This window comes from Zoogloea sp. (assembly GCF_023150065.1).
Taxonomy (GTDB): domain Bacteria; phylum Pseudomonadota; class Gammaproteobacteria; order Burkholderiales; family Rhodocyclaceae; genus Zoogloea.
Map to the genome: position 1 here is coordinate 1 of NZ_JAKLLN010000024.1, position 55862 is coordinate 55862.

Below are 55862 nucleotides of genomic sequence, written 5' to 3' on the forward strand. Positions count from 1 at the left end.
CAGGATCTCCTGGCGCATGAAGAAGCGGCCTGCCTCGGCGTCGGCGTGGTGATTGGCTTCGGTGATCCAGCCCTGGTGCTGGGCCAGGAAGGCGCTGACTGCCGCCACGATGCCAACCCGATCAGGGCAGGACAGGGACAGGGTGTAGCGTCGAATGGGGGTGCTCATGCTGTTTTCCTTTTGCTCGGCCTCTGATGGGCCACTCGTTCGGCGACGCTGTAGGGGCGACTTCAGTCGCCCGCGGACTTCGATCAAGGGCATGCCTGTGGATGGCGGGCGGTGGGCGACTGAAGTCGCCCCTACAAGTCGCACCTACAAGCCACCTCTGCGGGAACGCGGGGCTCAGCCCTTGGCGGTGCGCTTCAGCTTCTGGGGGTCGTCGAAGGGCAGGGTGTGGGTGGTGGCGTTGCAGGTGAGGCTGGCGCCACGCAGCTCCAGCTTGCGCCCGGGCACGGCGTAGGCCGGGTCGAGGCGGGCGATGGCCATGGAGCGTTCCGTGAGGCGCGAATACATCCCACAGGTGACGAAACCCACCTTGATGTCTCCGTCGTAGAGGGCGTCGCCCCCCAGGGCGGCCTCGCGGCTGGTCAGCTCGATGCCGAAGATCTTGAAGCGCTCCTGCCCCTGCAGGCGGTAGTGCTCGGCGGCGCCGCGGAAGTCCTTCTTGCCCGGCGACACGGTGAAATCCAGGCCCAGCTCCCACAGGCTGTCGCCGATGGGCTCGCCGTCCATGGGGTACATGTCGGAGTTGTCGTAGGGGTAGAACAGCAGGTAGCTCTCGACCCGCAGCCAGTCCAGGGCGGTGAAGGAGCAGGGCATGATGCCCATTTCCTTGCCCTCGGCCACGATGGTGTCCCAGATCAGCGGCGCGTCGGCGGCCTTGCAGAAGATCTCGTAGCCCCGCTCACCGGTATAGCCGGTGCGGGACAGCATCACCGGGCGCCCGAACAGGGTGGTCTGCAGGTGATGGAAGTAAGGCAGATCACGCACGCCCGGCACATGTTTGGCCAGGAAGTCCACCGCCGCCGGCCCCTGCAGGGACAGATCGTGCAGGTCGTCGTCGAACAGCACCACCACGTTGCGGCCCACCGCGCCGCGGGTCAGGATCTCGTGCCCGGCGCCGGAGCCATGCACCACCATGAAGCTGTTGGGGCCGTTGCGGTAGATCACGCAGTCGTCGATGAACTTGCCGGCCTCGTTGAGCATGCAGGCATACACCGACTTGCCCGGGTAAAGCTTGCTGACGTTGCGGGTGGTGGCGAAGTTGATCAGGGCTTCGGCGTGGGGGCCGATGATGTGCATCTTCTTCAGGCCGGACACATCCATCAGCCCGGCCGTGGTGCGGATGGCCGCGTGTTCGTCGGCCAGGCTGGTGGAATAGGTCCACGCGGTGCCCATGCCGTTCCAGTCTTCGAGGCCGGAACCCAGGGCGCGATGGCGGTCGGCGAGGACCGAAAGTCTCCATGAACTCATTTGAAACTCCTTGCTGAAAGGGGTTGGAAATTGAGTTCAATTAGGCCAGCCGGGCCGGCGGCGGGAAATACTACTCTGGTACTACTTCAGGGAGAGGGGCGCGGGTGTGCTGCGCTCTCCTTCGCGCAGTTCCCGCAGCCAGACGGCGGCTTCGAAGCGGTTGCGCAGGTTGAGCTTCTGCAGCACGTGCTTCACATGCACCTTCACCGTGCTCTCGGCGATGCCCAGGGAGCGGGCCACGATCTTGTTGGAGGCGCCTTTGGACACCAGCTCCAGGGTCTCCTGCTCCCGCACGGTGAGGGAGGCCCAGCCGGCGTCGATGCTCTCGCGACTGGGGGGCTGGGGCTTGGCGAGGAGGCCGCCGACCTCGGCCGACAGCACCGTGCCCCCGGCGGCCACCTGGCGCAGCTTGAGGCAGAACTCGTCCGGCTCCATGTCCTTCAGCAGGTAGCCGCTGGCCCCGGCCTTGAGGGCCTCCATCACGTCGAAGCTGGAGTCCGACACGGTCAGCATCACCAGCCGGGTGGCCGAGCCCGCCGACTGCAGGGCCCGCACCACCGAGATGCCGTCGAGGCCCTTCATGTGCAGGTCCACCAGGGCCACGTCCGGGCGATGGGTCAGCACTGCCTCAATGCCCTCGGCGCCGGAGGCAGCCTCGGCCACCACCTGGATGTCGCCGTACATGGACAGCAGCTGGCCGATGCCCTTGCGGAACAGGGCATGGTCGTCCACCACCACCAGGCGGATCGAGCCCCCCTCGGCGCCCGGCGGGGCACCCGTCATTGCATGTTCCATGGCGCGTGTTTCCTTGTTTGAGTCATCAGGTTCAGTTGCCCGCCGCGCGGGGGCGGAAGCGCATCTCCACGCAGGTGCCCAGGCCGTCGCTGCCGGCCTGCAGGCTCAGGCTGCCGCCCAGCTGGCGGGCCCGCTCGCGCATGATGGAGACGCCGTGATGGCCTTCGCCACCGCTGCCCGGCTGGATGCCGCGGCCGTCGTCCTCCACCTGCACCCGCACCTCGCCGCCATCGATGCAGTCAAGGCGGATCAGGGCATGGTCGGCACGGGCGTGGCGGATCACATTGGTCAGGGCTTCACGGACGATCTGCAGCAGGTGGAATTCCTCATTCACCGACAGGGCCGCGTCGCCCAGCCGGTAGTCCAGCCCGATCTCGGTGCCGGCCCGGGCCGACAGCTCCTCCACCACCTCACGCAGAGCCTGCTGCAGGCCGCCTGGCGGCATGCTGGTGCGAAAGGCCGAGAGCAGCTCGCGCAGGTGGCGGTAGGCGCTGTCGAGCCCGGTCTTGATCTCCGCCGACACCTCCAGCACCCGCCCACCGGGGGCACAGGCGGCGCAGCTACGGCCGATCTCCAGTTGCAGGCGGGCGATCTGCAGCTTCATGTAGGAAAGAGCCTGGGCCAGGGAATCATGGAGCTCGCCGGCAATGGCGTTGCGCTCGTCCATCAGGGCCAGGCGACGGCGGCGCTGGTTGCGCTGCAGGTTGCCGAGAGACAGGGCGAACAGGCCGGCCAGGGCATCCACCAGGCGGCTGTGACGGCTCTCGAACAGGAACTCGCCTGGCGCCTCGACGATCAGCACGCCGTAGATGTTGTCGGCGTCGCGCACCGGCACGGCCAGCTCGACGATCTCCCCGGCCGGGCCGGACACCGAACGGCGCAGGCCGCCGCCCCGGGCCAGGGCCTCGGTGTCGAACTCGTCCAGCAGCCGGGCCAGGCGCGGGGCCCCCAGCTGGGCCGGCACACCCAGGCCTTCCGCCACCGGCTCGAGGAGCGCCAGGGAGCAGCAGCGGGCCTGCAGGCAGTCCGCCATGTCCTCCAGCAGGGCCGTCAGCCAGGGGGGGCTGGCACTGTTTTCGGCCAGACAGGCACAGGCGCGGTAGATGAACTCCAGGGAGCGGGCCGCAAAGCGCTCCTGCTCGCGGGCGTGACGGGAGAGGCGCTCACCGTCGGCCAGGCGCCCGCCCAGCTGGCCGGCCACCCCGTCCAGGGCACGCACCAGGCGGTCGATCTCGTCGACGCCCCCGGCCGGCGCCGCCACCGCACCAGCGGTGTGCGCGGCCACCCGTGCCAGGGCGAGATCGGTGCGCTGGGCCAGCACCTTCCAGGCACCGCGCACGATCAGGGCACAGCCGGCGAGAAACAACAGGGCCAGCACCGCCTGCATCAACTCCACCCCGGCCAGGCGCGACGCCGCCTCGCCGCCGGGTGCCGCCCGGGCCGCCAGCTCCAGGCGCACGGCCAGGCCGGCACTGAAGAACAGGCCCGCAGCCAGGCTGACCAGGCAGGCCAGCATCAGGCTCAGACGGGATAGCAGGGGATAACGATGGAGCACGCTGGGGAGGCCTGTGAGGGTTGCGCCGCCCTTCGGCGCACCCCGACCAAAAAGCAACTTTCGCGCCCCACATGAAACTCATGCCAATGGGCTCGGCGCCCCTCCTCCGCGCCCGGCTCGGTATCGCCCCCACGCGAAGGGGCGGCCCGGCCTTCCCCCGGGCGGGAGAAGACCGGGTGCGGCCTACTTCAGGGTGGCGAGGTAAGCCAGCAGGTCGGCCCGCTCGGTGCTGCTGGCCAGACCGTCATACTTCATCTTGCCCCCCGGCACGGCCTTGCGGGGGTTGCTCACATAGGCGTCGATACGGTCCGGCGTCCAGGTGATGCCGCTGGCCTTCAACGGATCGGAATAGGTGGCGTCGGCGACCGCCCCGGCCTTGCGGCCGACGATGGCGAACAGCGTCGGCCCCTTCTTGTTCTTGCCCTCCCGCACGCTGTGGCATTCGGCGCACTCGGTGGCGAAGACATCCCGGCCGTGCTCCAGGTCTGCGGCCTGGGCGCGGTGCCCGCCGCCGGACAGCATGTAGAGGAGCAGCAGGCCGAAAGGTACGGTACGGAGTTTCATTTCGCCCTCCTCAGAACGACGTCCAGGCAAAGAGGAACAAGGTGTTGTTGTCCTTCGCGTCCCGCCCCTCGCCGTCATAGTTGCTCCTGGCGCCGTTGTACTTGGTGTACATCGTGTACTGGGCGCCCAGCCTCAGGTTGGCCCAGGGGGCGCCCCAGGAGTTCTCCTTGCCCCAGGGCGTCCAGTCGGCCTGGAAGATGTAGCCCGAGGTGTTGGGCGAGCCGTTGGCGTAGCCATCGCTGTAGAGACTGGCATCGCGGGTGCCGCGGGTCGTGAAGCGGCCCAGGGTGGCGCCCCAGGTCTGCAGGAAGTGGTAGGACGCCCCCAGGCGCATTTCGTTGAGGCGGCCCTTCTGGTTGTCGGCCTCGCCGTTGGCAAACATCTGGTTGCGGGTCTGGCGCTCGCGGATGTAGCTGCCGTTGGCGGTAAACACGTGCTCCCGTGTGCCGAGGAACTGGTAGGACGCATCCACCCCCAGGTCGTTGTAGCGGTTGCTGCCGGGCACGCTGCGGTCGGGCTGGAGGCTGGTGTTGAGACCGAACACACCCACGTTGAAGGCCTGCTTCTTGAAATCCTGGAACAGGGCCAGACGCCAGTAGGCGGTGCCGCTGCCCAGGCGGCCGATGTCATCGGCCTTGCCCAGGCCGAGGCGGCTCTGCATGGTCACCGGCAGGGAGCGGTAGGTGCCGATCTCGGCGTAGATCAGGTCATTCCAGAAGGTATAGGCGGACAGCCCGGTGACCCTTTGCTCCAGGGCACCGTTGATGATCGTCGCCGCATCGCCCATGCCGAAGCCGAAGGCCGAGGAGGTATACGGAAAGCCCCACACCGTCATCGAGTTGAAGGGGTCCTGCACGCCGGGGTTGTTATGGAAGGACAGACCGAAGGTGGTCTCCTTTCCGGCGATCTCGGTGGTGTGCACGGCGCGGATGTCGGCCTGATCCAGGGCGGTGGTCCTGCCCACACCGTCGTAGGTGGCCTGGATGAAGGCACCGATCTTGTCACTCAGCCGGCCTGCCAGGAACAGGGAGGCCTCGTCCATGGCCAGGTTGCGATTGACGCTGCCATGCTCGGGCTTCTCGGGCAGGTTCTTGGCGGTCTGGTTGAAGGAGGCGACGATCATGGCCGAGATGGGCAGCTTGCCGCCCTTGCCGTCCGAGTCGGTATAGCCACCGATCTTGAACTTCACGCCGTAGGGGGTAAGTTGCGGGCCGTAGGCGCCCACGTGACAGGCCGCGCAATCCTGGCCCGTCTGCCGGGCAAAGCTGGGGACGGCATGGGCGCTGGGCAGGCCGGCCATCAGGCCGACGAGGCCCAGAGCCAGGGTGCGGAGCTGACGCAGGGAGGGGCCAAGGGAAAGCGCAAAGGCCGCAGCGCGACGCGGTGGTTCGATAGAGCGCATGAAGGTCTCCTGAGAGAAGGTCGTGAAGGAAAGATGAAAGACTTCAGGGACGCTGGTGCAGACCAGGCAGCATGCTGCGCAGGGTCTGGTCCTTGAGGATGAAGTGGTGATGGAGTGCGGCGGCGACATGCAGGCCGATCAGGGCGAGCAGCAGGTAGGCCCCGGTTTCGTGGAGCTCCGAGGCGAGATCGCCCAGGTCTTCATCGATGTCCACCAGGCTCGGGAGCGTGAACAGCCCGAAAAAGCCCGCCGGCTTGCCAAGGCTGCTGGCGAGCAGCCAGCCACATGCCGGGACGGCGAGGAGCAACAGGTAGAGGAGCCCGTGGGTCGCCGCGGCGCCAAAGCGCGCGAGGGCCGGGAGCTCGGCAACCGCGGGCAGCGGATGCAGGGCCACACGCAGGACGACCCGTGCCAGGCCGAGGCCGAGCAGGAGCAGCCCGAAGCTCTTGTGGAGGTTGAGCAGGAGGGTCCGCAGGGCCTTCTCGTCCACCGCCTCGCGGCCCAGGACCAGCGTCACCGCCGCCACCAGCGCGAGGACGGTGATCCAGTGGAAAGCGACGAGGAGCACCGGGCGACGGCCGGCAGGCTTGGGGAGGGGCGAGGCGGAAAAGGACATGGCGGTACCGGGTCGAGACGGACGATGGCCCCGACGGTACGTTGTGCTGCCCTTCAATTCCCTGACGATCGCCCCTCAGGGCAGGCCATCAATCCTGACTGGCGGGAAATTCCAGATGGAACAGGGCGCCGCGGCCGGCGGCCCCATCCGACAGGGTCAGGGTGGCGCGATGCCGGTCGGCCACCTCGCGGACGATGGCCAGCCCAAGCCCTGATCCGGGCGCGGTGGTGTCGCCACCACGCTGAAAGCGCTCGAAGATGCGGGCCCGCGCGGTGTCCGGAATACCGGGTCCATCGTCTTCCACCTCGATGCAGGCGCCCCCCTCGAGGCCCGGGCCACAGCGCAGCGTGATGCGCCCGCCCCGGGGAAGGTAGCGGATGGCGTTCTCGACCAGGTTGGCCAGCATTTCCCGCAACATCCAGGCCGACCCCTGCACGGTCGCCTCTCCCGGCTCGAGGCCCAGGTCGATGTCCTTGGCAAGCGCCGCATCCAGGAAATCATCCACGACCGAAGCGGCCAGCACATGCAACTGGACCGGACGGCGTTCTCCGGCCAGCACGGCATCCGACGACGAGCGGGCCAGGGCCAGCATCTGCTGGGTCAGATGGGCAAGCCGGCCAAGGGGCTCCTGCAGGCGGCCGACCCGGCTCCGCGCATCGGGAGGGAGCTCGCCCAGCGTGAGTTCGAGCTGGGTCTGCAGGCCTGCGAGGGGGGTGCGCAGCTGGTGCGCCGCGTTCGACAGGAAGGCTTGCTGCGCATGCCCCGCCTCGTCGAGGTCGGACATCAGCCGGTTGATGGAGCGCACCAGCGCCCGGGTCTCGCCGGGAGCTTCGGATTCCGGCAGTGGGCGGAAGTCGAGACTGCTGCGTCCGGCAATCTGATCACTCAGGTCATCAAGGGGGCGCAACGCCACGCGAACCCCGAAATAGACCAGCAACAGGGCCGCGGCGATGATCAGCACGTTGGGGCCGATGGTCGCGAAGAGTATCTGCCCCGCGGCGGTGCGACGCTTGTTGAGGGTCTCGGTGACCAGGACGTAGGCGTCCATGCCCTTACCCACGTAATGGTAGGCCGCGGTACGCACCGGCTGGCCCTCGAGCACCGCATCCCCCAGCTGCACCCGGTTGCTCGGCACCGGGCGCGGCAGGGCAAGCAGCGGCGTGTCACCGGCAATCACTTTCCCCTCGGTAGAGACCACAAGGTAGCGGACCTGATCGTAGGGGTCGGCGCGGAGGATCTCATCGGCCGCCGGGGGCAGATCCACCTCCATGTCCACGTCGTCGTCGTCCCGCTCGAGGCGGGTGGCCAGGGCAATGGCAGTGCTGCTCAGGGCATTATCGTAGGCCTGGCTGGCGATATGGATGGCGGAGCGGTACTCGGCAAAGACGCTCAGGGCCAGCAAGGCCAGCAGGGGCCAGGAGATGAAAGCCAGCAGCCGGGCCCGGAGGGGACGGACATCACGGTGCCGGCGCAGCATCATCCGCCTCCGGTTCGATGCGATAGCCGATCCCCCTCACGGTGCGGATACTCAGGCCGCTGCCCTGCAGCTTGCTGCGCAGGCGGGACACGTAGATCTCCACCGCGTTCGGGGTGATCTCCTTGTCCCACTGGCTGAGGCTGTCGGCCAGCTTGGCCTTGGCGACGACCCGGGGCATGCCCAGCACCAGCTGCTCCAGGATGTTCCATTCGCGCCCGGTGAGCTCCAGGGGCGCTCCGCCCAGACGGGCCTCGTGGCGCTGGGCGTCCAGCTCGAGGGCCCCCACCGACAGACTCAGGCTGGCCGCCGCCCGGCTGCGCCGGATCAGGGCCCGGATACGCGCCATCAGTTCCTGGAGCAGAAAAGGTTTGGTCAGGTAATCGTCGCCGCCGATATCCAGCCCCACAACCCGGTCGTCGAGGGCATCCCGGGCCGTCAGGATCAGCACCGGCGTGAGGGTGCCCCGTTGCCGGAGCTGCCGGATCAGGTCCAGACCGCTCATGCCCGGCAGCCCGATATCGATGATCGCCAGATCGTAGGCGGTGTGTCCCAGCACCGCGAGCGCCGGCTCGGCCGCACCCAGGGCATCGACACGAAAGCCCTCGCGGCCCAGGGCCTCCGCCAGCCCGGCGGACAGCACGTCATCATCTTCGACCAGCAGCAATCTCATGGCAGAGTCTCCTTACGGCCCCTCGCCCTTCCAGAAGCGCTCCATGGCGATATAGGCGTAGGACGCCGACCAGCCGATGAGGAGCAGACCGTTGAGGGCCTCAGCGCCGGCCAGCAGGCGGACGGCCCCGGTGGGCACCACGTCGCCATAGCCGAGAGAGGTATAGGTCTCGGCCGAAAAATACAGGCTGGTGGCCATGGAGAAGCTCTCCGCCTCCTGCAGGGAGCCCAGGCCCGGCTGATGGATGAGGCTGTAGAGCGCCACCGCGTACAGCAGGATCTCCACCGCATGCGCGAGGAAGGTGATGATGATGACCAGGATCAGCTTGGCCCGGGGCTGGATGCGGACCAACGGCAGCATGATGCTCAGACCCCGCAGCACCTCGTAGTGGATCAGGGTGGTGGCAACCAGCAGGCTAAGGCAGACGACAATCACGAGCAGCATCGCTGCACTCCGACAAGGGGATCGGGCGCCATTCTGGGCCTGATTCGAGCGGCGTGAAAGCCCGCCCCCACAAGCCCCCGCGCCATCCGTTGCCTCGCCCACCCGCGCCCTGTCGGAGCCCCTGCGCACCAGCGCTGTGCGCCAGCGCCCGCGCCGGCGACGGAATCGCGGCCCCGGCCCGCCATCCTGCACCGCCGGGGCGGTGGAGTGAATCCTGCTTTGCATGGCCCATGCCGCGCCCTTCCGCCCCGCCCCGATGACCCTCTACCTGTTTGCCACGCTGCTGGCCTCCACCCTCCTTGCCATCGCCCTTGGCGACGCCAGCCAGCCCTCGCCGGCGGTGTGGGGGCTGCCCCTGCTGCCGGCCCTGGCCTGGGCCGGCCTGCGCTTCGGGTCCCGCGGGCAGGTCGCCACCCTGCCCCACGGCCAGGCCGATGCCGGCCAGCCCCTGGCCCATTTCGCCCTGCACAGCGGCCAGCCGGCCCTGCTCGCCGAAGGGGGGCGCATTGCCAATGCCAACCAGGCGCTGCTGCGCACCCTCGGGCTGGAGGGGCGTGGCGACGAGCTGATCGGCATGCCTCTGGACAACATCGTGCATCCCAAGCACCACAGCCGCCTCACCGCCCTGCTGGCCGCCGAGACGGCGTCGGGGGATGCCGGGGTGATCACCCTGCTGCGGGCCGACGGGGTGCCCTGGCTGGCCCGCCTGAGCCTGTTCCGGGGCGACCGCTCCCCCATCGCCCTGCTCCAGTTCGGCGCCCCGGCCGACCTGCCCGACGCGGGCCCCGACCGCCAGTGGGGCAACCGCCTGGCCCACTTCTCGGGGGAGATCCTGTTCGCCCTCGACAGCCAGCTGCTGGTCACCTGGCTCAACCCCCAGTGGGAGAAGGCCAGCGGCCGCCCGGTGGCGGACAGCCTGTTCCTGCCCTTTCTGCCCCTCTTCCACCTGGAAGATCGGGCCGCCCTGACCAAGGGCCTGCGCCAGCTGCAGGCCGGCGAACGGGACGCCCTGAGCCTGGAAGTGCGCACCCTGGCGGGCCGTGCCCTCGGCCCGCGCTGGGTGGAGCTGCGTGCCTGGCCCCTGGACCTGCCCGCCGGCGGCGAGGCCGGCATCGTCGGCATGCTGCTGGACATCGACCAGCGCCGCCGCCGCGAGGAGGCCCTGCGGGCCCAGCGGCGCAGCCTGCACACCATGCTCGACAACCTGCCGGGCATGATCTATCGGGGCCAGAACGACAAGCACTGGACCATGGAATTCGTCAGCGAAGGCTGCTTTGAGCTCACCGGCTACACCCCGCTGGAGCTGGTGGACAACCAGTCGGCCAGCTTCGCCGACCTGATCCACCCGGAAGACCGGGACTTTGTATGGAACTACGTGCAGATGCGCCTGACCCGACGCGAACGCTACGAGCTCAGCTACCGCATCATCGACCGGGACGGCCAGGAGCGCTGGGTGTGGGAGCAGGGCCGCGGCATCCATTCGAGCCGGGGCGAGTTCCTCGGCCTGGAGGGCTTCATCACCGACGTGAGCAGCAGCCGCGGCGCCCAGGAGGAGGCCCGGCGCCGCCTGTTCTTCGACAACGCGGCCGGCCTGCTGGGTTTCAGCCTGTTCCTCGACCGGCTGCAGCACCTCTTCCAGCACGCCCCCATCGCCGGCTACCCCTTCGCCCTCTTCCATCTGGCGGTGGACGCCCTCGACAGCATCCAGGCCGAGCACGGCCCGGCCATGGCCGAACGGGTGATGGTGGAGAGCGGCAAGCGCCTGCGGGTGGTGCATAGCGACTGCAACGGCGCCGCCCGCCACGGGGATGGCTTTGCCGTGCTGATCGCCGACTTCCGGCCCGAGACCCTGGCCTGGGCCGGCCCCTGCAGCGCAGCGCCGGCATCGGAGGCGGGCCTGCAGCACCTGGCCACCGCCCTCGCCGGTCTCGTCGAGCGCCCCCTGCGCATCGACGGGCACAACATCAGGCTGCGGGCCCGCATCGGCATTGCCCCCGCGCCTTCCACCTGCGCCGATGCCGCCGCCCTGCTGGCCGCAGCGGTCAGGGCCGAGCCGCGCAGATCCGGCGGAATCGCCGTGCCCGCGGCAGGCAGCTCGGCCGGGCGGAGCAGGTGATGTCAGGCCCGTGGGTCGAATTCACTCGATCTCCGCGCGCTCAATCACCGGCCCACCTTTGATCGAAGTCCGCGGGCGAATGAATTCGCCCCCACGGGAGCAGCAGTGCTGGCCGTTGATCACCTGGGCTCAGTCGCCCACGCGCACCACGATCTTGCCGAAGTGGCTGCCGCTCTTCATGTACTCGAGGGCGGCCGGGGCGTCGGCAAAGGCAAACTCCCGGTCGATCACCGGGCGGATGGAGTGGGTGTGGATGGCCGCCAGCATGTCCGCAAACATGGCCCGGCTGCCCACGAAGATGCCCTGGATGCTCGACGCCTTCGGGATCAGCATGACCGGGTTGGCCGCGCCGGCCAGGCCGGTGAGCACGCCAATGTAGGCAATCCGGCCGCCAGTGGCGACGCTCATCAGCGAACGCTCCAGGGTGCCCGGGCCGCCCACTTCCAGTACCACATCCACGCCCTGCCCGCCGGTCAGGCGCAGCACTTCCTCATGCCATTCCTGGTGGTGGCGATAGTTGATGCCGTGGTCGGCGCCCAGGGCCTTCGCCCGCGCCAGCTTGGCGTCGTCGCTGGAGGTGATGATCACCTTTGCCCCCGCCGCCTTGGCGAACTGCAGCGCGAAGATCGACACCCCGCCAGTGCCCAGCAGCAGCACGGTCTGGCCGGGCTTGAGCTCGCCGGCTTCGAACAGGGAATTCCAGGCCGTCACCGCGGCGCAAGGCAGCGTGGCCGCCTCGGCGTAGCTGAGGCCGTCGGGCAGCTTGATCAGGCCGCTCTCGTCCGACACGAAACGCTCGGTGAAGGCCCCGGCCGATTCGGCCCCACGCGCATCGGACAGCGCCCGGGCGTCGGGCTTGCCGCTGCGCCAGTGGGGGAAGAACAGGGTCGCCACCCGGTCGCCCACGGCCAGGCCCTGCACCTTGCTGCCCACCGCCACCACCTCGCCGGCGCCATCGGAGCAGGGCACCAGCCCGCCGGGGATCGGCGCGAAGTAGGTGTTGCGGGTGACCAGAATGTCGCGGAAGTTGAGGGATACCGCCTTGATGGCCACCGCCACCTCGGTGTCGCCGAGGGGCGCCGGCTCGAAGGCGGCTTGCTGGAGCGGGGAGTCGATGTTGTCGGGGAAGACTTCGTAGCGTCTCATGGTGGAGCTCTCTTGTTGTTGGGGAGGGAGGAGGATTCTGGCACGGGAGGCACCACGCCGAATACGTGTCTCAGGACGGGACACCCCCCGCCTTCCGGACCTTTCCGGCCACCCCCGCCAGGCGCGCCACCAGGGCCGGGATGTGCCCCGCCTCGGTCAGGCCATAGCCGAGCACCAGGCCGTTGCCCGGCGCGGTGCCGGTGTAATAGGCGCTCAGGGGGCGCGGAGCGATACCCTGCTCAAGAGCCGCCTCGGCCAGCACCGTGTCGGGCACCGCCGGCGGCAGGCCCAGCACCAGGTGCAGGCCGGCCTGCCCGCCAAGGATAGGGCAGTCATCCCCGAAGCCGGCCTGCAGGGCCGCCCGCAGCACCGCCTGGCGTTCGCGATACACCGGCGCCATGCGCCGCAGGTGGCGGGTCAGCTGCCCGCTCTCCAGCAACCGGGCGAGGGCCCGCTGCTCGACGGCCTGGCCGCCCCGGTAGAGCTTGCGGATGCCCTCCCCCAGCTCGGCGGCGGCCCAGCGCGGCACCACCATGTAGGCGATGCGCAGCCCCGGGTAGAGCAGCTTGCTGAAGGTGCCGACGTAGATCACCGGCGCCTCCGGGCGCAGGCCCTGGATGGCCGGCAGCGGGCGGGCGCCAGGCTGGGCGTGGTTGAAGTCGCTATCGTAGTCGTCCTCGATCAGCCAGCCGCCGCCGGCCTCCACGCCGGCCAGCAGGGCCAGGCGCCGCTCCAGGCTGAGGACGCTGCCCAAGGGGTACTGGTGGGAGGGCGTGACATACACCAGGCGGGGTGGCGCTGCCTGCCACAGGCCCGGCGCCGGCGCCATGCCGTCCCGGTCCACCTCCACTGCAACCGGCGCGAGCCCGGCGGCGAGCATGGCATTGCGCGCCGCCGGGTAGCAGGGGTTCTCCAGCCACACCGTCTCGCCGCTGTCGGCCAGCAGCCGGGCGCAGGCGTCCAGGGCCACCTGCCCGCCGGCCACGATGAACACCTGCTCCGCCGTGCACGCCACCCCGCGGCGCGCCGACAGGAAGGCAGCCACCGCCCGGCGCAGCTCCGGCTCGCCCCCCGGCTCGGCATAGGCCAACTGGCGGGCCGTCACCTCGGCCCAGGCCTGGTGCAGCAGGCGCGCCCAGGTGGCCCAGGGAAAGGCGTTCAGATCCGGCGCGCCGGGGGCAAAGGGCAGCAGGGCTTCACTGCGCTTGATGGCCGGCAACTGGTGCGCCCGGCGCGACAGGGTGTGGGCGCCGGCCGGCCGGTACTGGGTGCCACCAGCCGTGCCCAGGGGCAGGGCCGCCACCCAGGTGCCGCCCCGGTCCGCCTCGACGAAGCCCTCCGCCAGCAGGAGCTGGTAGGCAAACAGCACGCAGTTGCGCGCCATGCCCTGATCGGCCGCCAGCTGGCGGGTGCCCGGCAGCCGCGTTCCCGGGGCCAGGCGCCCGTCGAGGATGGCCGCCTTGAGCAGCCGGTACAGGCGCAACTGACGCGCCTCGGCGGCTGCAACAGCGGGATCATCGAGGGCGGAGAGGACGAGGCTGAGGGGCATCTGGCTCCATGAAGGGCAATTCTGGTGGCCCCATGGATGGTGCCACGCCGCTGCTATGCTGGCACCACTTATCCAGGAGCCTCCCATGTCAGCCCCCAGCCCCCGTACCCAGGTCCACCGCAAACCCCAGCGCGCCCATTACGACGCCAGCACCGTCCATGCCATCATCGACCAGGCCCTGGTGTGCCAGATCGCCTTCAACCAGGGCGGCAGCGTGCACTGCCTGCCCACCGCCTGCTGGCGTGGCGGCGACCACCTTTACATCCACGGCGCCAACAACTCGCGCCTCACCCAGACCCTGCTCGCCGACGGCTGCGCCGTGTCCATCACCCACCTGGACGGCCTGGTGCTGGCCCGCTCGGCCTTCCACCACTCTATGAACTACCGCTCGGTAGTGATCTACGGCCGCTTCGAGGAGGTGACGGACAACACCGCCAAGGCCGCCGCCTTCCACGCCTTCGTCGAGCACGTCAGCCCCGGCCGCGCCGCCCGGGTGCGCCTCCCCTCCCCCGCCGAGATCGCCGGTACCCGCCTGCTGCGCATCCCCCTGGACGAAGCGGTCGCCAAGATCCGCAACTGGGGCGTGGAGGATTCAGCCGACGACATGGACATTCCGGTATGGGCCGGGGTGATGCCCCTGGCGCTCAGCGCAGGGCTACTGCAGCCGGACGCGGGGTGTGAAGGACGGGAGGAGCCTCAGCAGCCGGGCTTTTTCGCGGGGTGACTGACTCGGCAGGGCATGGGCCCCGAACGCAGTTGGACACCACCGACGGGCAACGGTAGGATTGAGTTACCACAAATGTAGCAAGAATCGCCATCATGCCCGCCACCACCTCCATCCGGATTGACCAGACCTTGTACGATCAGGCGAAAGCCGATGCGGCTGCGGAACACCGCAGCATCGCCGGCCAGGTGGAGTACTGGGCAAAGATCGGCCGCGCTGCGCTCGACAATCCGGATCTTCCGGTCAGCTTCATCGCCGAGTCCCTGGCATCGATGGCCGAGCGTCGCGAGGACGCGAGCCCCTTCGTGCCGAGAAGTCGGCCGCAGTGAGCCGCTACAGCGTTGTCCAGACCCGCCGCTTCGCTCGCCAGTACAAGAAGCTGCACGACAACATTGCCGCCGACGTCGACCAGGCCGTTGCCGATGTCGCCGCGAACCCCGAAAGCGGAGAACGCAAGAAGGGCGACCTATCCGAGTTGCGGGTCGTGAAGTTCAGGAGCCAAGGACAGCTGTACCTGTTGGGCTATACGCTCGAAGACGCTGTCCGGCTGGTTTACCTGGAGGCTGTCGGCCCACACGAGAACTTCTATCGCGACCTGAAGCGAAGCTGACAAGCCAGAGCGGCCCCCTGGGAAGCCACCAAACCCAAGACTACCGGGTGCCACCAAGCGTCGCGCCACGCAGCCTGCGCCAGGTGGTCAGCGCGGCCATGCCGGGCGCCAGCCACAGGGACAGCCACAGCCCCGCCAGGACAGCCAGGGCCAGCGCGTTCGGCCCCGAGCGGGTGATGGTGTAGATGATCGCCAGCGCGATGGCCGTGATGGCGATGGCCAGAGCCGCATAGACGATCGCCAGCTGGCGCAGGAACACACGGGCAAAGGGCCACAGGGGCACGGCCTCCAGGCGCAGGCCTCCCTTGCGGAACGCCACAAAACAGATCAGCGCACACAGGGCCACGGACGCCCCGGCAATCTGCAGCCAGAACGCCGTCGTCCATTCCGCCCGGCCCCGTACGAAGAGCGCCAGGATGACCGAGCTGGCCAGCGCGCTGGCCGCAAACACGACGCGGAGGGTTTGGGTGGGGGTGTTCATGCAAGGAGTCCCGAGTGGCAGGCGGTGTACTTATAACCTGCAACGCGGGACTCAGTCCTTGATGGGCGTGAAGTCATCACCCCCCAACCGGAGGCGCCTGTCAGGCCCTCACCCGTGCCTTGGTCGGGTCGTAGTGCGGGAACGCCACCACGGTCGCATCCAGGCGCTTGCGGTGTCCGTCCAGCTGCCCCACCTGGAGCGCGGTCTCCAGGGCCGAGTAGGCCACGTCCACCCGGGCCAGGGCGATCTGGGTGTTGAGCACCGGGGAGCGGACGCTGCTGGTGATCTCGCCGACCCTGGCACGCCCCAGGTAGATGCCGTCGCCGTGACTGGCGGGTTCGTTGCCGCTGATGGCGAGGCCGACCAGCTTGCGCCGGGGGTGGGCCTTGCGCTCTTCCAGGGCGGCCTTGCCGATGAAGTCTTCGGGTTTGGAGAGGGCCACGGTGAAGCCGATGCCGGCTTCGAAGGGGTCAGTCTGGTCGCAGAACTCCTGCCCGGCGAAGGCCAGGCCGGCCTCGATGCGCAGCATGTCGAGGGCGTCGAAACCCAGGGGTGCGATGCCCAGGGGTGCGCCGGCGTCCATCACCGCGGTCCATACCGCGGCGCCGTCGCGGGGGTGGCACCACAGCTCGAAGCCCAGCTCGCCGGTGTAGCCGGTGCGCGACACCACCACCGGGATGCCAGTGGGGCCGCCGAGGCGGGCAGCGGTGAAGCGGAACCAGCCGAGCTCGGCGATGCCGGGCTGGACGGGGGCGGTCCACAGCAGGCGGGTGAGCAGTTCGCGGCTCTTCGGGCCTTGCACGGCCAGGTTGTGCAGGGCGTCGGTGGTGTCGCGGATGTGTACGTCGAAGTTGCCGGCGGCGGCCTGCTCCTTCAGCCACAGGCCGGTGGTGTCTTCGCCGCACACGAAGCGGAACACGTCGCGCCCCAGGCGGAACACCGTGCCGTCGTCCATCATGCCGCCGTGGGTGTGGCACACGGCGGTGTAGACGATCTGCCCCACGGCGAGCTTGCGCAGGTCGCGGGTCTGCACCTTCTGCAGCAGGGCTTCGGCGTCGGGGCCGGCGACGTCGAACTTGCGCAGGGCCGACAAGTCCATGACGGCCACTTTCTCGCGGCAGGCCCAGTATTCGGCCAGGGTGCCGTGGCCGACGAAGCTGCGCGGCAGCCAGAAGCCTTTGTAGTCGATGAAGTCGCGGGTGAGGGTTTCGGTGACGGGGGCGAAGGCCGTCGGGCGGGTCAGGCGGGCGGGGGAGTCGGGCGTCATGCGGTGGGCCATCGCGCGGGGGAAGGAGTGGTCGGCGGCGTAGACGCGCGCCTCGATGTCGGTGGGCTGCCAGGCGTTGGCGGGGTCGATGTCGTCGGCACAGGACGACACCGCCACCACCAGATCCTTCAGGGCGCGCAGCAGCACATAGTCGCCGGGCTTCGACCAGGGTTCGGCAAAACCCAGGCTGCCGCAGGGCTGGATGAAGGTGTTGTAGAAGAAGTTGATGGCCGGCCAGCCCACCCGGGGGCGGATGCCGAAGCCCTCCAGCGCGGCGTTGAAGTTGTCGCTGCAGTTGGCGTGGCCGGGAAAGCCCAGGTCGTCGTAATACTTGCTGGTGCAGGCCAGGGCAAAGGCGTCGTGACGACCGACGGTGTCCTGCACGGTTTCGAGCAGGGGCTGCATGCGGGCGTCGAAGTACTTGGCGTGCAGGCCGGGCCGGGGGTAGGCGGCGCCAGCCAGGGTGCGGGTCACGGTGGGGTCGAGGCCCCACTCGTCCCCGGCTTCCAGGGCGGCGGCGTCGAAGGCCAGCAGGTCGGAGCACTGCCGCCCTTCCACGTCGATGACCTGGATGAACTGCCCGGCCTTCACCGTGAAGGCCCGGGCCGTGGCGGCGGCCACGCGGATCACCGCCAGCGGCTCGGGTAAGACCTGGGCGCTGCGCTGCGGCACTTCGGCGCGGAGCAGGAAGGGGTCGCCCTCCGCCTCCACGGCGTCGGGCACAGGGGCGAGGGAGCCGGGCAGGATGGCATTCACGCGCGGCTCTCCTTTTCCATCAGCTGGCGGTAGCCACCGGCACAGAACACCAGGGGCTCGCCGTCCTGGAAGCGCAGCTGGCGCACCTCGGCCACGAAGATGATGTGATCGCCGCCCGGGTACTGGGCGAAGGGCACGCATTCAAAAGTGGCCAGTGCACTGTCGAAGACCGGCGCCCCATGCTCGCCGGTGACGTAGTCGAGGTCGGCCCACTTGTCGCCGCCGCCCCAGGCGAAGCGGTTGGAGAGTTCGCTCTGGCCGGCGTCGAGCACGTGGATGGCCAGCGGCCCGCCGGCGGCGAAGCTGTCGCAGCAGGCGCTGCTGCGCGCCAGGCTGAAGAGCACCAGCGGCGGGTCGATGGACACGGAGTTGAAGGAGCTCACGGTGGCCCCCACCGGCCGCCCCAGTTCGTCCCAGGTGGTGACGATGGTGACGCCGGTGGGAAACAGGCCGAGGACCCGGCGGAACAGGCGTCCGTCAAAGGGCGCCCGGTGGGCGGGCGCCACGGCAGACACCGGAGCAGGCTGGTGGAGGGCGGCTTGCATGGCGGGCTCCCGTGCTCAGGCCTGGGCGTCGGCCAGGAGTTTGCTGGCGAAGGCGGCCTTCTCTTCCTTGCTCATCTTCTTCAGCTCGTTGTTGAGCACGCGCTGGTTCACCGCCTGGTTCCAGTAGTCCAGCACCTCGAAGCCGAGCAGCGCTGCCTTGCCGACGAACTGGCGCAGCACTTCGTTGGTGGGGCCCATCACCCAGCCGGCCTTGCCGTCGCGGAGCAGGCGCTCGATGCCCAGGGCCGGCTTGTAGCCGGTGCCGCCACAGGCGTGGAGCATCTTGTCCACCACGAAGGTGACGTTCTTGGAGGAGAAGAACTTGACCTGCCACAGCCAGTTGAGGATGCCGGTGCGCGGCAGGTGGCCGATCTCCCGGTGGGCGGACCAGTCGCAGTTGTTGGTGAGGTCATCGAGGGCCTTGGCGGCCAGGTACACATAGCTGCGGCTGGCGTTGGTGTCGATCAGGCACTCACCCACGTAGTCCTGGATGGTGGGGTAGTCGGCCACGCGCATGCCCACGTCGTTGTGCACCTTGCGGGTGGTGTGGTTCTTGGTGATGTCCATGGCGGCCAGGCTGATGCCGTTCCAGCAGGCGGACGAACACACCAGGAAGAAGGGGTCCACCACTTCGTCATTGGACTTGGCGCCGTCGCCCACCGGGCCCACCAGCGCGTCCCTGGCGATGTCGACGCCATCCACCGAGATGGGGCCGGACTGGTTGCCACGCATGCCCAGGCCGTCCCAGTTGGCGGGGTCGGCCTTGATCTGGTCCTTGGTGACCAGGAAGCAGGACAGGTCGGAGTAGTCGCCGCCGAAATCCGGCGAGGTGGTCTGGATGATGTACCAGTCGGCAAAGCCGCCGGAGGTGGTCCACGAGGCCTTCTTGAAGACCTTCCAGCCGTCGTCGGTGCGCTCGGCGCGGGACGACATGGGGTACCAGAAATGGGAGCCGGTCTCCGGGTCGGAGTAGGACAGGGTGCCGATCAGCACGTCCTTGTCGACGCGGCGCAGGATGTCCTTGAGGCGCTCGTTGTCGTGGTGGCGCAAGAGGGCGGCGGCGCAGGCGCCCAGGTGCATGGTGTAGCACATGGCGGTGGAGGGGCAGCCGTAGCGGGCGATGGTCTCCACCACCATGGCGGCGCACAGGTGGCTCTCACCGCGGCCGCCCAGCTCCTTGGGGATGGTCAGGCTCATCAGGCCCATGGCGGCCAGGGCTTCGAAGTTCTTGCGGGGGTAGACGTACTTCTTGTCGCTCTCGATGGCGTTGGGGCGCAGGGTGGTTTCGCACAGGGCGATCAGGTCGGCCTGCAGGGCCTTCTGCTCGGGGCTGAGCAGCCACTGGGGGCTCCATTCGGCGCCGATTCCAACGGGGGTCATCTGGGTGCTTGCGTTCATGGTGGTTTCCTTTGCGTGAGTGTTTTGAAGAGGGGGATTCGTAGGGGCAAATGAAGTCGCCCCTAGGGGTCAGGTCAGCGTGTCGACGCCGGCTTCGGTGCCAATCGGCAACTCGGCGCCGTCGTCATGCCGGCTCAGCCACGCCAGGGCGGCGGGCAGGTAGCGGGTGAGGCCCTTGTATTCGACGAGCTGGGGCGGCAGGCTCGACAGCACTCGGTGGAGTCGGGCGCCCCACTTGGGCACCCGGGCCAGATCGTCCAGGGAGGCCAGATAGCAGCGGATCGGGAACAGGATTGCGTTGCTGCGGGGCAGGCGCCACAGGGTCTGCAGCTCCACGCGCAGGTGCACCTTGCTGCCGGCGTTGTCGGGGGTCACGCTGGCCCGGTCGGTGCCCCATTCGGGGAAGCTCTCGGGCGAGGTGTCGAGGCGCGGGTTGATGGTCATGGTCCAGTTGAGGCGGCGCACCGGCTGGCCCAGGCGCAGCATCAGCAGGTATTTGAGGGCGCGCTCGAAGACGCCGGTCTGGTGGGCCAGGGGCACCGGGCCGTGCCATTCCATGAAGCTCATGCCCACATCGAACTCCAGGGACCAGTCGGCCTGGGAGGTGACCATGCCGGCGTCCATGTAGAGGTTGTCGTCGCGCTGGTCACAGATGGCGAAGTCGCCCTGGGCCTGGCGGGTGATGTATTCAAAGGGCTCGCAGGGCAGCGTGGCGGCGTCGCCGAAGATGAAGCTCTGCTCGATGCCCAGGGGCCGGTTGGTCCAGGTCCAGCGGCTGCCGAAGTCGTCACCTTCCTTGGTCAGGGAGAAGTGCTCCGGGTAGTCGGCCGACAGGTTCTCCATCAGCAACTCGAGGGTGTCCCACTGGGCCAGCATCATGTGGGGCAGCACCTGGCAGCGGCCGGGGTCGCGCTCCAGGGTGATGGCCCGGTCGCGGCATTCGGCGATGTAGTGCTCATCCACATCGAAGGGCCGGATGAAGACGTCGCTGGGGCCGCTGCGCACATGGGGCTCGATGTTGACGCTGTACATGTACTTGTCTTCCGGGAAGGGGAAGGGAAAGCGCAGGATGGCGGCGTCGCTGTTGCGGTAGCTGTAGTCACCGCGGAAGGTTTCTTCAGGTTTGAAAGCGATGCTCATGTCGATCTCCTGTAGGGGCGACTTCAGTCGCCCGCGGGGGTGGGTTGGGCGACTGAAGTCGCCCCTACAGCGGTTTCACAAATCCAGCACCAGCCGCCCGGCCCGGGCCCGCGAGACGCAGGGCATGATCAGGCGGCCGGCGGCGCGCTCGTCGGCGGACAGGAAGTGGTCGCGGTGCTCGGCCTCCCCTTCCAACAGGGGGGTGACGCACACGCCGCAGGCGCCACCGCGGCACAGGCAGGGGGCGGCCACGCCGGCGCGCTCGATGGCGTCGAGCAGGCTTTCGTCCTCGGCCACCTCCAGCTCGATGCCGGAGCGGACCAGGAAGGCACGGAAGGCTTCGCCGCCGAACAGGGCCGAGCCGAAGTGCTCGCAATGCACGTGGCTGGCGGGCCAGCCGGCCACGGCGGCAGCGGCCATCACCTCGTCGTTCATGGCGGCGGGGCCGCACACGTAGAGGTGGGTGCCCGCCGGCTGGCTGGCCAGCAGGGCCGGGATGTCGAGGCGGTGGCCGTCGGCGTCCCAGTGGAAGGCCACCGCCGGGCTGCTGCCCAGCCAGGGTGCGAAGACATCCTTTTCCGACTCGCGGCAACACACGTGCAGGGCATGGCCGGCACCGGTGAAACCGAACTCGGCCAGATAGGACAGGAAGGGAGTGATGCCGATGCCGCCGGCGATCATCAGGTGGTGGCGGGCAATGCGCACCGGCGCAAAGAGGTTGCCCGGCCAACCGGCCAGCAGCCGGTCGCCCACCTCGAGTTGCTCGTGGATGAAGGCCGAGCCGCCGCGGGAGGCGGGCACCCGGCGCACGATGATCTCCCAGGCATCCCGGGCGCCGGGCCGGCTGACCAGGGAGTAGGCGTTGCGCCAGGTACGCGCCGCGCCTTCCAGCACGAACTGGACGTGGGCACCGGCGGCGGCCGGGGGCAGCTTGCCACCATCGGCCGCCACCAGGCGCAGGTGACGCAGGCCGGGGGCGATGTCGGTCACCGCCGCCACCTGCAGCAGGAGGGTGTCGCCGATCATGCGAAGACCTCCTCGATGGCCGGGATCTCGCCGGGCGCCTCGGCGTCCACCATCACGCCCATGAAGGCGCCCAGGCGGCGGGAGAAGTGGTCGCGCACCAGCAGGTGGCGGCCACAGCCGGCACAGGGCACGACGTTGGTGGTCACCTGCTCGGTGACGCCGTGGCAGTGGGTGCACCACACCCGGCGCTGCAGGCTGCCGGCATGGCACAGCTGGAGCTGGCCGGGGCCGAAGCCGACGATGGCCGCCGCAGTGGCCACCGACCACAGGAAGGGCTCGGTGCCCTGCACGTAGAGCCGGTCGCCGATGCCGTAGCCGCGGGTGGCGCAGGCCAGGGCGTCCACCACGTCGGCCACGGCCGGCAGATGCCAGGGCTTGCCGAGGCCGGGTGCGGCCAGCGCCTCGCCCACCAGCCAGGTATGAAGGTTTGCCACCACCGGAGCGAAGGCGTCGGCCAGGCCGGCCAGGCCCCCGGGCTGCAGGGTGGCCGCCTCGATCACCAGCAGATGGCCGGCGGCGGCGAGGTCGGGTTCGAGGGCCCGGTAGGTCGGGCGGCTCTTGATGTCGGAGTGCAGCATCGCGGGCCTCCTCACAGCACGGCCATGGCGTGGGCGATGGCGATCACCGCCGCACCGCCGGCCAGGGTCAGGTAGGGCAGGATGCCAGCGCGGGTACCGACGCCCGTCTCGCTGCCCAGATGCATGTCTTCCTGCATCGCCGCAGGAAACTGGCCCTTGTCGACGATGTAGTGGCGGTAGAAGAACACCGGCAGGATCATCGCCGCTGCCAGCAGGCCGGTGGCCAGGGTGCCGGCACCCCAGATGTCGGCGCCCATGCCCATCAGCGCCAGATTGACGAAGGCCAGCACGGTGCCGATGGCAATCAGCCAGGTGGGCGCCTTGAAGGGGCGCGGCCAGCTCGGGCGGTCGATGCGGTGGATCCAGGCGGCGTTGAGGTTGAGGAAGTTGAAGAGGATGTAGCAGACGTTGGAGATGGCCAGCACGAAGACGTAGTCGGACATCAGCAGCAGGATCAGGTTGAAGCCCAGGTCGGTCCACATGGCCGGGGTCGGCGCGCCGTTGGCATTCACGTGCGACAGGTACTTGGGTAGCCAGCCATCCACCGAGGCCTGGTACAGGGTGCGCGAGGAGCCCGCCATCGAGGTCATGATCGACAGCACCAGGGCCAGCACCAGCATCGCCATCAGCACATGCTCGACCAGCGCGCCGGCGCCCAGCATGTGGGCCATGGCGTGGGCCACGCCCATGCCGCTGTAGATGTCGGGCGACAGGATGCCGTCGTACACCGCCGGGGTGACCACGTTACCCGCCGCATCCACCACCGCCGGCGTAACCAGCTGGCCGAGGCCGATGGAGCCCTGAAAGGCCAGCGGCACCACGGTGAACACGAAGATGCACAGCAGGCCCGAGTACAGGATGGCCTTGAAGGTGTCGGTGCGCGGGTTGCGGAACTCACGGGTGTAGCACACCGCCGTCTCGAAGCCGTAGGTGGACCACGCCGCCATGAACAGCCCGCCGGAGATCAGGGTCAGCCCGGCCATGTCCCAGGCGCCGTCGATCACCGCACCGCCGGCATCCTTGGCCAGGGGGTAGAGGGGCGTCAGGTTGGCGGAGGGCACGTCACCGGAGAGCAGCGGCCACAGGCCGATCAGCATCAGCGGCGCGAGGGCCGCAACGCCCAGCACCATCTGCATGCGCGCCGCCTGCAGGATGCCCCGATGCTGGATGGCGAAGGCCGCCAGCAGCACCGCCGCGCCCAGCACGAAGGTGGCGTTGATGCGCAGGGACAGGCCAGCCTTGATGCCGGAGAGATCCAGCAGGGTGATCTGCCAGGTGTTGATGGCCGCATCCGGCGCAAACAGGATGGACAGGATGTAGCCCGCCGCCAGCCCCGAGCCGATGGCCAGCACTGGCGACCAGGCCAGCCAGTTGCACCACACCGAGAGCGGCGCCAGCATCTTGCTGTAGCGCACCCAGGCCACCGCCCCATACACCGACGCGCCGCCCGACTTGTGCGGGAAGAGGCCGGCGATCTCGGCATACGAGAAGGACTGCAGGAAGCCGAAGGCGATGGAGATGATCCACACCGCCCACGACGGTTTGCCCACCGTGGCGGCGATGGAACCGATGGAAAAAAGCACCAGGGCCGGCACCCCGCTGGCCACCCAGAAGGCGCCCGCCCAGCCGATCTTGCGATGGAGCGTCGCGCTGGCGCCGCCGCTCCCGATGCCGCCGGTCACGGCATCCACTGTCGTCGTGTTCATCTGCGTTCTCCTCAAGGTCGAATAAAAACCACACCGCCAATAGCGATATGGCTGCACTGTCCGCCGCCGGGCCGTGGCGAACAATTCGACTTTGGGAGTAGGTCGCAGGGGGAATTGAGGAAGGTCGCGGGCGGGCGTGAAATGGCCTCACCCCAACCCCCGGAGGCACCTCCAATGAAAATTTCTCTTCGGACAATGAGCGCAGGCCTGCTCATCAGCCTGCCCGCCCTCGTCGCCCCCGCCTTTGCAGAAGACGCCCCGGCCGCCGCGCCGGAGCTGACCACCAACATCGGCCTGGTCTCGGAATACGTGTTTCGCGGCATCCGCCAGACCTGGGGCAACCCGGCCATCCAGGGCGGTGTGGACTACGCCCATGCCTCGGGCTTCTACGCTGGCGCCTGGATGTCCAACACCAGCGCCAACCTCTACGCCAACGCCAACGTGGAGATCGACCTGTACGGCGGCTACCGCGGCGCAGTGGGGGATTTCAGCTACGACGTGGGCCTGCTGCAGTTCATCTTCCCGAAAGCCAACTACGACAAGATCACCCCCGCCGGCAGCTATGCCAGCAAGACCTACGACACCACCGAGCTCTACCTGTCGGGCACCTGGCAGTGGCTCAACGTCAAGTACTCCCGCGCCCTCACCGACGTGGGCTACTTCGGCTTCAGCAGCAACAACGCCGGCTTCGGCGCCTTCCCCAACAAGCCCAACGCCGGCGTCACCGGCAAGGACACCACCGGCTCCTGGTACATCGAAGCCAACATCACCTACGAATTCATCCCCACCTGGACCGCCACCCTCCACGCCGGCCGCCAGACCATCGCCAACTCAAAAGGCCTGGACTACAGCGACTACAAGGTGGGCGTGACCAAGAGCATGCCCGGCGCCTGGACCCTCGGCCTGGCCTACACCACCACCGTCGGCGCCGACTACTGGAAGAACTACCCCAGCCTGGCCGGCAACGGCACCACCAAGGACATGAACGCCGGGACGTGGATCGCCTCGGTGAACCGGGTGTTCTGATTCAAGCGTTCTCCCAGCAAGGTTGGCACCTGCGGCGGCCCCCTGAAACGGGGGCCGTTTTTTTGGGACGCGGCCGCCTCGCCGCAGGAGCTTCAGGTAGGGGCGACTTCAGTCGCCCGCGGACTTCGATCAAGGGCATGGCGGTGATCGACGTGCGGATGGGCGACTGAAGTCGCCCCTACAAGTCGCCCCACAATATATCCGCTGCGACTGTCCCGGGACGGCAGCAGCGGGCCGGAACGGGCTTTTACATCTTCAGATTGAGGGAAAGATAGGCCGACCTCCCAGGCCCCGGCGAATACATGGGCTGCTCGCTGCCTGCCGGCCAGAAGAAGTTGTCGTACCAGACGTATTCATACTTGCGGTCGGTCAGGTTCTTCAACTGCAGATCCAGGCTGGCGGCCTTCGTCAGGGCATAGCGCACGGAGGTATCGAAGAGCACGAAGCCACCGTGCTTGCCCTTGGCGTTCAGGTCGTCGATGTAATAGCTCCCCTGGGCGCGCCCCTGGAGGCTGAGCCGCCACTTTTCGGTGGCCTGGTATTCGACGCCGACGTTGGAGATGTAGCGCGGCGTCGAGAAGACCTCCTTCCCGGCGAGGGAGACACCGCCGGCCGTGAAGGCACGCTGCACCGTGGCCTCCTGCAGGGAGTGGGACAGCCACAGCTTGAGCGAGTCGGTCACCCGGCCGGTGACCTGGAAGTCCACGCCCTTGCGGCGCGTCTGCCCGAGGCCGACGGTGGTGCCGGTGCTCGGCATGTTGGCCACTTCGTCGGTAGCGTCCTGCTGCCACACCGCCACCCGGACTTCCGTGTCGGCGAGGGGCTTGAGCTTGATGCCGATCTCCTTGCCGGTGTTGATGGACGGCCTGAACTCGGCCTGGCCGGGGGTGAGGTAGGCCGGTGCCCGGGAGCCGGTGAGGATCTGGAAGCTGCGGCCCCAGTTGGCATAGACGCTGGCGGCGGGCGTCACGCCATACACCACGCTGAACTTGGGCTGGCTGATCCAGCCGTAGTCCTGCAGGGATGCCATCGCCCCGGTGGTGTGGAGCTGGGTGCTGCCCGAGAACTTGTCGGCGCGGAAGCCGGGAATGATCTTCAGGGAATCGATGGGCTTGATGACGGCCTGCACGTAGGCCCCCAGATTGCGCAGGGTGTAGCTGTCATCGTTCGAGGTGGTGGCCGGTGTGGAGAAGTCGGTGGGGCTGGCGTAGGCGTAGCGATAGCGCCGGTAGCGGTTGTCCTGGTGCTCGGCATTGACGCCGCCGTCGATCACCAGCGCATCGCTGGCGCGCCAGGTCAGGGTGGTCATGAAGCCGGTCTGGTCCTCGTCCCACATGCGGCGCTGGCGGGGTGCGGAGCCTGCCGGACTGCTGGTGAAGGTCACCTTGCGGTCATCGGCGTAGGTGTTGAAGTAGAGCTTGCTGCTGAGGGCGGTGCGGGGGTTGAGCTGCCAGTCGAGGTGTGCGCTGACGTGCTTCATATCCCGGTCATCGCCATCCCGGGCGTTCTTCGCCGGTGACTGGCTGCGACTGGCAGCCAGCTCGCGGGCGGTCAGAAAGCCCGGCTCCTCCGCCTGGTGACTGTAGGCCCGCACGATCACGCCGGCGGTGAGATCGGCGCCGGCCGGCGTGTAGAACCACTTGGCGCTCGCCGAGTACTTTTCCGATTCGGAGTGGTCCCGGTGGCCATCGGAATCCTGCCTGGCAAAAAAGTAGCTCTGGGACCAGCCCTCGGACTCCCGGCCCAGCGCCACCTGCAGTTCCCGGGTGTTGAAGCTCCCGACGGTGAGGCGACCGTCGGTGTAGTTGCCGCCCTGACGGGTCACGAGATTGATGTTGCCGCCGATGTTGTGCAGGCCGTAGCGCGGGTCGTTGGTCCCCCGCACGACTTCGATGTATTCGATGTCGAGGGGGAAGATCATGTCGATGAAGCGCTGGTTGCCGCTATTGACGTTGCTGGGGATGCCGTCGATGAGCACCTTGATGCCGTTGATGTAACCCTCGCCATTGAAGGCCCGGAAGGTCGCCTTGCCCGACTCGGCGCCCATGCGGGTTTCAGTGAGCTGGATGCCGGGCATCTGCCCGATCAGCTCCCAGCTGTTCATGACGTTCTTGTCCTGCACCTTGTCGCCGCCGAGGATATCGACGGAACTCAGGATGCTGTGGGTCGGCAGGGGGCCGCTGGCCTGGCCGCGGACGGCGACCTCGCCGAGCACGATGGCCGAGTCGCCGTCGGCTGCGGCGTAACAAGGGGAATAGAGGGAAGACAGGGCGGACGACACCGCCAGCGACAACAGTTTGGTTTTCATGAGCGCAGACTTTCTCCAGGGCAATGGCTGCCCGATGATCGACGCCCTCCCCCCTCGGGCTGCCGGAAGGTGGCAGCACGATGGAGAGAAGGCAGGTACTGGAAGGAAGGATCAGGAGAAAGACGCGGGCGGCGCGCGGGGCGCCGGTCTGAGCCATGCGAGCCGCCCGGTGGGCGGGCAAGGCGGGAGGGGAAGAACGAGGTGCCCGTGCCCATCCAGCGCCTTGAAGCCGGGGATGTCGGCCGTCGGCAGCATGGGCTGGGCCAAGTGCAGGCACAGGGGGCAATGGTCGGCGTGGGTGCGCGGCGCCGTCGGGCAGGAGTCATCGGCGCTCGCCGCCTGGGGCGCCTCTTCCAGGCTCCGGACACAGTCGGCCACCCTGCCTTCGCCACCGCCATGGAGGTGCAGATAGGCGTGGGACACCGGCAGCAGCGTGGCTGCCAGCATGACCAGCACGATCAGGCAGGCGAGCGGGAATCTCCCCATGCCGGAGATCGGCCTTCCGGAAGCCCGCAGGCGGGCGGCGCGGCGCCGGCTCACCTCAGAAATAGCTCGCCCAACCGGCGCCACTGCGCTGCTTCACGCCGGCAAACCAGCGGCACGGCAGATAGAGGACGACCAGCGCCACCCCGGCCAGAAGCCAGATCTGCCCCACCTCGGCAAAGCCGTAGCGATCACCCTGGGTGGGCCCGACGACGGCGACACATGCCAGGTAGAGCAGGTGCAGGCCGTAGAGGTGCAGCACATAGAAGAACAGCGGAACACGGCCGAAGCAGGCCAGCACCGCCCACGCCCGGCAGCGTTCGAGCAGCCCCAGGGCGAGCATGCCGACGCCCAGCGTGAGCAGCAGGAAGAGCAGCGAGGGCGGGTACTTCGTGACGTTCAGGAAGGACATCACCGTTTCAAGGCCCGTGCCCCCCACCACCCAGGCGTGGTCACCATAGACATTGAGAAAGCGCAGCAGGAGGAACCCCGCCAGGGCCGCCGCGCCAATCAGGCACAGATTGCGCTGGCGCTGCCCGGGTGGTATCTCCGCCCGGTACAGCGAACCCGCCGCGTGCCCAAGGAGGATCACGCCGATCCACGGCAGCACCGGGTAGGACGTGCGCACGCGCAACCCCTCGCCCAGCACGATCATGCTCCGGTCGTGGAGGATCGCCCAGGGCACATGGGCCGCGTTGCCCACTGCAAAATGGACGCTGTCGAGCAGGTTGTGTCCGCCGATGATCAGCAGCCCGAGGGCCACTTTCCCCCACACCGGGAGCCACAGCAGGGCCGCCAAGGCCAGCATGGAGAGCCCGATGGCCCAGATCACCTGCAGGTAGATCACCGTCGGCGGTAAGGAAAAGGTCCACGCGAAATTGATCAGCGACACTTCGAGTGCAAGCATCAGCATGCCGCGCTTCGCCAGGTAGGCCGCCGTACCCTGCCACGTCGTCCCTTCGCGGCTGCCATGAAACCAGGCTCCAAGCCCGGTCAGGAAGACGAACACCGGCGCACAGAAATGGCTCGTGAGCCGGGTGAAGAACAGCTCCGGCGACGTCTCGCCGACCAGCATCGGGTCGGCCACCTGCCGGTGCAGAAAGAAGAACTCACGCACATGATCCACCAGCATCAGGGCCATCACGAGCCCGCGCAGGGTATCAATGGCACTGATGCGATGGGACCGAGTAACGCTATGCATGCAAGCCCAGACTGAAGATTCCCGCACTGCTAACGCCTCTCTGTCTCGCGGCGCGGAAAGTGACCCGAAAATCGGGGGGCACGCATTCTAACCCATGCAGCATGCCGAGCCCTCGGCGTGCCGCCCGACAAACCCTGGCGTCCATAGCAGGTTGAAGGGCAAGGCTGCTTTTCTGTTTAATCGATATGTAAAGCAGAAAAATTCATAAGCAGGCCGCCCGGCGCATCTCGGCGGCACGAAAAAGATCTTCCGCGGCGCCTGCGCCCCGCCACGGAATCCTTCGAGCCCGCAGCCATGCCCATCCGCCCGCCCTTCTGCCTCCCACGCCTCTCCGTCGCCGGCCCCCGCCCGGGTGGCGCCGGCCTCCGCCCGTCCCGCCCCAGCGCCGCGGCCCTTGCCCACTGCGTCGAACCCCGTCGCCGGGCCCTCTTCGCCCGTCGTTCGCAACGCAAGCTCGATGCCCGTCCGGGCTTCGACCCATGGGCACGGCGCCCACTCGCCCAGGTGCTTCGCAAGGCGGCCAGCAACAGCCGCCTCGGCCGCCGGCTCCGCCACACGGCCCACTGGATCACCCGCCTGCACCCCAGGACCGAGCACATGAACATGCTGATCACCTCGCTGATCCGGATCCTCGCGCTCCTGATCGCGCTGGGCCTTCACGGGGTGCTGGCAATGGCGGCGCTGGGGTAAGGGGGCGCTTCCCGGCCTCCACGGCAATTGACCTGGATAGCGGCATCCCCAATCATCGGGCTCTCCCTCCCCCAACCTGCCCAGGAGCCCCCGATGACCCTCCCCGCCCATCAGCTCAGCATGACGGTGCTGATGACCCCCGACATGGCCAACTTTTCCGGCAACGTGCACGGCGGCGCCATCCTCAAGCTCCTCGACCAGGTGGCCTATGCCTGCGGTGCGCGCTACGCAGGCTGCTATGTGGTCACCCTGTCGGTGGACCAGGTGATGTTCCGCCAGCCCATCCACGTGGGCGAGCTGGTGACCTTCATGGCCTCGGTGAACTACACCGGCAATTCGTCCATGGAGATCGGCGTCAAGGTGATCGCCGAAGACATCCGCACCCAGGTGGTCCGCCACGCCAACAGCTGCTTCTTCACCATGGTGGCGGTGGACGAAGAGCGCAAGCCGGTCAGCGTACCGCCCCTGCGCCCCTTCACCCCCGACGAGAAACGCCGCCATCAGGCGGCACTGGCCCGCAAGGAGCTGCGCCGGGAGCTGGAGCAGCGTTACTCGGCGCTGCGGGACTCGGCACCGGAGAATGGGCAAACGGAGCGGTAAGGCCCCCGTTGCCAGGCCAGCCGGCTACCAGTAGTGTCCCAGGCCGATGGTCAGCAGGTGGGCCTCGTCATTGGCATAGGCGAGGCGCAGATCGCTGCGTGCACCAAAGGCCAGACGGAGCTCCGCCTGGCTTAGCCCGTAGGCCGCAGCACCACCAACCGGCTGGCGATGCTCGTAGCCCAGACGCACGGCGAATCCGGCAGACGGCTTGAAGATCAGGTTGGCGGAGGCACGGATGAAACCCGGCCCCTGCTCGAAACGGTTGGTCTGCACCGCCCCACCCACATAGGCCGCAGCGAAAAGACCATCCCGAATCTGCCGCCCGAACCCCATATCCCCCTGCAGCCGCGGCATCAGGCAGCCCCGGCATCCGAGGCGGGCCTGCTCGACCCCGGCGCGCAGCTTCCACGCCGCCCCCCGATCACCCGGCAGTCCGCTCAAGGCCGGATTGACGCTCTCGATGGCCAGCAGGTCGAGCTGCTGCAAGCGGACCCGCCCCTCCTCCACCCGCAATTGCACGTCCCCCATCACCAGGGCGCCATTCGGGACATGGCCACTGCCACCATCCAGAACATCGTAATAGGCTGGACGAATACGCAAGCTCATGGCCTCGCCGCTCGCACTGCCCTGCATCCAGCCAAGCTGTACCCAGGAGGGCGGACGCCCGAGCTGGGGCGCCTCGGGCAGGCGTTGCGCCACGACAGGCTCGCCGGGGGGCAGCCGGTAGCGCGCAGCCAATGCCCGGGCATAGCCGGGATCACGCTTGCCACTGGCCCGCGTTTCGGGATCCGCCACAAACTGGTAGTAATCGATCAGGCCATCAAGCACGGCCTGCCGGGATGTCACTGGACGCCCTTGAAAACGTGAGCCGGAAATCACTTCAGTGCCGTCAGCAAGCGCGCCAAGCAGATGCGCATCCTCCCTCTCCAGGCTGCGGTACCTCTCGTAGAACCGGGACTGGCGGGACGGGTGGTAGCGCACTTCCGCCAGCAGCGGCCGATCCGCAAACCGTGCCTGTGCGAGACGCTGGATCATCGACTGGGGGATGGTCCATGGCCGGTCGGGTGGCGTGATGTCCACACCCTCCACCACCTGCACGAGCTCGGCCATGCGGAAGGCGCAATTGCGACGGAAGAAATAGTAGGTGTAGCGCTGCCCCAGCACTTCCCAGGCATGCGCCACGATCAGCCGGACAGCCTCGGGCGGCAGGTCGAGCCGGTATTCCCACAGATCGCGCAGCTCGTTTTCCCCATAGTTGTGATTGTGGAAATAGTAATGAACGTGGCTGAAGCCCCCGTCATAGCCCCCAAAGACGCCCTTCACCATGTAGGTCAGGGGATCGTCGGTTCCGGTCAGGATGGCGCCGTAGTTGACGCTCACATCCAGCAGGGGAGAACGGCTGTAGGTACCCGTGTAGTTGAACTTGAGCAGGGCATGCCCGTAGTAGGACGCCGGGTTGCCGAGATATCCCGTGGCAAAGATGATGCTCACCGACTCCACCTCACTGCTTCGGATGAAGCCGTCAAAACGGGGGCAGGTAATCTGCGCGAGGGACCCGGCGCCCCCCAGCCTTTGCGTCAGCCAGATCCGCCGTGCCGGGAAGCGACACTGGGCATGCGCATCGACATCAATGCCGGCTGGCACGGACATGGCGGCAAGCGTGGCCTGAAGTTCAGCAAGGGGATCCGTGCCCCCGCCAGCCGCCAGAAAGAACTCGGGGCTGTGGATGGCACTGCGCCACCCGCTGGCCACGCCACGGTCGGGCTCGTAGTGCAGCAGACGGATCCAACCAGACTCCGCAGCAAGCTGTTCGAGCTTGAGAGGCGTGGTGGCGCGGGCCACCGGCACGGCCCACAGGCAAACCAGCACAGCGGGCATCAGAAAAAGGTGCAGCAGACGGAGATGCAAGATGGGGGACGGGGCGCAATGCAGACCGGATGGACGAAAAAAGACCGCCGGCCCGGGCAGCCGGCGGTCCCGGGTACAACTCAGGCGGCGCAGCGGCCGCTGACGGCGCTTTCGACGATGCCGTAGAAATCGGCAGCCTTGTCCAGGCGGCGCTGGGTGGCATAGCCCGGAGCGGCCACAGCCTCACCCATGGAGCCACGTGCAGCCTCAATGGCCTCAGGATGACGGGCGCTGTCACAACCGAGGATGTTCAGCACTGCGTTCAGGTGTTCCCCCTGGCCACGGGCGGTTTCCTCGGCCAGCTTTTCATAAGTGTCGTTGATAAAGATGGCCGCGGCCACGCGCTTGCCGGAGCAGGTCTGCGGGCTGGCGGTCGCCGAGGTCAGCGCGGTGGTGCCGATGTCCCAGATCACGTTGGAAGTGACCGCAGCCCAACCCACCGTGGGAAACAGCGCTGCACCGATGCCGCAGTCGGTGAACGGATTGGGGCCGGAGCCGGGGCGCCGATCATCGGCGGTCGTGGCGGCAGGCTTGGCCTCGGGAGCCGACGGCGGCGTGTCCTGGGCCTGAGCCATTGCGGAGCAGGCAAGGAAGATGGATGCGAGGACTGTTTTTTTCGTGGACATGATGTGTGTTCTGATCGTGATGGTTAAGTACACCGCAACCCCGCCCGCAGGATCGATGGACATGGATTTGTTGCTGGAATTGCGGCTCTTCAAAACAGAAGCCGGCCGGATTTTATACATATGGAATTATGAAAACAACATCAAAATATGCAGCCAAGCTTACCCTCGAGCGCGCTTGCTTGCGTCAAACCAGCCCGCGGCAGTTCAACTCGCCGACCTTGGAGTACCGCCCGCCGATGCAAGGATTCACTGCCCGCCACGGCCATCCGTGGCACCATGCCAGTGTCACCCCCATCCCCGGAGCCACCATGCGCACGACCACCCACGCCTTCCGCCTTGCCCATCTGGCGCTTGCCACCCTCGCCGCCCTGCCCCTCGGGGCCGCTGCCAACAGCGCCGTGCAGCCCGGTGGCTGGGAGATGAAGGCCGTCATCACGGCCCGGGAAAAGCCGGACACGCCCCCCAAGACCCTCACGGAATCCACCACCAGGGTCTGTCTGAGCAAGGCCTTCCTGGCCAAGGACCCCTACCTCACCCCGGGTATCGATCAGGACAAGATGGAGAAGAAGGGGGCCAAGTGCAGCATCTCCGACCCCAAGCGCTCGGACAACGCCGCCTCCTGGAAGATGAGTTGCGTGATGGCCGACGGCAATTCGGTGGATATGCAGATCAGCAACACCGTGGCGCCCCGCAAGATGAAGTCAGAGATCCGGCAGATGGTGCACAAGGGCGGTCAGGATCTCGAGATGCAGATCATCATGAACTCCACCTACATCGGTGAATGCACCAAGGACATGATGGCCTTGTAGAAAGGAGGCTGGCCCCGGTCACAGAGCGAACTTTTGTTGGGTCGATTGAATTCAACCCTAAAGAGGGCGGCGGAAGTCGACGTTTCCGGGCCGGCCGGGGAGGTTCAGGGTGGTGATGGCCGGTGGGGTGCGGGCGATGATCCGGCCCGCACGCAGCACCAGCAGGCGGGTGGCGCGCAGGCGCAGGGCCTCGATGGGGTCGCCGGCCTGGAGTACCACCAGATCGGCGCGGCAGCCGGGGGCGATGCCGTAGCCGTCCAGCCCGAGGATGCGCGCCGGCGTGTCAGTGACCGCCGCAAAGCAGGCGCGCATGCCGTCCTGGCTGGTCATCTGGGCCACATGCAGGCCCATGGCGGCCACCTCCAGCATGTCGCCGCTGCCCAGCGAATACCACGGGTCCATCACGCAGTCGTGGCCAAAGGCCACCGGCACGCCGGCGGCCAGCAGCTCGGGCACGCGGGTCATGCCGCGGCGCTTGGGGTAGGTGTCGTGGCGGCCCTGCAGGGTGATGTTGATGAGGGGGTTGGCGATGGCGGCCACGCCGGCTTCGGCGATCAGGGGCAGCAGCTTGGACACGTAGTAGTTGTCCATGGAGTGCATGGAGGTGAGGTGGGAACCCGCCACCCGCCCCTGCAGCCCCAGGCGCTGCGCATGAAACGCCAGGGTCTCGATGTGCCGGGAGAGCGGGTCGTCGGACTCGTCGCAGTGCATGTCCACCGGCAGGCCGCGCTCGGCCGCCAGCTCGCACAGGATGCGCACCGACTCGGCGCCGTCGGCCATGGTGCGCTCGAAGTGGGGAATGCCGCCGACCACGTCCACGCCCATGTCGAGGGCGCGCTTCAGATTGTCCAGCGCGCCGGGCGCCCGCAGCACGCCGTCCTGGGGAAAGGCCACCAGCTGCAGGTCGATGTAGGGGCGGACCTTCTCTTTCACGTGGAGCAGGGCCTCCACCGCCAGCAGGCGCGGGTCGCACACGTCCACGTGGCTGCGGATGGCCAGCAGGCCCTTGGCCGCAGCCCAGTCGCAATAGGCCAGGGCGCGCTCCACCAGGGCATCCTGGGTGAGCTGGGGTTTCAGCTCGCCCCACAGGGCGATGCCTTCGAGCAAAGTGCCGCTCTGATTGACCCGGGGCAGCCCATAGGAAAGCGTGGCATCCATGTGGAAGTGGGCATCCACGAAGGGCGGCGTGACCAGCTGGCCGGCCACGTCGATGACGTCGCCGGCAGCCGCCGCCAGCCCCGTCTCCACGGCCACGATGCGGCCATCGCGGATGCCGATGTCGATGCCGCTACGGCCATCGGGCAGGGTGCACTGGCGCAGGATCAGGTCGAGCACGGCGTCATTCCTCGCAGGGTGGGTGGATGAGTCAAAGCCCGCAGCCGCGCAACACCAGGGCCTGCACGTGGGCGGTGGCCCGCTGGTAGTCCTCGGGGGCCAGCTCGGGCCGGCCGAGCACGGCGCACACCTGGGTCTCAAAGTCGGCGTAGGTCTGGGTGAGCGCCCACAGGCTGATGAAGAGATGCACCGGGTCCACCGGGGCCATGCGCCCGGCGGCAATCCAGCCCTCGATCACCTGCGCCTTGTCGGCCACCAGGGTGCGCAGCTCGCCGCGCAGATAGTCGCCGATCTCCGGAGCGCCGTGGAGGAGTTCGTTGGCGAAGACCCGGGAGGCGTCGGGGCGCTCGGCGGTGAGACGCATCTTGGCGGCAATGTAGTGTTCCAGGGCCTCGCGGGGGTCGGCGTCGGGGGTGATGCAGTCGGTCTCGGCCAACCACAGACGCAGGATGTGGCCGAGCACGGCCCGGTACACCTCGGCCTTGGTGCCGAAGTAGTAATGCAGGTTGGACTTGGGCAGGCCGGCGCGCAGGGCGATCTCGGCCATGGTGGCGCCCTGGAAGCCGGCCCGGGCAAACACCTGCTCGGCGGCCTGCAGGATGGCGCCCTCCTGGTGCTGGCGGATGCGCCCGCCGCCCCGGCCGTCCTCCCGTTGCCGGGGCGCCACTGCCGTCATTTGGTGCCGAAGATGCGGTCTCCCGCATCACCCAGGCCGGGCACGATGTAGCCGTGGTCGTTGAGGTGGCTGTCCACCGCGCCGGTGGTGATGGACACGTCCGGATGGGCGGCTTGCAGCGCGGCGATGCCCTCGGGCGCGGCCAGCAGGCACACGAACTTGAGGCTGGAGACGCCCGCCTCCTTGAGCCGGGACAGCGCCGCGCTGGCCGAGTTGCCGGTGGCGAGCATGGGGTCCACCACGATCACCAGGCGGTCTTCCACGTCCTCGGGCAGCTTGAAGTAGTACTCGATGGCCTCCAGGGTCTCCGGGTCGCGGTAGAGGCCGATGTGGCCCACCCGGGCGCCGGGCAGCAGGTCGATCATGCCGTCGAGCATGCCGTTGCCGGCCCGCAGGATGGACACCAGGCACAGCTTCTTGCCGCTGATCACCGGCACCTCGCAGTCGGCCACCGGGGTCGTCACCTTGATCATCTCGGTGGGCAGGTCGCGGGTCACCTCGTAGGCCAGCATGGCGGCGATCTCCCGCACCAGGCGGCGGAAGTTGTCGGTGGTGGTGTCGGCACTGCGGGCCATGGACAGCTTGTGCTGCAGCAGGGGGTGGTCGATGACGGTGACGGGAGCGGTCATGGTGTCCTCCGGCGCGTGGGGTTTCTGTTTCTAAAAGACGGTACCGTCGCTGACGATGTTGAGCGGTGGGCCGCCCCCCGGGCGACGCTGGGCGGCAATGCGCCGGCCGGCGGCCCAGGTGCCGCCCTCCAGCACCCGGGCCAGGGGGAAGGCCTCGGCGCTGAGTCCCAGCTCGCCGCGCACGGCATCGGCGAGGCGGTCGAGGCCGATCACGGTGAGGGCCCGCCATTCGACGATGGAGGGGGCATCCACCGTCCACGGGTGCCTCCAGAAGCGCTCGTCCCGGGGCTGGATCAGGCCGAAGTCCAGCAGCAGGCCGCCGTTGCGGTACTCCGGCAGGCCAGTGAGTTCGTCCAGGCCGGTGATGCTGAGACCGGCGGCCTCCAGAGGTTCGAGCAGCGAATAGGTGAGCCACTGGGTGAGCTTGTGGAAGGGCAGCAGGCCGTCCTCCGGGCCCGGGTGGCCCCAGCAGTCACCTAGGGACACGCCCTTCAGGTTCAGCCGGCCGGGCCACACCGGGCCCAGGGCGCGGAGCAGGGTCTCGAGGATGAAGGACGCCGCCACGCGCCCGCCGATGGCATGGGCACGCAGGTAATCCACCAGCCGGCCGGCCCGCGCCGGTGTGCCGAACACCGCCGGCGTGGCCGCCATCACCTCACCGAGGCGTCGCAGCAGGGCCAGGCGCCCGTCCAGCCCGACCAGGGGGTTGGCCGGCCCCACCTGAAAGGCCGCGGCCAGGGTCTCCGGCGCCAGATCGATCAGGGCCGCGGCATCGCAGCGCAGGGGCCGGGCCGCATCGGCCGACAGGGCACCACCGGAAAACAGCGCCAGGCTGGCCACACCGAGGCCTTCCGAGCGGCTCAGGCGCTGGCCATGGGGGATGTCCTCGTAATGCCAGTCGGGGCCGGCGCCGGCATCGAGCAGCACGCTGGGGATCACCAGATCCACCGCCACCCGGGCCGCCTCGACGGGGTCGCCAACCAGGCTGGCCCGGGCCAGCAGCGCGCCCCAGCGGTCCACGCCCCCCGCCTCGAAGTGGCGCCAGCGGGCGTGGTAGGGCACCTTGAGATCCGGGTAGTTGAGGCGGATGGTGTGGGCCACGTACTCGGCGCACAGGGGCAGGTTTTCCGGATGCCAGGTGAGGAAGGGCGAGCGGCCGGCCTCCACCTGGGCCATCACGATGCTGCAGCGGCTGCGCACCGCCCGCGCCGTGAGCAGGCTGGCGGCCGGGTGCCCGGCGGGCACCGGGGTGTGCCAGCCCGGGGCGGGGCGGTCGGTCAGAACATTCATGCGTGAAGCTCCCTGCCCTTGGCGAGGGCCAGTTCGGCGGCGCTGGGGGGCGCCACCGGGGTGAAATAGCCGGCCGCCGTCTTGGCATCCATCTCGACACGGGCATCGGCCGGAATCAGCGCATCGGGGATCGCCACCTGCTCCACCACCCGGATGCCGGCGGCGGTGAGGGCCCCGTGCTTCATGTTGCTCATGGACGCCCAGCGGTCGATGCGGGTGATGCCGAGCCAGTGGAACACATCGGGCATCAGCTCCTGGAAGCGCATGTCCTGCACCCCGGCGACACATTCGGTACGCTCGAAGTAGGTCTCGGCCCGGTCGCCACCGTACTGGCGCTTGCGCGCGTTGTACACCAGGAACTTGGTCACCTCGCCCAGAGCGCGGCCCTCCTTGCGGTTATAGATCACCAGGCCCACGCCGCCCTGCTGGGCCATCTCGACGCATACCTCGATGCCATGGGCCAGGTAGGGCCGGCAGGTGCAGATGTCCGAGCCGAACACGTCGGAGCCATTGCATTCATCGTGGACCCGGCAGGCGATGCGGGTGTCGGGGCGGCCGAGCAGGCTCACGTCGCCGAAGAAGTACAGGGTCATGCCACCGATGGGCGGCAGGAAGACCTTCAGGTCCGGGCGGGTCACCAGCTCGGGGAACATGCCCCCAGTCTGCTCGAACAGCGCGCGGCGCAGGGCCCGCTCGGAAATGCCAAAACGCGCCGCCACCCCGGGCAGGTACCACACCGGGTCGATGGCCGCCTTGGTCACCCGCACGTCGCCGTTGGCCTCGAGGATGTCGCTATCCGGCACCAGGCGCCCGGCCTCGATGGCGTCGCGCAGTTCGGGCATGTTGATGTGGGCGGTGGTGATGGCGATGGTCGGGCGGATGTCCATCCCCGCCGCGATCTCCGCCGCAAACTCATGGGCCACCCGATGCCCCCATGGGTCCAGCGACACGATGCGCCCCGGGTCGCCCCACTGGGGATGGGGGCCGATGGCCGCGGCCGGCACGGTGTTGGTCAGGTCGGGGCGGTGGTCCCGCTGCAGGTTGCCCGCCGCCACCGCCAGCGCCCGGTACACCGCGTAGGAGCCCGAGTGGGTGCCGATCACGTTGCGCATGGCCGGCTCCGCCAGCCCCGCCACCAGCGGCCCCCGCGCCACGGCGCTGGAGGCGCCCCAATCAACCGCCGGCGCCTGCCGGCTGCCGCTACTCCGGGGATGGGAAGTCAGAACGATGTGGGACGCCATGGCTCGCTCCTGAAAAACCTGACCATATGGTCAATTTTTTACAAGCGAGTTCCATGCCACGGAGAATTCCCCGCAAAACCACGGAAATCACCGCCGCCCCATGCACTGCCGTGACACAACATGCGCCGGAATGGTGCGGAACAATGGAGTCGGGAGGGCAACCTGCCCCGTGGGGTGCTGTCCAACACCCACGCCACACTGCGGAAAGGATGGCTTGCCATGAATGTTCCGGTGTTTCTTGCCACGGGCCTGCTGGCCGGGTGTGCCAGCCTGCTGCCGACCTCCCGTCAGGATGTGAACAACCCCTGGAACGACTTCGACGCGGCGAAGAAGAGTTTCGACGAGATCATCCCCTACACCACCGACATGGACACGGTGCGCAAGCTGGGTTTCGATCCTTTCAAGACCCCGAACATGCAGATCCTCAACCACTCCCAGGTGGTGCGCGCCGTGCTGCCCTCGCCCCTGCAGGAGCGGGCCACGATTCCGCCGGGCATCCTGGACTGCATGAAGGCCCAGGAGGGTTGCGTTGGCTATTTCATGGAGCCGAGCCGCATCGAGCGCAACCGGGTGGGCAACTTCACCCTCGACTTTCTCAACTTCAAGCGCGACACCCTGACCACCGGCTGGAAGTTCGGCGCGCTGATCGTGGTGATCAACAACCAGGTGGTGTTCAAGCAGTGGAGCGGCCGCCCGCGCATCGAAGAAACCGAACTGCGCCGCAACCCCCTCGGCCCGCTGCAAGGCATCGGCGAATCCCTCAAGCCCGTGCCCTGACCCCTGGCAGCCGGGCACGCCGATCAGGTAATCTGGCAGCTCCTTGTGCGACGCAGCGGGCAAGCCGGTGATCGGGAGTCCGCGGTCGAATGAATTTGACCCTACAAGGGCAGACTCCGGAAGAATCTGTGGGCACACGCTTTTAGCGCTAAAGATTGAACTTTATTTGACGTATATCAATGCAGTTCAACTTTATTTCCAGGTGCTAAATGAGCTGGCAAACCATGGGTCTCCGGACCAAGCTGATCACCGCGACGGTCGTCACCGTCGCCCTGGGCTTTTCAGCCACCCTCGGCATCGTCACCTACAAGAGCTACACCGCCACCTACACCCAGGGCGAGGCCCTGGCCCAGGCGGAGGCGCTGGATGCGGCGGGCAGGGTACGCCTGCGCCTGGACAACGCCATGTCGGTGGCCCACAGCCTGGCCCTTGATCTGGAAGGCCTTCATGGCACCGGCGCCCAGAGCCGGACAGCCATCAACGCCATGCTGCGCCACAGCCTGGAGGGCCGCCCGGAGATACTGGGCATCTACACCGGCTGGGAGCCCAACGCCTTCGATGGCGACGACGCCCGCCATGCCGGCAAGGAAGGCCACGACAGCACCGGCCGCTTCGTCCCCTACTGGCATCGGGGCAACGGCCAGCCGGCCCTCGAACCGCTGGTGGATTACACCAAGGAAGGCGCCGGCGACTATTACCTCGTGGCCCAGCGCAGCCGCAAACCCCAGCTCATCGACCCCTATTTCTACGTCATCAGCGGCAAACAGGTGCTGATCACCTCCCTGGTCCAGCCCATCCTCAAGGACGGGCGCTTCCAGGGCATCGCCGGGGTGGACATCGCCCTCGACGCACTGCAGAAGGAGCTCGCCGCCATCCGGCCGCTGCAGGCCGGGCACGTGGCCCTCTATTCCGCCTCCGGGCTGGTCGTGTCCCACCCCGACACCGCCAGCCTGGGCAAGCCCGCCAGCCTGCCCGCCGATGCCCTCGCCGCCCTCAAGGCCGGCACCCGCCTGCGCTGGACCGACGGCGGCACCGTCAACTTCCTGGAGCCAACCCACATTCAGGGCCCCGACACCCCCTGGGCCACCGTGGTGTCGGTGCCCACCGAGGCGATCATCGGCTCGGCCGAATCCCTGCGCACCACGGCCATCCTGCTCGGCCTGGTCAGCGCCGGCCTGATCACCGCGGTGCTGTTCGCGCTGCTCACCGCCCTCACCCGCCCGCTCACCCAGCTTTCCCGGGCCATGAACGAACTGAGCAGCGGCGACGCCGACCTGACCCGCCGGGTGCCCATCGACCGGGCCGACGAGCTGGGCCGCACCGCCGCCGCGCTCAATGCCTTCCTCGATCGCCTGCACGGCATGTTCCGTGACGTACGCGACGAGAGCCAGGCCCTGGCCAAGGGGCTGCGCGACGTCAATCGCTCCACCGAGCAGGTGGCCATGAGCTCCCGCACCGTGGCCGACACCACCAGCGAGAACGCCGCCACCATCGAAGAGATCACCGTATCCAGCGGCCACATCGCCGACCACGCCCGGGAGGCCGACGAGGCCATGCTGGCCACCCGCGAACAATCCCGGCGCAGCGCCCAGGCGGTGAGCGCCATGGAAGCCCAGATGCGCAACATCGGCACCACCATCGAGAGCCTGGCCGGCTCCCTGGGTGAGCTGTCGGTCCGCTCGCAGCAGGTGGCCGGAGTGGTGCAGGTGATCCGCGAGGTGGCCGACCAGACCAACCTGCTGGCCCTCAACGCCGCCATCGAGGCCGCCCGCGCCGGCGAACAGGGCCGCGGCTTTGCCGTGGTGGCCGACGAGGTACGCAAGCTGGCCGAACGCACCGGCAGCGCCACCCTGGAGATCCGCAGCACCATCGACTCCATGCACCAGGACACCGAACAGGCCGTGGCCGGCATGACCGGCACCCGCCACGAAGTCGAATCCGGCATCGCCAACGTGGCCGCCGTGGCCCGGGAGATCGCCGCCATCGAAGCCAGCATGGAAGCCGCCGCCCTGCGCGTGCGCGAGATCGCCGAAGCCACCCGCGAACAGTCGGCCGCCACCACCGCCCTGGCCCGCTCGGTGGAGGTCACGTCCAACATGGTCACCAGCACCGACGACGCCATCCAGACCGCCTCCGGCACCATCGTCCAGCTCGACCAGGCCTCCGGCCGGCTGGGCGAACTGGTGGGGCGCTTCAAGCTCTGAGTGCCCCCCAGGGGGCTGGAGGGGCGTAGAGCCGTAGGGGCGACTTCAGTCGCCCTCGGACTTCGATCAAGGGCATGCCGGTGATCGACGTGGGGATGGGCGACTGAAGTCGCCCCTACGAGTCGCCCCTACAGGTCGCGCCTGCCCCCGGGCGAGGGGTGTTCTTTCACCTCGCGCCCGGGCCCGGCACAATGGCTTCCCACGCCAACCCCGGAGCCGCCCGCCATGTCCATCACCGACCTCTTCGGCATCGACCTGCCCATCATCCAGGCCCCCATGGCGGGGGTGCAGGGCAGCGCCCTGGCCATCGCCGTCAGCCAGGCCGGCGGGCTGGGCTCCCTGCCCGGCGCCATGCTCACCGCCGACACCCTGGCCCGGGAGATCGGCGCCATCCGCGCCGCCACCGACCGCCCCTTCAACGTCAATTTCTTCTGTCACACCCCGCCCCAGCCCGACGCCGAACGCGAGGCCGCCTGGCGCGCCGCCCTCGTCCCCTACTACCGGGAGTTCGGCATCGACCCCCAGAGCATCCCCAGCGGCCCCGGCCGCAGCCCCTTCAGCGCCGAGCTGGCCGACACCATCGCCCCCTTCCGCCCGCCGGTGGTCAGCTTTCACTTCGGCCTGCCCACCCCCGAGCTGCTGGCCCGCGCCAAAGGCTGGGGCGCCCGCGTGCTGTCGTCCGCCACCACCGTGGAAGAAGCCCGCTGGCTCGAAGCCCACGGCGTCGACGCCATCATCGCCCAGGGGCTCGAAGCCGGCGGCCACCGGGGCATCTTCCTCACTGACGACCTCAGCACCCAGACCGGCACCTTCGCCCTGCTCCCACGCATCGTCAGCGCCGTGCGCGTCCCGGTGATTGCCGCCGGCGGCATTGCCGACGCCACCGGCGTGGCCGCCGCCCTGGCCATGGGCGCAGCCGGCGTGCAGGTGGGCACCGCCTACATGCTGTGCCCCGAAGCCACCACCAGCGCCGTACACCGGGCCGCCCTGCAAAGCCCCGACGCCGGCCACACCGCCCTCACCCGCCTGTTCACCGGCCGACCGGCCCGGGGCATCGTCAACCGCCTCATGCGCGAACTCGGCCCCCTCAACCCCCTCGCCCCCGCCTTCCCCCTCGCCACCTCCGCCATCGCCCCCCTGCGCGCCGCCGCCGAAAGCCAGGGCAGCCCCGACTTCTCCCCCCTGTGGTGCGGGCAGAACCCCCTGGGCTGTCGGGAAGTCAGCGCCAGCGAGCTCACCCGGGCACTGGCCGGCAAGGCCAGGTAAGCCACGGCTCACGCCCGTGGGGTCGAATTCATGCGATCCCACGGAAACAAGCATGCAGCGCCGATTTGCCTATGCTTGGGAATGAAGGCCCGACAACACCGGCCCCATCCCCCAACGCCCCAGGAGCCCCCACCATGAACAACCCCGTCGGCTGGTTCGAGATCTACGTGGACGACATGCCCCGCGCCAGGGCCTTCTACGAGACCGTATTCGGCGCCCCCCTGACCCACCTCGAAACCCCCGAAGACCCCGCCAGCCCCACCCTCGAAATGTGGGCCTTCCCCATGCAGGACAACACCTACGGCGCCGCCGGCGCCCTGGTGCGCATGCCCGGCTTCCGCAGTGGCGGCAACAGCGTGCTGGTGTACTTCCACTGTGCCGACTGCGCCGTGGAAGCCGCCCGGGTCGTCCCCGCCGGCGGCGAGATCCAGCGCGACAAGTTCGCCATCGGCCAATACGGCTTCATCGCCCTGGCCGTGGACACCGAAGGCAACATGATCGGGCTCCATTCGATGGCCTAAGCCCCCCGGCCGCAGCCCCCTCTGCTGCGGCCCCGCACGGCAATACCGCACTCGCCCGGAGTGCACCTCATCACTGTTCCCGCCCCCGGCTCCGGTGGCACCATCCCCTACATTCCCGCCCCAGAAAAAGAACTGCGTCATCACCGGATGAAGCACGAACTCCAGTCCCTCGCCGTGCTCATCGACGCCGACAACGTCCGCCTCGACACCCTCACGCCCATCCTCCATGCCATCACCCGCCTGGGCCGCGTGACGGTGCGGCGCATCTACGGCGACTTCACCACTCCCCACCTTGCCGGCTGGCGCCTCAAGCTCTCCGAACACGCCATCCACCCCATCCAGCAATACCGCAACACCACCGGTAAAAACGCCAGCGACAGCGCCCTCATCATCGACGCCATGGACCTGCTCCACTCCCGGCGCTTCGACGGCTTTTGCCTGGTGAGCAGCGACAGCGACTTCACCCGCCTGGCCACACGCATCCGCGAAGACGGGCTGATGGTCTTCGGCTTCGGCGAAAAGCAAACCCCCAGCGCGTTTGTGAACGCCTGCGACCGCTTCAGCCATGTGGAAGAACTGACCACCTCGCCGCTGGAGGTGATCGCCACCCGCAGCGCACCGGCCGCAACACCCACCGTGGCTGTGCCCCCGGCCGCCCCCGTCGCCCCAGCGCCTAAACCCCCAGCCCCCACAAAACCCGCCCCCGCAGCCCTCCGCCCCCTGCCCCAGGCAGCAGCGGCCCTGCGTGACGCCTACCGGGGGATGGAGGCCGACAACGGATGGGTGATGCTGGTGAAGCTCTATTCGAAGATCCGCATCAACCAGCCTGAATTCAAGCCGCCGCTATTCGGCTGCAGCAGTGATCTGGATCTGGTTGAAAAGACAAAGGCCTTCGATCTGGAAAACCGACCGCACAAGAAGGGGCATACGTATTTCTGCCGGGTGAAGGGCTTTATGGTGCCGAAGGCAGTGTCGAAGACTGCCAAGGCGATCCAACCTCAAGCCGGGACTGGGCCTGATGACGCAAATACGCAGGCGCTGCTGCAGGCGGTGAAACTGGCAATGACGGGGAATGGCTGGGCGCCGGTGCAGGCAATTGGAGTGCAGTTCAAGGCAATGGGGAAGAGCATCAAAGGGTCAGGGCATTCGACGCTGACGAATGCGCTGAAGGCGACGGGGAAGGTGGAAATGCGGGGAAATGGGATGGGGGCTTGGTTTAGGGGGAAGGGGTGAGAGGCGTGCATGGGTTCGGAATGTAGCGGAAAGTGCACATCTGCCAACTGCAGCTTTCGGCCACAATCCGCCCTTCAAGATTTGTCTCCATTACGGTCATTCGCCAAAGCACTAGTGCCATATGCATACCAATTTCTCGTTGGTCAGTACTAGCATTGCATATGCGGACCGGCGAGGCCGTTTAATAACGTTAGGCGTCAAAAAACTCACTTCACCGCTTAGGTAAGATTAAAACGAAAAACAGAACAGTATATGCTACTCAATTTTCACCGTCGATTTAAGTCCGTCACTCCATTCGAAACGATAAAACTGCCTGACTTCATGGTGCTTACGGGAGTTAATGGTGCAGGCAAATCGCATCTACTTGAGGCAATTGAGAACGGTGCAGTTTCGGTAGAGGGCGTTCCTCAAAACCAACCACAGGGTCTGCGCCCAATACGAAGGTTCGACAGCAATACGCTAGTTCCGCAAGATACAGGCCCCTTCTCTGCCGCCCAGATTTCGCAGGAACAATCCAGCTTTTGGAATGAGATTTCACAACATCGAGACCAGCAAATAAATCCATTCAAGGACACCTTGCGGCAGTTCGGATTGCCCGCCCTCGAGTCCATGGAGGTCAAGGAATTAATAGCATTAAGCCCCAATGATTTCGCGGCGCTAGGCATGGCACCCGAGCGCGCCACAGAGATCCACACAGCTATAGCCAATGCAGCAACGAATGCAAATCAGTACGTAACAAGCATGTTCGTTCGAAACGACCCACAGAATCGGTCGAAGCTAATATCGAGCATCAGTCGTACCGCGCGGCTGCCAGTGTTTGCAATGGAGCAAGAGGATTTTTTCGGCGAGTACCCAAAACTCTGGCAACCTGTCGACCTCTTCCAACAATCATTCGCTCGCTTGTTCTCAGCCTACCAGCGCCACTGGTCGCAGAACAAACTTAAGGCCGTTGCAAATTCAGAAGGCGAGAATGTGCCTTTTCTCACCGAGGCTCAGTTTGTCGAAAAACATGGCATTGCACCTTGGATTTTCCTCAACGAAATACTTAGTGTTGCTGAGCTTGATTTCAGAATCAACGAACCTTACAAGTGGGATGATCGTCCGTATGAACCAATACTGACGGATGTCAAAAGAGATGTGAGGGTCAAGTTCAATGACTTATCTTCTGGTGAGCGAATTCTTATGTCGTTCGCGCTCTGCCTGTACCACGCAAATGATCCCAACTCGGCTGCAGATTTCCCAAAATTAATTTTATTCGATGAAATCGATGCGCCCCTGCATCCGTCTATGACGCGATCTCTCCTGAGGACCATAGAGCGCACATTGGTAGATAAGCACCAGATAAAAGTTATTCTCACGACCCATTCGCCGTCTACGGTGGCCTTGGCGCCCAGTCAATCGATATTCGTGATGCACAAGCACGGTCAAAGCCGCTTAAAAGCAACGAGCAAAGATGCAGCGCTTGGCATTCTCACATCAGGGGTTCCAACCCTGAGCGTAAATTATGAGAACCGGCGACAGGTTTTTGTTGAAAGTAAGTACGATGTTCAGTATTACAGCGCGTTGTATGAAATCTCAAAGTCGTCACTAGACCCAGAGATCACCCTTTCTTTTATCGCATCTGGCCCAGGAGGCAACGGAAACTGTGAGCAAGTCAAGACACTAGTAGATCAACTCACGAACGGTGGGAACAAAACCGTAGTTGGCGCCATTGATTGGGACACCCGCAACGCCAGCACGCCCACTATTTTTGTTCTGGGTGAGAATGAGCGCTACAGCGTCGAGAACTTCCTACTTGATCCAGTTCTCCTTGCACTTTTACTGCTCCGAGAACGAATGGAGACCGCAGAGTCCCTCGGATTAACTCCGGAGACGCGTTACACAGACGCGCCAAAATTGAACAACGAGCAGCTACAGATGATTGCCACCGCGTTGGTGACAAGGGTTGCGAAGCCAAAGGAATTCTCTGGGCTAGATTTCGATGCTCATATAGAATTCAAATACGCCAACGGAAAGCATGTAACCGTACCTCGATGGTTTTCTCTGATTCAAGGCCATGCGCTTGAGGAGAAGATGAAAGAAGCATTTCAGCCGCTGCTTCGGTACAGAAATGAGCCCGATCTAAAGTTGGCAGTTATTCAACGGGTACTCGATGATTTTCCTCAGTTTATACCGGAGGCCATCATCACATTGTTCAAGCGAATTCAACGTGTCGGCCAGCTTGACGCCCAACCCGTCGCTACACCCGCAGCGTCATCGCTGGTTTCGCCCAAGGTTGAATTCCAACGCTAAAGGCCTGCTTTCCAAAAACACCAAAGACCGCTTAGGGTTGATAGCTGTCCTCCGATGTTGACGAGGGATTTTAGGCGTCTGACTCACACTCCCAACGTCGCCAGGCGGCCAGGAGCGGCCGGTCGCCGCCGCGATCTAGATTACGGAAGTTCGTGCGCGGCGGTATGCCTTAGGTCTACGTTCCACATGAATCGGATCATCCAGAGATGCCGTCGGCTACTGTTTTCCCGGTCATGTTTTTTTGCATTGTGCGTAGTTGTCGTTTTTGGAGAAAATTGCCGGCCATGTTATCCGGCATTCCGATGTTATGCGGCAGAACTGTCGCCATAAAACAAAGCTAGAGAATTCACCCCATGTCCGACAAGCCTATTCAAGAGCAGTTTGGTCAAGCGATCATCAATTCCGTCGCAGAGTTTGCGAGAAAGGATCTTGAAGACGTAGCAACGCTCTCAAGAACCCTTTTCTTTCACGTTACGGATCCGGCACTTCGAACAACCCTTGCTGAGACTCTCTACGGTGCGCGATGGATATACAAGCTTGGGCTAGCGTTGCTCGTGAAAGATGAAGAACAAATGGCTCACGTTCGCGCTCAACTTATCGACTACGGTGCTGTCTGCGAAGGGCTGCTGGTTGATCTAATTGCTCATGGCATTTCAAAAGGGCACGTTGCCGGATCGCGCTACAAGTTCAAGGACGTGAAGCAGCTGCAAAGGCCAATCAATTGGGGTGTGAAAGACATTCAAGGCCAAGTAACCCGTCAAACTTTTTATTGGCAGATTGCGGTTGCCGAAGAAGAGAGCATGATTTCTGAGTCGCTCGTCAAACGGCTTGACGCTCTACGACAGGACAGAAACACGGTCCATATGGCTGCTCGAACGTTTAAGGCGTATCTTGGCCGCTCTCATGCTGCCTTTGAAACATTGCACAAAGCCATAACCGAGGCAAAGGCATGGAAGACCGCGAATCCATGATGCCGTTCTCTAACATGGCGGTCGACCTCGCTCCCTTCGGGCGCTGCGCGATAAAATCGCGCAGCGCCGGTCACCTCTACGTTAGGCATCACACTTAACCGCACTGACCATCGCAGGTCAGCAAATTCACAACGACACTTTAAGGACAATGTGCAGAGACAAAGAACCATCAGGACCAGTTGGCTATTTGCCGTGGCAAACTATGTGGGTTGGCCATTGCTAGCCATCTACGGGTTTTGCATGTTTGCGTATCCCTGGCACACAGGTAGCTGGCGTTACGTTCAGGACGTTTGGGACAGATGGCAGACATTAAATGCAGGCGCCTTTGCATTCCTAGCGAGCTTGTTAGCCTTCAACATTGCGAAGTTCACTGAGAACCGCCAACGCGAGCGCGACTTCATCGCAGCACAGGCATTCTTGCCTTCCACTTTGAGCGGCATTATGGAGTACTGCACTCAGTCGGCGCGCATATTGGAGGCAATATGGGAAGCACCCGAGGCGAAAGCGAGGGTTCCCCAGTTTCCGTCTTTGCCCCAAGACTACCGCGAAGTATTCAGCAACTGCATACGTCACGCTGATCCTGATGTAGGTTCGTACCTCTCGAAAATCCTTGTAAGACTGCAAGTCCACGAAGCGCGACTTCGTGATGCCGTCGGCGAGTCTGCTAGGGATACTGAACGCATCTTGGATAGGCACAGTCTGCTGGCCTACTTACTTCGCCTCGGTGAGCTCTATGTCCTGGTCGGAAACCTATTCGGGTTTGCGCGCGGGGAAGAGATCTTCAGCGTCAAGAGCTTTACATGGGATGATTTCAGGTCGGCTTACTCAATTCTCGACCTTGAAGTCGATAATTTTTTTATCGACGATTCCATGAACCTTATGGCATTCACCAAGCGATGGATAGAGCGTACAAACAAGGCACCTTCAGATTCCGCGCAGTGACGCCTAGCCCGTCGCTCAGCCGGGCCCGCAGCGGCCTGCCGTCGCGGCCGGTTAGCTCCAACGTTGAGTGACGGCTTTCCTCACAGCTCAATGGCGGCAACGGGTCGGCAGCCGCCATCGCACCGGGAGATGGCATGAACGATGATTCTGCTTGCGGAAGAGCCAGCCAGCCTATCCAAGTAGGCATGAGGACTGCTTTTAGCAAAGGATAATACTTGGTAGTCGCTGCCGTCGCATAAACGCTCTTGACCGACAGCTTTGCGTCCGCACCACCCAGCGTTCTGATGCTATGCATTAGAGAATGCGCTGACTAAATCGACTTTTGCCGAACTGGCCGCTCGCAACCTATTGCTCTGCAATGACACACCGCACGAAATTTGAGTAAATAGGCGCTTCCTTAAGACTCCTCACACACGCAAATGGAAACATTAAAAATCCTTCTCCCGTTACTTGGCGTTCTGTTGGGCGCTTTAATATCAGGATTCTCCAACATCCTAAAATATAGGACAGAGCGCAGAAAAATCGTTGCAATGGCTCTCGCTGACCTGCTGGAAGTTCGGCATCATTTGGCTGGGGTCAATGTAGTTCTCAAAGAGTTGAATCAACGCTTTACTGTTCCAGCCGAAATATCAATTCATCTGCAAGCAGCCATTGAGCAACTTGCCCCCATTGATGCAGATGTTCATAAACGTTACGAGGCCGCGGTGACACTACTTGCTGGAATTGACCCGCTTCTTGGTTTCACGCTTCGCTCAAAAAACTCTCTTCCTAAGTTCATTAACTCAATAAGGGGCCTCGCCGAAGAAAACGGGATTTCGCTTGGAACGGTATCGCAAATAAGTGACCTCCTTCGTACTAGCTTGCTGCCCAAACTGGACGCGGCTGTAGTCGAGCTAGCTGGCCAACACTCGTGGCTCACGAAACGCAAGGTTGTGAAGCACATCGCCCGATCTGGCGAGTTGCCGCCTGAAGTCATAGCACTCTTCGACCAATTCGCGGCCATCTCGAAAGCGCCAAAAGAAGAAAAACCACCTGCGACTTCTGAAGGCTAGCGTAATGCCCACAAATTCGCGCAGAAAATCAAAAGACATGAATGACGTAACAGCTTCAACATCTGTCGCCAGCCTAACCATAGGTTCAACGCGGATGGACTCTCCGCATTTTGACGCCTACCAGTCAACCATTCTTCACAAAATTCGTGCATTGGGAAATGCCGCAGCGCATGAGATCACGCCACACAGCGATAGGCAGCTTGGGTTAGCAATGAATATTGCTGAGCACCTTCTCAAGGACGTATACATACTTTCCAAACAAGCAGAGGCAGAGTTCAAAGATGAGAGCTAGCCATGCGTTCCAGAGCGGCGCTCCGCCAGCAAGCCGGCTCAGCGTACTTGAGTATGCACATTGGCCCGAGAATGACCGTACACGTTGATCGCATCGAAGTGCAGTTTGGGCTTGCCCACGACTGTATACGTGCCTGCGTCTATTGCAGTTACATCGCACTCCGAAAAAGCGCAAGACCAGCATGGCAATCCATCATGGATATGTGCTACGCAGACGCTGTCATTACGTGGAACCAACTTTTTGGTTCAGACTCACAGCATGCCCACTGGAAAGGATTCACCACTCTAATCCCGATTCCAACCGGAGTACCGCTGAAGCCTTTCGGAAGGGAGATCATCTGCAACTACATCGGTATCAACGAAGAACAGTGGTCCTCATACCATACATCCATGGTCCGAACGAGGAACAACAGGCTTGCTCACTTCGATCATCGTTCGCCGCTTGCGGATCTCCCCAACCTCACTTGGGCATTGCACTCAGCCTATATTTATCGGGCCTGGTTGCTCGAACTACTGAAGGGATATCGGGCGCAAGGATACGCCATCGTTATAGACGAGACACCAGGAGATATGGTTCTAAAGATGTTTGAAGAGCAGATCGCAGAAGTCTGCATATAAAGGCCTACTACCAATTTGAGTCCGACGGCTTGCCTCAACCTCGACCTTCTGCATCCGATTGCAGTCCCAGCTCCTCCCCCTGCAGCCTCAGATCATAAACACACTGCCTCACCACCTTCGCCCTGATCTCCCTGCATCCCCGGGCACCGGATTGATCAGCACATTGCACTCCTCCAGCACGATCTCCGAGGGCACCAGCAGCAAGGCACTCACACCTTGCCAAAGCTAGGTGTCGCCCACGGCTTTTGCGCCACCGCCGCTTATGTCCGTAGCGGGATACTGGGCGGTGTTCTTCGCGATCCGCCAGAGTTCCATCAGGCGGCGATTCCGCACTCGATGCGGGCCAGGGGGTATCCATGACGAGGTCGACGCCTGCCTCGGTGTCGCGCGGAGACAAGCTGCTATTGCAGCTCCCTCGTCCTCCAGGACTTCGGCCGCACGGGCGGGCACCTTTTCAACGCAGTCGAGCTTGTCCGTCTCGGCCGGCCTGCGGGCTTGCCGGGTCTATCTGCTTGCAGCCTAGGTGGTGTCAGTTAGTGCGTCGTTTCCCGCCTTGACGCCTTCCAGCCCGCATCCTTGAATGCATTCAGACGCAGCCTCACCACAAGAACCTGCCCCGGGACTTGCCCCCCGCCCTCCCCGGCGCGTTGCAGCCCCTTCTCGCTGACAGGAGGTATCCATGCTCCGCCTGATCTTCTTCCTCACCCTCCTGCTCTTCCCGGGCTTGGCCGCCGCGCAGTACATCTCCGAGGAGGAATACTGGCGCCGCGTGTATGGCTTCGATCTGACGGAGTTGCATGACTTCAAGGGGGAGGTCCGGCAGCGGATTGACCGCGTGAACGCCCTGGAGGCCCAGCTCAAGCGTTGTGGCAACTGCGCCGACCGGGCGCGCCTTGCGGGTGAGCTGGAGCGTCAGGACGCGGAGCTGCGGCGCATGCTGTCGCCGATGTGCACGGCGATGATGGCGTTCAGCGGTATCGGCTTTGACGTGCCGAATGGTGTGGAGCAGATTTCGGAGATGACCGGCGTCGCGCCCCTGTGCCGCGAGGTGGGCAAGCGCGTCCGCGAGCAGGCAAGGAGCGAAACGCAGGCCGTGGAACGGGCCGAGTGGGAGGCCAAGGCCAGGTCGGGGCGCCCGGAAGACATCTTCAGGCTCGGCTCCTACTACGCGAAATCGGAGCAGCGGATCGATCTGGCCTGCCCCTATTTTCTGCTGGCTGCGCGCAAGGGCTACACGCCGGCGGTCAATTGGCTCAATCGCTGCAGCCCGACCAATCCAAAGGAATCATTCGCTCTGACCAAGGCCTGTGCCGAGAAGGGCGACATGACCTGCATGTACAACTATGGCTGGTACTTCACCTCCCTCCGTCCTCCCGACTCACCCTCGCCAGTCGCTACCGATGATGAGGAGGCCCTGCGCTGGTTTGATCGCGCCGCCGAACTGGGCATGAAGGCAGCAAAAGTGGATGCGGCGCGGCTGCGGCAGAAGATGAGCGGCGCCGAAGCCCCGCCGGAGCCTGCCCCAGCCCCGGCTGCACTGCCCTCCCCGCCCGGGGCGGGCAGGCCCGAGCCCTCGCCACCCCTCGTTGCCAAGCCACGACGCAGCGCGCAGGAGGCGGCCTGCGAGCGCCTCGGTGAGCGGCTGGAGCGTGATCGCCTGCGGGCCGCGACGCGGCCTCAGGATGTCGGCGTACAGCGTGCCCTTGCGAATCTGGAGCTCAAGTACAGCACGGACTGCCGCTGACTGGTGCGGCCGAGGAGACCTTCGCCCGGCTCTCGCGCCGCGACGCCCCAGCCATGCACGATTTCCAGCACTTCCTGCTGCCCAGCCAGCACACCGGCGGTGCCGCCCCCCTTTCCCCGCGCCCGGCCACCGGGGCGGGAACGTCATGCAATCAGTCACTTGCCTGTTTCTCCCGGGGGCCAGCGCGCCCTTGCCAGGCAGGGCACGATTGCTGCTATCAATTACGGGACACCCACTTCACAGCCCTCTGACACCCCGCACCCTGACGCCCGCGCTTCCGCTTTGCCGCCCCTCCCGGCCTGTGCCTGCCCTACCTGCTTTCTGCGGGGCGGTTGCGCGCGGCCGGTGTTGATGCGTCGGCGTACTACCGGCGGCCCTGGCGGCCCCTTGTGTGTCGATGGAGAATGGAACTGTATGCCTGCAATCGGCTCAATGAATCAGGATGTACCGCCCGATCTTCGTTTGGGCGTTGTTACGCCGACGGCCCCCGTGGTACACCCCCATCCACGGCTCGGCGCTTTTCCTTACGCGCACCGGCCACCGGATCACGACCTTTACATCAACACGCTCATGCCCACGACCGCCCCATCAGAGTCATATCGCCATTCCGAATGGCTTGCCTCCACCGAACTCCCGACCACCCACGGGGTGTTCTCCATGCACGTCTTCCGCACCACCATCCCGTCCGCCAACCAGGGCTTCCAGGAGCATGTGGCACTGGTCTATGGCACCACGGAAGGGGTCGCGGGGCTGCCGGTGCGGGTGCACTCCGAATGCCTCACCGGCGAGGTGTTCGGCTCCCTCAAGTGTGACTGCCGCGACCAGCTGGACCTGGCCCTGTCCGAGATCGTCCGGCTGGGCGCCGGCATCGTGCTCTACCTGCGCCAGGAGGGCCGCGGCATCGGCCTCGCCAACAAGGTGCTGGCCTACCAGCTCCAGTCCCAGGGGCACGACACCGTAGACGCCAACCGCCTGCTGGGCCTGCCCGACGATGCCCGCTCCTACGAGGTGGTGCCGGAGATGCTGGCCCACTTTGGCGTGCCCAGCATCCGCCTGATGACCAACAACCCCGACAAGCTCGCCAAGCTCACCAAACTCGGCGTCAAGGTGGAGAGCTGCCTGCCGGTGATCACCACGCCCAACGTCCACTCCGTCGGCTACATCCGGGCCAAGCGCCAGCGCATGGGGCACGCCCTGCCCGACGTGGCGGGCGCCCCGAAGCCCGAGTAGCCCCCCCGGAAGGCGGGCGGCCCCTGCTCCGCCCGCGTCCGGGACATCCCCCAGGGTTCAAGTTTGCATGACTAGATCGATCACGCCCCCGACGACACCGCCAGCGGGCGCCCCCTCCCTGCGGGGTCGCCGCGTCCTGTTTGCGTCGCTGGTGGCCGGCACCTCCGCGCTGCTGCTCGGCCTGATGGCGGCCACGCTCTTCGTCGAGGCGCCAGACCCCCTCGGCATCGCCATGCTGCTGCTGTTCGCCCTCACCCTGCCCTGGACCACCATCGGCTTCTGGAACGCGGTGATCGGCTTTGCCCTGATGGCCTTCACCCGCGACCCGGCCGGGCGGGTCGCCCCCCATCTCCACAGCATCCGTGGCGACGAGCCCATCACCACCTCCACGGCCCTGCTGATCTGCATCCGCAACGAAGACCCGCGCCGCCTGTCCCGCAACCTGGGGCTGATGATCGAGGGGCTGGTCGCCACCGGCGCCTCGCGCTGGTTTCACCTCTACATGCTCAGCGACAGCAACGACGTGGAGATCATCGCCGGAGAGGAGCGCATTGCCGCCGGGCTGAAGGCGCGCTTCGGGGCGGCCATGGACGTGAGCTACCGGCGCCGGGAAGGGGGCAGCGGCTTCAAGGCCGGCAACATCCGCGACTACTGCGAGCGCTGGGGCGGGCGCCACCCCTTCGCCATCGTGCTCGACGCCGACAGCGTGATGAGCCCCGCCGCCATGCTGCGCCTGGTGCGCATCATGCAGGCCAGGCCGCAGATCGGCATCCTGCAGACCCTGGTCACCGGCCTGCCCAGCGCCAGCCCCTTCGCCCGCATCTTCCAGTTCGGGATGCGCCTCGGGATGCGCTCCTACACCCTCGGCGCGGCCTTCTGGCAGGGAGACTGCGGGCCCTACTGGGGGCACAACGCGATCCTCCGGGTCGCCCCCTTCACCGCGCACTGCCACCTCCCCGTGCTGCCGGGCAAGGCCCCCCTGGGCGGCCACGTGCTGAGCCACGACCAGCTCGAGGCGGTGCTCATGCGCCGCGCCGGCTACGAGGTGCGGGTGCTGCCCGAAGAGGGCGGCAGCTGGGAAGAAAACCCGCCCACCCTGCCCGAGTTCATCCGCCGCGACCTGCGCTGGTGCCAGGGCAACATGCAGTACTTCCACTTTCTGCGCCTGCCCGGCCTGCTGCCGGTGAGCCGCTGCCAGCTCGGCCTGGCCATTGCCATGTACGCCGGCGCCCCCGCCTGGATGGGGATGATGGCCCTGGGGCTCCTGCGTCAGATGCCCCTGCGCCTGGATCTGGGCGCGGTGCTGTTTGCCACCACGCTGTTCATGAGCTTCGCCCCCAAGTTCGCCACCCTGGCCGACGTACTGCTGCGCCCCACGCTGCGCCGCGCCTACGGCGGCACCCTGCGGACGGTGCTCGGGGCGGTGCTGGAGACCCTGTTCTCCATGCTGCTGGCGCCCGTTGCGGCGGTGTCCGTCACCCTCTTCCTGTTCGGCCTGCCCTTTGGCCGCGAGGTGGGCTGGACGGCCCAGCACCGGGATGCCGAAGGCGTTCCCCTGGCGCTGGCGGCCCGCCGCCTGTGGCCCCACACCCTGATCGGGCTGCTCTTTGCGGCCGGCTTCTGGCGCGTGGTGCCGGACGCCATCTGGCTGTGGGCACCCTTCGCCCTGGGCCTGGCGGGAGCGATCCCCCTGGCCATGCTCAGCGCCCATCCACGCCTTGGAGCGGCCTTCGTGGCCCTCGGCCTGTGCCGCAGCCCCGAAGAAGCCCGGCCCCACCCCGAGCCGGAATTCGCAGCCCTGTTCTCACCCTTCGCCCCGGCCCCGCCCCTGGCGGCCGCAGCCCCCGGGCGCAACGAATGA

Annotated in this window: 53 protein-coding genes (1 of these 53 running past the window's edge); 23 read left to right on the forward strand and 30 right to left on the reverse strand. The window is 66.3% G+C overall.

Going from position 1 to position 55862, the window contains the following annotated elements; genetic code table 11:
- From L6Q67_RS24580 to L6Q67_RS19985, 10 genes are all read right to left on the reverse strand, one after another.
- Nucleotides 1–156: ACT domain-containing protein (locus tag L6Q67_RS24580; protein WP_367171660.1), on the reverse strand; the 156-nt coding region annotated here is incomplete at its 3' end.
- Between the two features lie 186 nt (nucleotides 157–342).
- A complete protein-coding gene (locus L6Q67_RS19945; RefSeq protein WP_296573783.1) occupies nucleotides 343–1473 on the reverse strand; it encodes an aminomethyltransferase family protein in 1131 nt (376 codons plus the stop codon).
- Between the two features lie 81 nt (nucleotides 1474–1554).
- Complete coding sequence (locus tag L6Q67_RS19950; RefSeq protein WP_296573785.1) at nucleotides 1555–2268, reverse strand: response regulator; 714 nt, start codon at nucleotides 2266–2268, stop codon at nucleotides 1555–1557.
- Nucleotides 2269–2299: 31 nt separating this feature from the next.
- Entirely contained in the window at nucleotides 2300–3823 is a 1524-nt protein-coding gene (locus L6Q67_RS19955; protein ID WP_296573788.1) for an ATP-binding protein, read from the reverse strand.
- A gap of 183 nt (nucleotides 3824–4006) precedes the next feature.
- Nucleotides 4007–4387: a c-type cytochrome gene (locus tag L6Q67_RS19960; protein ID WP_296573791.1), complete on the reverse strand. Its 381-nt coding sequence runs from the start codon at nucleotides 4385–4387 to the stop codon at nucleotides 4007–4009.
- 10 nt (nucleotides 4388–4397) lie between these two features.
- Entirely contained in the window at nucleotides 4398–5789 is a 1392-nt protein-coding gene (locus tag L6Q67_RS19965; protein ID WP_296573794.1) for a cytochrome C, read from the reverse strand.
- Between the two features lie 43 nt (nucleotides 5790–5832).
- Nucleotides 5833–6405, reverse strand: a complete 573-nt coding sequence (locus L6Q67_RS19970) for a cytochrome b (protein WP_296573796.1) — start codon at nucleotides 6403–6405, stop codon at nucleotides 5833–5835.
- Nucleotides 6406–6493: 88 nt separating this feature from the next.
- Nucleotides 6494–7882, reverse strand: coding sequence for a sensor histidine kinase (locus L6Q67_RS19975; protein ID WP_296573800.1), 1389 nt, complete (start codon nucleotides 7880–7882; stop codon nucleotides 6494–6496).
- Entirely contained in the window at nucleotides 7863–8552 is a 690-nt protein-coding gene (locus L6Q67_RS19980; RefSeq protein WP_296573803.1) for a response regulator transcription factor, read from the reverse strand. Before L6Q67_RS19980 ends, L6Q67_RS19975 begins: the two co-directional genes overlap by 20 nt.
- A 12-nt stretch (nucleotides 8553–8564) precedes the next feature.
- The gene (locus tag L6Q67_RS19985; protein ID WP_296573805.1) at nucleotides 8565–8996 is read right to left on the reverse strand and encodes a potassium channel family protein; all 432 of its coding nucleotides are present in this window, start codon (nucleotides 8994–8996) and stop codon (nucleotides 8565–8567) included.
- A 223-nt stretch (nucleotides 8997–9219) separates the two neighbouring features.
- Here L6Q67_RS19985 and L6Q67_RS19990 point away from each other — a divergent pair, with 223 nt between their 5' ends.
- Nucleotides 9220–11112 carry a PAS domain-containing protein gene (locus L6Q67_RS19990; RefSeq protein ID WP_296573808.1) on the forward strand — a complete coding sequence of 631 codons (1893 nt, stop codon included), beginning with the start codon at nucleotides 9220–9222 and terminating at the stop codon, nucleotides 11110–11112.
- 129 nt (nucleotides 11113–11241) lie between these two features.
- Here the strand turns inward: L6Q67_RS19990 and L6Q67_RS19995 are convergent, their stop codons facing one another.
- Together L6Q67_RS19995 and L6Q67_RS20000 are read right to left on the reverse strand one after the other, a co-directional pair.
- Nucleotides 11242–12258 carry an NAD(P)-dependent alcohol dehydrogenase gene (locus L6Q67_RS19995; protein WP_296573811.1) on the reverse strand — a complete coding sequence of 339 codons (1017 nt, stop codon included), beginning with the start codon at nucleotides 12256–12258 and terminating at the stop codon, nucleotides 11242–11244.
- Between the two features lie 70 nt (nucleotides 12259–12328).
- The gene (locus L6Q67_RS20000) at nucleotides 12329–13807 is read right to left on the reverse strand and encodes a PLP-dependent aminotransferase family protein (RefSeq protein WP_296573814.1); all 1479 of its coding nucleotides are present in this window, start codon (nucleotides 13805–13807) and stop codon (nucleotides 12329–12331) included.
- 85 nt (nucleotides 13808–13892) lie between these two features.
- Between L6Q67_RS20000 and L6Q67_RS20005 the strand changes: the two genes are divergently transcribed.
- The 3 genes from L6Q67_RS20005 to L6Q67_RS20015 all read left to right on the forward strand — a co-directional run bounded on the left by L6Q67_RS20005 (nucleotide 13893) and on the right by L6Q67_RS20015 (nucleotide 15141).
- Nucleotides 13893–14531 carry a pyridoxamine 5'-phosphate oxidase family protein gene (locus L6Q67_RS20005; protein WP_296573818.1) on the forward strand — a complete coding sequence of 213 codons (639 nt, stop codon included), beginning with the start codon at nucleotides 13893–13895 and terminating at the stop codon, nucleotides 14529–14531.
- Between the two features lie 95 nt (nucleotides 14532–14626).
- Nucleotides 14627–14860: a ParD-like family protein gene (locus L6Q67_RS20010; protein ID WP_296406562.1), complete on the forward strand. Its 234-nt coding sequence runs from the start codon at nucleotides 14627–14629 to the stop codon at nucleotides 14858–14860.
- Nucleotides 14857–15141, forward strand: coding sequence for a type II toxin-antitoxin system RelE/ParE family toxin (locus L6Q67_RS20015; RefSeq protein WP_296406564.1), 285 nt, complete (start codon nucleotides 14857–14859; stop codon nucleotides 15139–15141). Before L6Q67_RS20010 ends, L6Q67_RS20015 begins: the two co-directional genes overlap by 4 nt.
- A gap of 40 nt (nucleotides 15142–15181) precedes the next feature.
- Here the strand turns inward: L6Q67_RS20015 and L6Q67_RS20020 are convergent, their stop codons facing one another.
- From L6Q67_RS20020 to L6Q67_RS20055, 8 genes are all read right to left on the reverse strand, one after another.
- Nucleotides 15182–15622, reverse strand: coding sequence for a hypothetical protein (locus tag L6Q67_RS20020; protein WP_296573821.1), 441 nt, complete (start codon nucleotides 15620–15622; stop codon nucleotides 15182–15184).
- Between the two features lie 100 nt (nucleotides 15623–15722).
- Nucleotides 15723–17645, reverse strand: a complete 1923-nt coding sequence (locus L6Q67_RS20025) for a DUF1989 domain-containing protein (protein ID WP_296573824.1) — start codon at nucleotides 17643–17645, stop codon at nucleotides 15723–15725.
- Nucleotides 17642–18190 (reverse strand): flavin reductase family protein, encoded by a 549-nt coding sequence (locus L6Q67_RS20030; protein WP_296573827.1) that lies wholly within the window; start codon nucleotides 18188–18190, stop codon nucleotides 17642–17644. The genes L6Q67_RS20025 and L6Q67_RS20030 overlap by 4 nt, the downstream gene beginning before the upstream one ends.
- A 15-nt stretch (nucleotides 18191–18205) precedes the next feature.
- Nucleotides 18206–19588, reverse strand: a complete 1383-nt coding sequence (locus tag L6Q67_RS20035) for an acyl-CoA dehydrogenase family protein (protein WP_296573830.1) — start codon at nucleotides 19586–19588, stop codon at nucleotides 18206–18208.
- Nucleotides 19589–19657: 69 nt separating this feature from the next.
- Entirely contained in the window at nucleotides 19658–20728 is a 1071-nt protein-coding gene (locus L6Q67_RS20040; RefSeq protein WP_296573833.1) for a DUF3445 domain-containing protein, read from the reverse strand.
- 75 nt (nucleotides 20729–20803) lie between these two features.
- Nucleotides 20804–21754 (reverse strand): PDR/VanB family oxidoreductase, encoded by a 951-nt coding sequence (locus tag L6Q67_RS20045; protein ID WP_296573836.1) that lies wholly within the window; start codon nucleotides 21752–21754, stop codon nucleotides 20804–20806.
- Entirely contained in the window at nucleotides 21751–22332 is a 582-nt protein-coding gene (locus L6Q67_RS20050; protein WP_296573839.1) for a dimethylamine monooxygenase subunit DmmA family protein, read from the reverse strand. Before L6Q67_RS20050 ends, L6Q67_RS20045 begins: the two co-directional genes overlap by 4 nt.
- A gap of 11 nt (nucleotides 22333–22343) precedes the next feature.
- On the reverse strand, nucleotides 22344–24038 hold the full coding sequence (locus tag L6Q67_RS20055) for an APC family permease (protein WP_296573841.1): 1695 nt from the start codon (nucleotides 24036–24038) through the stop codon (nucleotides 22344–22346).
- A 174-nt stretch (nucleotides 24039–24212) separates the two neighbouring features.
- Here L6Q67_RS20055 and L6Q67_RS20060 point away from each other — a divergent pair, with 174 nt between their 5' ends.
- Complete coding sequence (locus tag L6Q67_RS20060) at nucleotides 24213–25064, forward strand: TorF family putative porin (protein WP_296573846.1); 852 nt, start codon at nucleotides 24213–24215, stop codon at nucleotides 25062–25064.
- A 247-nt stretch (nucleotides 25065–25311) separates the two neighbouring features.
- Here the strand turns inward: L6Q67_RS20060 and L6Q67_RS20065 are convergent, their stop codons facing one another.
- The 3 genes from L6Q67_RS20065 to L6Q67_RS20075 form a co-directional block, all read right to left on the reverse strand.
- Nucleotides 25312–27372 carry a TonB-dependent receptor gene (locus tag L6Q67_RS20065; protein ID WP_296573849.1) on the reverse strand — a complete coding sequence of 687 codons (2061 nt, stop codon included), beginning with the start codon at nucleotides 27370–27372 and terminating at the stop codon, nucleotides 25312–25314.
- 111 nt (nucleotides 27373–27483) lie between these two features.
- The gene (locus L6Q67_RS20070; RefSeq protein WP_296573852.1) at nucleotides 27484–27858 is read right to left on the reverse strand and encodes a DUF2946 family protein; all 375 of its coding nucleotides are present in this window, start codon (nucleotides 27856–27858) and stop codon (nucleotides 27484–27486) included.
- 55 nt (nucleotides 27859–27913) lie between these two features.
- Nucleotides 27914–29056, reverse strand: a complete 1143-nt coding sequence (locus L6Q67_RS20075; protein ID WP_296573855.1) for a heparan-alpha-glucosaminide N-acetyltransferase domain-containing protein — start codon at nucleotides 29054–29056, stop codon at nucleotides 27914–27916.
- A 294-nt stretch (nucleotides 29057–29350) separates the two neighbouring features.
- On the opposite strand from L6Q67_RS20075, the gene L6Q67_RS20080 reads away from it, so the two are divergent.
- A complete protein-coding gene (locus L6Q67_RS20080) occupies nucleotides 29351–29746 on the forward strand; it encodes a hypothetical protein (RefSeq protein ID WP_296573858.1) in 396 nt (131 codons plus the stop codon).
- 93 nt (nucleotides 29747–29839) lie between these two features.
- Nucleotides 29840–30346: an acyl-CoA thioesterase gene (locus L6Q67_RS20085; RefSeq protein WP_296573863.1), complete on the forward strand. Its 507-nt coding sequence runs from the start codon at nucleotides 29840–29842 to the stop codon at nucleotides 30344–30346.
- A 24-nt stretch (nucleotides 30347–30370) separates the two neighbouring features.
- Here L6Q67_RS20085 and L6Q67_RS20090 read toward each other — a convergent pair whose 3' ends face one another.
- The gene (locus tag L6Q67_RS20090; protein WP_296573866.1) at nucleotides 30371–32224 is read right to left on the reverse strand and encodes a DUF4105 domain-containing protein; all 1854 of its coding nucleotides are present in this window, start codon (nucleotides 32222–32224) and stop codon (nucleotides 30371–30373) included.
- Nucleotides 32225–32334: 110 nt separating this feature from the next.
- The gene (locus L6Q67_RS20095) at nucleotides 32335–32943 is read right to left on the reverse strand and encodes a DUF3015 family protein (RefSeq protein ID WP_296573868.1); all 609 of its coding nucleotides are present in this window, start codon (nucleotides 32941–32943) and stop codon (nucleotides 32335–32337) included.
- Nucleotides 32944–33116: 173 nt separating this feature from the next.
- Here L6Q67_RS20095 and L6Q67_RS20100 point away from each other — a divergent pair, with 173 nt between their 5' ends.
- Nucleotides 33117–33689, forward strand: a complete 573-nt coding sequence (locus L6Q67_RS20100; RefSeq protein WP_296573871.1) for a DUF3617 family protein — start codon at nucleotides 33117–33119, stop codon at nucleotides 33687–33689.
- A gap of 57 nt (nucleotides 33690–33746) precedes the next feature.
- Here the strand turns inward: L6Q67_RS20100 and L6Q67_RS20105 are convergent, their stop codons facing one another.
- The 5 genes from L6Q67_RS20105 to L6Q67_RS20125 are packed head-to-tail and all read right to left on the reverse strand — an operon-like array spanning nucleotide 33747 to nucleotide 38860.
- Entirely contained in the window at nucleotides 33747–35024 is a 1278-nt protein-coding gene (locus L6Q67_RS20105) for an amidohydrolase family protein (RefSeq protein WP_296573874.1), read from the reverse strand.
- 31 nt (nucleotides 35025–35055) lie between these two features.
- Complete coding sequence (locus L6Q67_RS20110; protein WP_296573878.1) at nucleotides 35056–35700, reverse strand: TetR/AcrR family transcriptional regulator; 645 nt, start codon at nucleotides 35698–35700, stop codon at nucleotides 35056–35058.
- Nucleotides 35697–36329 carry a uracil phosphoribosyltransferase gene (gene upp / locus L6Q67_RS20115; RefSeq protein ID WP_296573881.1) on the reverse strand — a complete coding sequence of 211 codons (633 nt, stop codon included), beginning with the start codon at nucleotides 36327–36329 and terminating at the stop codon, nucleotides 35697–35699. Before upp ends, L6Q67_RS20110 begins: the two co-directional genes overlap by 4 nt.
- Nucleotides 36330–36359: 30 nt before the next feature.
- Nucleotides 36360–37619 carry a URC4/urg3 family protein gene (locus L6Q67_RS20120; RefSeq protein ID WP_296573883.1) on the reverse strand — a complete coding sequence of 420 codons (1260 nt, stop codon included), beginning with the start codon at nucleotides 37617–37619 and terminating at the stop codon, nucleotides 36360–36362.
- Nucleotides 37616–38860 carry a GTP cyclohydrolase II gene (locus L6Q67_RS20125; RefSeq protein ID WP_296573886.1) on the reverse strand — a complete coding sequence of 415 codons (1245 nt, stop codon included), beginning with the start codon at nucleotides 38858–38860 and terminating at the stop codon, nucleotides 37616–37618. Before L6Q67_RS20125 ends, L6Q67_RS20120 begins: the two co-directional genes overlap by 4 nt.
- A gap of 219 nt (nucleotides 38861–39079) precedes the next feature.
- Between L6Q67_RS20125 and L6Q67_RS20130 the strand changes: the two genes are divergently transcribed.
- Nucleotides 39080–39637 carry a hypothetical protein gene (locus tag L6Q67_RS20130; protein ID WP_296573889.1) on the forward strand — a complete coding sequence of 186 codons (558 nt, stop codon included), beginning with the start codon at nucleotides 39080–39082 and terminating at the stop codon, nucleotides 39635–39637.
- A 209-nt stretch (nucleotides 39638–39846) separates the two neighbouring features.
- Nucleotides 39847–41841, forward strand: coding sequence for a methyl-accepting chemotaxis protein (locus L6Q67_RS20135; protein ID WP_296573892.1), 1995 nt, complete (start codon nucleotides 39847–39849; stop codon nucleotides 41839–41841).
- A 225-nt stretch (nucleotides 41842–42066) separates the two neighbouring features.
- Nucleotides 42067–43107 (forward strand): nitronate monooxygenase, encoded by a 1041-nt coding sequence (locus L6Q67_RS20140; protein WP_296573895.1) that lies wholly within the window; start codon nucleotides 42067–42069, stop codon nucleotides 43105–43107.
- A 134-nt stretch (nucleotides 43108–43241) separates the two neighbouring features.
- The gene (locus L6Q67_RS20145; RefSeq protein ID WP_296573898.1) at nucleotides 43242–43628 is read left to right on the forward strand and encodes a VOC family protein; all 387 of its coding nucleotides are present in this window, start codon (nucleotides 43242–43244) and stop codon (nucleotides 43626–43628) included.
- A gap of 174 nt (nucleotides 43629–43802) precedes the next feature.
- Entirely contained in the window at nucleotides 43803–44861 is a 1059-nt protein-coding gene (locus tag L6Q67_RS20150; protein ID WP_296573901.1) for an NYN domain-containing protein, read from the forward strand.
- Between the two features lie 252 nt (nucleotides 44862–45113).
- Nucleotides 45114–47153: an ATP-binding protein gene (locus tag L6Q67_RS20155; protein ID WP_296573904.1), complete on the forward strand. Its 2040-nt coding sequence runs from the start codon at nucleotides 45114–45116 to the stop codon at nucleotides 47151–47153.
- Nucleotides 47154–47506: 353 nt separating this feature from the next.
- Nucleotides 47507–48124 (forward strand): hypothetical protein, encoded by a 618-nt coding sequence (locus L6Q67_RS20160; RefSeq protein WP_296573907.1) that lies wholly within the window; start codon nucleotides 47507–47509, stop codon nucleotides 48122–48124.
- Nucleotides 48125–48364: 240 nt separating this feature from the next.
- Nucleotides 48365–49066: a hypothetical protein gene (locus L6Q67_RS20165; RefSeq protein WP_296573910.1), complete on the forward strand. Its 702-nt coding sequence runs from the start codon at nucleotides 48365–48367 to the stop codon at nucleotides 49064–49066.
- 419 nt (nucleotides 49067–49485) lie between these two features.
- A complete protein-coding gene (locus L6Q67_RS20170) occupies nucleotides 49486–50118 on the forward strand; it encodes a hypothetical protein (protein WP_296573915.1) in 633 nt (210 codons plus the stop codon).
- A gap of 37 nt (nucleotides 50119–50155) precedes the next feature.
- On the forward strand, nucleotides 50156–50410 hold the full coding sequence (locus L6Q67_RS20175; protein ID WP_296573917.1) for a hypothetical protein: 255 nt from the start codon (nucleotides 50156–50158) through the stop codon (nucleotides 50408–50410).
- Between the two features lie 2 nt (nucleotides 50411–50412).
- The gene (locus tag L6Q67_RS20180) at nucleotides 50413–51027 is read left to right on the forward strand and encodes a hypothetical protein (RefSeq protein WP_296573920.1); all 615 of its coding nucleotides are present in this window, start codon (nucleotides 50413–50415) and stop codon (nucleotides 51025–51027) included.
- Nucleotides 51028–51706: 679 nt separating this feature from the next.
- Nucleotides 51707–52771 carry a hypothetical protein gene (locus L6Q67_RS20185; RefSeq protein ID WP_296573922.1) on the forward strand — a complete coding sequence of 355 codons (1065 nt, stop codon included), beginning with the start codon at nucleotides 51707–51709 and terminating at the stop codon, nucleotides 52769–52771.
- Nucleotides 52772–53341: 570 nt separating this feature from the next.
- Nucleotides 53342–54001, forward strand: coding sequence for a GTP cyclohydrolase II (ribA, locus tag L6Q67_RS20190; RefSeq protein ID WP_296573925.1), 660 nt, complete (start codon nucleotides 53342–53344; stop codon nucleotides 53999–54001).
- 67 nt (nucleotides 54002–54068) lie between these two features.
- Entirely contained in the window at nucleotides 54069–55862 is a 1794-nt protein-coding gene (mdoH, locus tag L6Q67_RS20195; RefSeq protein WP_296573928.1) for a glucans biosynthesis glucosyltransferase MdoH, read from the forward strand.
- A protein-coding gene (locus tag L6Q67_RS20200) for a RibD family protein (RefSeq protein ID WP_296573931.1) crosses the window boundary here: on the forward strand, nucleotides 55859–55862 show its 5' end (the start). 779 nt of this gene lie beyond the right edge of the window; only the first 4 of its 783 coding nucleotides appear in the window; the start codon lies at nucleotides 55859–55861; the stop codon falls past the right edge of the window. Before mdoH ends, L6Q67_RS20200 begins: the two co-directional genes overlap by 4 nt.

Bases quoted from the DNA above. Each gene is read 5' to 3' on its own strand.
- L6Q67_RS20005 (WP_296573818.1), top strand. From the start codon at position 13,893: ATGTCAGCCCCCAGCCCCCGTACCCAGGTCCACCGCAAACCCCAGCGC.
- L6Q67_RS20000 (WP_296573814.1), bottom strand. From the start codon at position 13,807: ATGCCCCTCAGCCTCGTCCTCTCCGCCCTCGATGATCCCGCTGTTGCA.
- L6Q67_RS20100 (WP_296573871.1), top strand. From the start codon at position 33,117: ATGCAAGGATTCACTGCCCGCCACGGCCATCCGTGGCACCATGCCAGT.
- L6Q67_RS19960 (WP_296573791.1), bottom strand. From the start codon at position 4,387: ATGAAACTCCGTACCGTACCTTTCGGCCTGCTGCTCCTCTACATGCTG.
- L6Q67_RS20055 (WP_296573841.1), bottom strand. From the start codon at position 24,038: ATGAACACGACGACAGTGGATGCCGTGACCGGCGGCATCGGGAGCGGC.
- L6Q67_RS20010 (WP_296406562.1), top strand. From the start codon at position 14,627: ATGCCCGCCACCACCTCCATCCGGATTGACCAGACCTTGTACGATCAG.
- L6Q67_RS20125 (WP_296573886.1), bottom strand. From the start codon at position 38,860: ATGGCGTCCCACATCGTTCTGACTTCCCATCCCCGGAGTAGCGGCAGC.
- L6Q67_RS20180 (WP_296573920.1), top strand. From the start codon at position 50,413: ATGCGTTCCAGAGCGGCGCTCCGCCAGCAAGCCGGCTCAGCGTACTTG.
- L6Q67_RS20075 (WP_296573855.1), bottom strand. From the start codon at position 29,056: ATGCATAGCGTTACTCGGTCCCATCGCATCAGTGCCATTGATACCCTG.
- L6Q67_RS20160 (WP_296573907.1), top strand. From the start codon at position 47,507: ATGTCCGACAAGCCTATTCAAGAGCAGTTTGGTCAAGCGATCATCAAT.
- L6Q67_RS20155 (WP_296573904.1), top strand. From the start codon at position 45,114: ATGCTACTCAATTTTCACCGTCGATTTAAGTCCGTCACTCCATTCGAA.
- L6Q67_RS20040 (WP_296573833.1), bottom strand. From the start codon at position 20,728: ATGAGCATCGCTTTCAAACCTGAAGAAACCTTCCGCGGTGACTACAGC.
- L6Q67_RS20080 (WP_296573858.1), top strand. From the start codon at position 29,351: ATGCCCATCCGCCCGCCCTTCTGCCTCCCACGCCTCTCCGTCGCCGGC.
- L6Q67_RS19995 (WP_296573811.1), bottom strand. From the start codon at position 12,258: ATGAGACGCTACGAAGTCTTCCCCGACAACATCGACTCCCCGCTCCAG.
- L6Q67_RS20140 (WP_296573895.1), top strand. From the start codon at position 42,067: ATGTCCATCACCGACCTCTTCGGCATCGACCTGCCCATCATCCAGGCC.
- L6Q67_RS19985 (WP_296573805.1), bottom strand. From the start codon at position 8,996: ATGCTGCTCGTGATTGTCGTCTGCCTTAGCCTGCTGGTTGCCACCACC.
- L6Q67_RS20110 (WP_296573878.1), bottom strand. From the start codon at position 35,700: ATGACGGCAGTGGCGCCCCGGCAACGGGAGGACGGCCGGGGCGGCGGG.
- L6Q67_RS20065 (WP_296573849.1), bottom strand. From the start codon at position 27,372: ATGAAAACCAAACTGTTGTCGCTGGCGGTGTCGTCCGCCCTGTCTTCC.
- L6Q67_RS20130 (WP_296573889.1), top strand. From the start codon at position 39,080: ATGAATGTTCCGGTGTTTCTTGCCACGGGCCTGCTGGCCGGGTGTGCC.
- L6Q67_RS20020 (WP_296573821.1), bottom strand. From the start codon at position 15,622: ATGAACACCCCCACCCAAACCCTCCGCGTCGTGTTTGCGGCCAGCGCG.
- mdoH (WP_296573928.1), top strand. From the start codon at position 54,069: ATGACTAGATCGATCACGCCCCCGACGACACCGCCAGCGGGCGCCCCC.
- L6Q67_RS20185 (WP_296573922.1), top strand. From the start codon at position 51,707: ATGCTCCGCCTGATCTTCTTCCTCACCCTCCTGCTCTTCCCGGGCTTG.
- L6Q67_RS20035 (WP_296573830.1), bottom strand. From the start codon at position 19,588: ATGAACGCAAGCACCCAGATGACCCCCGTTGGAATCGGCGCCGAATGG.
- L6Q67_RS20045 (WP_296573836.1), bottom strand. From the start codon at position 21,754: ATGATCGGCGACACCCTCCTGCTGCAGGTGGCGGCGGTGACCGACATC.
- L6Q67_RS20090 (WP_296573866.1), bottom strand. From the start codon at position 32,224: ATGCCCGCTGTGCTGGTTTGCCTGTGGGCCGTGCCGGTGGCCCGCGCC.
- L6Q67_RS20050 (WP_296573839.1), bottom strand. From the start codon at position 22,332: ATGCTGCACTCCGACATCAAGAGCCGCCCGACCTACCGGGCCCTCGAA.
- L6Q67_RS19975 (WP_296573800.1), bottom strand. From the start codon at position 7,882: ATGCTGCGCCGGCACCGTGATGTCCGTCCCCTCCGGGCCCGGCTGCTG.
- L6Q67_RS20095 (WP_296573868.1), bottom strand. From the start codon at position 32,943: ATGTCCATCGATCCTGCGGGCGGGGTTGCGGTGTACTTAACCATCACG.
- L6Q67_RS20165 (WP_296573910.1), top strand. From the start codon at position 48,365: ATGTTTGCGTATCCCTGGCACACAGGTAGCTGGCGTTACGTTCAGGAC.
- L6Q67_RS19950 (WP_296573785.1), bottom strand. From the start codon at position 2,268: ATGGAACATGCAATGACGGGTGCCCCGCCGGGCGCCGAGGGGGGCTCG.
- L6Q67_RS20175 (WP_296573917.1), top strand. From the start codon at position 50,156: ATGAATGACGTAACAGCTTCAACATCTGTCGCCAGCCTAACCATAGGT.
- L6Q67_RS20060 (WP_296573846.1), top strand. From the start codon at position 24,213: ATGAAAATTTCTCTTCGGACAATGAGCGCAGGCCTGCTCATCAGCCTG.
- L6Q67_RS20085 (WP_296573863.1), top strand. From the start codon at position 29,840: ATGACCCTCCCCGCCCATCAGCTCAGCATGACGGTGCTGATGACCCCC.
- L6Q67_RS20030 (WP_296573827.1), bottom strand. From the start codon at position 18,190: ATGCAAGCCGCCCTCCACCAGCCTGCTCCGGTGTCTGCCGTGGCGCCC.
- L6Q67_RS19980 (WP_296573803.1), bottom strand. From the start codon at position 8,552: ATGAGATTGCTGCTGGTCGAAGATGATGACGTGCTGTCCGCCGGGCTG.
- L6Q67_RS20070 (WP_296573852.1), bottom strand. From the start codon at position 27,858: ATGGGGAGATTCCCGCTCGCCTGCCTGATCGTGCTGGTCATGCTGGCA.
- L6Q67_RS19965 (WP_296573794.1), bottom strand. From the start codon at position 5,789: ATGCGCTCTATCGAACCACCGCGTCGCGCTGCGGCCTTTGCGCTTTCC.
- L6Q67_RS19990 (WP_296573808.1), top strand. From the start codon at position 9,220: ATGGCCCATGCCGCGCCCTTCCGCCCCGCCCCGATGACCCTCTACCTG.
- L6Q67_RS20145 (WP_296573898.1), top strand. From the start codon at position 43,242: ATGAACAACCCCGTCGGCTGGTTCGAGATCTACGTGGACGACATGCCC.
- L6Q67_RS20170 (WP_296573915.1), top strand. From the start codon at position 49,486: ATGGAAACATTAAAAATCCTTCTCCCGTTACTTGGCGTTCTGTTGGGC.
- L6Q67_RS20120 (WP_296573883.1), bottom strand. From the start codon at position 37,619: ATGAATGTTCTGACCGACCGCCCCGCCCCGGGCTGGCACACCCCGGTG.
- L6Q67_RS19970 (WP_296573796.1), bottom strand. From the start codon at position 6,405: ATGTCCTTTTCCGCCTCGCCCCTCCCCAAGCCTGCCGGCCGTCGCCCG.
- upp (WP_296573881.1), bottom strand. From the start codon at position 36,329: ATGACCGCTCCCGTCACCGTCATCGACCACCCCCTGCTGCAGCACAAG.
- L6Q67_RS20135 (WP_296573892.1), top strand. From the start codon at position 39,847: ATGAGCTGGCAAACCATGGGTCTCCGGACCAAGCTGATCACCGCGACG.
- L6Q67_RS19945 (WP_296573783.1), bottom strand. From the start codon at position 1,473: ATGAGTTCATGGAGACTTTCGGTCCTCGCCGACCGCCATCGCGCCCTG.
- ribA (WP_296573925.1), top strand. From the start codon at position 53,342: ATGCCCACGACCGCCCCATCAGAGTCATATCGCCATTCCGAATGGCTT.